This is a genomic window from Catellatospora bangladeshensis (genome assembly GCF_016862575.1).
In the GTDB taxonomy this organism is placed as follows: Bacteria; Actinomycetota; Actinomycetes; order Mycobacteriales; family Micromonosporaceae; genus Catellatospora; species Catellatospora bangladeshensis.
Genome location: NZ_BONF01000059.1, coordinates 1 through 53476, shown reverse-complemented (window position 1 = coordinate 53476; position 53476 = coordinate 1). Strand labels below are relative to the sequence as shown.

Sequence of the window (53476 nt, the reverse complement as noted above, 5' to 3'; positions counted from 1 at the left end):
ACCGCGATGGCGGTGGTCCAGCCTGATCGAGGACGGAACACGCGGGACCCTCCTTTCGACGCGAGATGGCACGCGATCCCCGCCGGGCACGCCGCGTGAGAGGCGGCGCGTCGTGACGGTTCGCGTGATGCTGTGGGCGGGCCGGGCGGCGGTGGGGCTCCCGCCGTACCCGGCCCGGATGTTCCTCGGTACCCAGAACCCTCGATGTAACTGATGTAACAAAATGATCGAGGTTCTGTTGACAGCAATGAAACATCTAGCTTTCTTGCCTGTCAAGGGTTGGCAATGTCCGAGAAAGACAGCATCAAACACCAGTGTTTCATTGAAACAAAATGAAACTGGCGTCTGCCTGGCGCTTCAAAGATCGAGTCAGCGCCCACCGATGGGCGCGGTCGAGTCGCGGATGACGAGTTCGGTGCCCAGCGATACGTGCACCGCCTCCAGGGTGTGCCGGTCGAGCAGCCGCATGAGCATGGTCACCGCCATCCGGCCCATCTCCTGCAGCGGCTGGCGCACCGTGGTCAGCATCGGCGTCGTCGCCCGGCTCACGTCGATGTCGTCGAACCCGGCCACCGACAGGTCCTGCGGCACCCGCAGCCCGCGCTCGGCTGCCGCGGCCAGCGCGCCGACCGCCATCTTGTCGTTGAACGCCACCAGCGCCGTCGGCCGCTGCGGCAGGTCGAGCAGTTCTCCGGCCGCCCGGTAGCCGTTCTCCGTGTTCGGCTCGTTCACGTGCCGCACCAGCTCCGGCGTGGGCAGCACGCCCGCGTCGGCCAAGGGCGCGACGTAGCCGGCCATACGCGCGTCGTTGGCCAGCCACTCCGGCGGGCCGCCGATGATGCCGACCCGCCGGTGGCCCAGCTCCACCAGGTGCGACATCAGCCGCCGCGCCCCGGCGAAGTGCGCCGCGGACACCGTCACGATGTCCTTCGGCGGCTGTGTGCGCGGATCTATCACCACGAACGGGAACTGCTGGTCGCGCAGCCGGACCAGGTGCTCCGGCGGGTCCGGGGGGAGGATCATGATGGCGCCCGCGATGCCCGGCCGCTCGGTCAGGCCCGGCAGCACCGACACCGACTGCGCCGCCTCGCCCGCGTTCAGCACCATCTGCCGCCCGTGCAGCTCGATGGTCTCCGCGATCGAGCTGACGATCAGCCCGAAATAGTCGGTGAGCACGTACGGGCAGCGTACGAAGATCGCGCCGGAGGCGGGCGGCTGGTCGCCGCGGCGCAGCGGGGCCTTGTCGCCGCGCCGCTGCACCGCCTGCAACACCAGTTCACGCGTGTGCGGCGCGACGTTGGTCGCGCCGTTGAGCACGCGGGACACCGTCGCGATCGACAGACCCGTCTCCGCCGCGATGTCGCGGACCGTGGCCCGCACCCCGACCGTCCTAGGCATGGCCGCACACGATACCCGCCACCGCCACGGAGCGTAAGCACCGGTCACCCGACATACGGTCGTCGCGGCGAGCCACGCCCTCAGGAGCGGGCACAGCCGGATCGCCGGCTACCGGGAGATGCCGAGCGAGGCGATGAGGTCCTCGTGCAGCTCGAACCACACCCGGTGGCACGAGTCCACCTCCATGCCGGTGATCCAGGCCGGGTCCGCCGCCGCCTGGGCCAGCGCGGTGGCGAACCGGTGGTGGTAGCCGCCGAAGCGGCCCAGTTGCGCGGCCAGCCGCTGCTCCAGCGGGTGCAGGGCGTCGGCGAGCGCGGCGAAGCGGCCCGGCACCGCACCGGCCGTGCCGAGCTGCCAGGCGGTGAAGGCACCGGTCGCCTGCTCGTTGAGGGGTACGAAGCCGTCGTGCACGGCGACGACCGTCGCGCGGGCGCCGGCCCGGTCGAGTTCCTCGCTCAGCTGCGCCTCATTGCGGCGGCGGCCCGCCTCGGTCAGCGACCAGCCGGACAGGCCCGCGAACGCGGAACGGGTCACCCAGCCGTACGCCTCCGCGTCGAGCAGCTCCTCGCCGGTCTGCGCGGGGTCGAGGCCGAAACGCGCGGCCACGGCACCGGTGTCGGCGAAGCCCTTCAGCCGGACCGCGTGGAGCGACAGCAGGTCGGTGGGCGACGGGTGCATCGGCTGCCTTTCAGCTCGGGGACCTGGTGAGGGTGACGGTGCCGAGAGCGCCGTCCACGACGACGTACGCGCCGTCGATCAGCCTCGACAGGGCGCCGGTGGCGCCCACGACCGCCGGGATCCGGTACTCCCGCGCCACGATCGCCGCGTGGCTGAGCAGCCCGCCGGTCTCCGTGACGACGGCCGCGGCCACGCGGAACAGCGGCGTCCACGCCGGATCGGTGGTGCGGCAGACGAGCACGTCACCGGGGCGTACCCGCGAGAACTCGTCGACGGACCGCACCAGCCGCACCGGTCCGCGAGCCTGCCCGGGACTGCTCGCCACCCCGACGACCAGCAGCGACTCGGGGTCCGGCCGCTCCGGGGCGCTGGGCCGAACGGCATCCGGCGCGGATCCGGGCGCCGGTGCGAGCGGTGTGGTGATGGGGCGTGACTGGAGCAGCCAGAAGCGGCCGTCGCACACGGCCCACTCGACGTCCTGGGGGCGGCCGAACAGCTCCTCGCAGCGCCAGCCGAGCGCCGCCAGCGGGAGGATCTCCTCCGGGCCGAGGCAGACGTGGAAGCGAGCCGGTTCGGGCACGTCCGACCGGATCGGGCCGTCCGGACCAGGATCGAGGCGGGTCCGCTTGTCACCGAAGGCGACGCGTGCGCCGCCCTCGCGCCATACCGTGATCTCGTCCGGCACGACGGCGCCGGAGACGACGGACTCGCCCAGCCCCCACGCGGCGTTGATGACGATCCTGTCCCCGCCGTCGCGGGGATCCCGGGTGAAGAGCACCCCCGCCCGGTCCGCCGCCACGAGTTCCTGCACGAGCACGGGCACGGCCGTCCGATCGCCCAGGCCGAGCCGCTCCCGGTAGGCCCGCGCCCGCGGGGCGTCGCCGGACGCCGCGCAGCGCCGGATCGCCGCCAGGACCTCGTCCGGGTCACGTACGCCGAGCACCGTCTCCAGCTGGCCCGCGAACGACGCCGCGGCGCCGTCCTCGCCGAGCCCCGACGACCTGATCGCGTACGGGCCGGGGCGCAGCCGCGCCAGCGCTGCCCTGACGGCCGCCTCGTCGGTGGACGGGTCGGTGACCACGAAGCCGTCCGGCACCGGCAGGCCCGCGCGGAGCAGGACAGCGAGCGCCGCCGCCTTGCCGCCGCAGTCCGGACCGGCTTGCGCCAGCGGCACCACGCGGCCGGCCGTGGTCACGCGCCGCCGTCCGCGTCACCGGCGAGCCGGGCGGTGACCCGCTCGTGCCGCTGCTGTGCCGCCTGTGCGGTGCGCAGGCCGAGCGCCTCGGCGATCTGTGCCCAGGTCAGGCCCTCGGCGCGGCCGACGAACAGCAGCCCCGCCTCCAGCTGGTCCAGCTCGGCGCGGGCCGTGGCCAGCAGGGTGAGCGCGGCGAGCAGGTCCTCGGGCAGCTCCAGGGCGGCCCGGTCGGTGCCGGCGCGCCACAGCACCTGACGGATCAGGGTCACCGCGTCGTGCGGCTGCCGGCCTGCCAGCCAGGGCAGCCGGGGCAGCTCGTCGCCGCCGCGGGCGCTCAGCCGGGCGCGGGCGCGGTCCTCCGTCTCGGCCGCGGACCGCTCCTCCGATGATCCACTCATGCGGCCAGGATGCCCGTTCAACAAACTGTTTGTCAACAAGTTGTTGAGGAGCCGCTGGGAAGTGGTTACGTTACGGGTGATGAGAACCGCACTCGTGCTCGACATCGACGGCGTCGTCCGGCCGGCGTCCGGGGCCAGCCCCTTCGGCGGGCTCGTCGAGGTCGGCTTCGAGCCGCGTCCCGTCCTGGTGTCCGCCGCGCTGTGTACGGCGCTCGCCGAGCTGGCCGCCGCGCCCGGAATCGTCCCGGTGTGGCTGACGAGCTGGCTGCCGGAGGTACGCCGCTCGATGCGGCCGCCGTTCCCCGGCCGCGACTGGCCCCAGCTCGAACTTCTTCCCACCGCCGACCCCGGCGGCTGGCCCAAGTGGACGGCGCTCAACGCCTGGCTGGACGCCACTCCCGGGCTCACCCGGCTCGCCTGGGCCGACGACGACCTCGCCGCCGCCGATCGCATCCCGTCCTACCGCGACCGCCTGTCCGCCCGAGGTCTCGACACCCTCCTCCTCGCCCCCGATCCCGCCGACGGCCTCACCCCACCCCACCTGGCCCACCTCACCAGCTGGCTCCACCCACCTCCCACCCCCTGACCGCCAGCTCACCTCCGAAGATCACCGTCTGGTGTCGAAACCTGAGGTCCCACGACACCTTGTGACACGAAACGCCGATCTTCGCCGGGCTGGCCCGCCCCCGCTGGCCAGCACCGACCGCGAGCCGTGGATAGGGGCCAGGGCGGGGGTGGGTGGGTCAGCAGATGCGGGGTAGGGGGTCTCCTACCAGGAGGTCCATGATGCGGGTGCCGCCGAAGCGGGTACGCAGGAGGACCAGCTCGGCGGGGTCGGCGTCGACCCGGCCGATGATCGCGGCCTGCTCGCCGAGCGGATGCGCGCGCAGGGCGGCCAGGGCCGCGTCGGCGGCCTCCGGCGCGACGACCGCGACGAACCGCCCCTCGCAGGCCACGTACAGCGGGTCGATGCCGAGCAGCTCCGCCGCCCCGCGCACCGCGGGACGGACCGGCACGGCCTCCTCGTCGACCACGACGGTCACCCCGGCCGCCCGCGCGATCTCGTTGAGCACCGTGGCGACCCCGCCCCGCGTCGCGTCCCGCATGCCGCGCACCCCCGCCCCGGCCGCGTCCAGCAGCGCCGCAGTCAGCTCGTGCAGCGGCGCGGTGTCGCTGCGCAGGTCGACCTCCAGGTCGAGGTCCCCGCGGGCGATCAGGACGGTCATCCCGTGGTCGCCGACCGGCCCGGACACGAGCACCGCGTCACCCGGCCGGGCGGCGGCGACGCTGGGCGAGTGCTCGCGTTCGCGTACCCCCACGCCCGCGGTCGTGATGAAGCAACCGTCGGCCTGACCGCGCCGGACCACCTTGGTGTCACCCGCGACGATGCGCACCCCGGCCGCCTGGGCCGCGGCCGCCATCGACGCGACGATGCGGACGAGGTCGGCGACGGGGAACCCCTCCTCCAGGATGAACCCGGCGGACAGGTACAGCGGCCGGGCCCCCGCCACGGCGAGGTCGTTGACGGTCCCGTTGACGGCCAGCTCGCCGATGTCACCGCCGGGGAAGAACAGCGGCGACACCACGTACGAGTCGGTGGTGAACGCGAGCCGCGTCCCGCCGACGGTCAGCGCGGCGGCGTCGTCCAGCTCGGCGAGGTGCGGGTTGTCGAACGCCTCCAGGAACACGGCCTCGACCAGGCTCTGGGTGGCCTTGCCGCCTGCGCCGTGGGCCATGGTGAGCCGCTCCTCGCGCACCCGGGCGCGGGCCCGCCGGGCGCGGGCGACCCGGTCCATGACGAGTTCCTCGGTGAGGTCCGCACTCATCGGGCGCTCACCTGCAGCAGCCGCTGCCGGCGGAACCGGCCGAAGTTGTAGTACGCCGCGCAGGCGCCCTCGGGCGACACCATGCAGGTGCCGATGGGCGTCTCCGGCGTGCACGCGGTGCCGAACACCTTGCACTCCCACGGTTTGAGCACGCCTTTGAGCACCTCGCCGCACTGGCAGGACTGCGGGTCGGCGACCCGTACGCCGGGCACGTCGAAGCGGCGCTCGGCGTCGAAGTCGGCGTACGCCTCGGTGAGTTTGAGCGCGGAGTGGGAGATGAAGCCCAGCCCCCGCCACTCGAAGAACGGGCGCAGTTCGAGGACGTCGGCGAGCACCTTGAGCGCGGTGACGTTGCCGTCCCAGGGCACCACGCGGCTGTACTGGTTCTCCACCTCGCAGCGCCCGTCGCCGAGCTGCGCGAGCAGCATGTCGATCGAGTGCAGGATGTCCAGCGGCTCGAACCCGGCCACGACCAGCGGCTTGCGGTAGTGCTCGGCGATGAACCGGTACGGCTCGCAGCCGATCACGGTGGACACGTGGCCTGGGCCGAGGAAGCCGTCGAGGCGCTGGTCGGGCGAGTCGAGGATGGCCTTGATCGCCGGGATGATGGTGACGTGGTTGCAGAAGACGGAGAAGTTGGCCAGGCCCTCCGCCTTCGCGCGTTGCACGGTGACCGCGGTGGACGGCGCGGTGGTCTCGAACCCGATCGCCATGAACACGACCTGCCGGCCCGGGTTCTGCCGGGCGATCTTCAGGGCGTCCAGCGGGGAGTACACCATGCGGATGTCGGCCCCGGCCGCCTTGGCGTCCAGGAAGGACCCGTCGCCGCCGGGCACCCGCATCATGTCCCCGAACGAGGTCAGGATGACCTCGGGCCGCCGCGCGATGGCGATGGCGTCGTCGACCCGGCCCATCGGGATGACGCAGACCGGGCAGCCCGGCCCGTGCACGAGCTGCACCTGCTCGGGCAGGTAGTCCTCCAGTCCGTGCTGGTAGATGGTGTGGGTGTGCCCGCCGCACACCTCCATGAACTTGTAGACGCGGCCCGGCTCGCAGCGGGCGGCGATCCGGGCGGCCAGCGCCCGCGCCTGTTCGGCGTCGCGGAACTCGTCCACGAAACGCATCTCGGCCCCTTAGTCGATCTTCGAGTTCTGCAACGCGGCCAGCTCGTCGGTGTACGCGTCGCCGATGCTCTTCAGGAAGTCCATGGCGGCCCGCGCCTCCGCCTCGTCGATCTTGGATAGCGCGAAGCCGACGTGGATCAGCACCCAGTCGCCTACGCCGATCTCACCGGGCTCCAGCAGCCCGATGTTGATCGCGCGGCGTACGCCGCTGACGTCGACCTGCGCCAGGTCCGGCCGGTCGGTCATGATCTCGACGACCTCGCCGGGGATGCCCAGGCACATGCGCTCAGGCCGTCCGGTCGGCGACGTGCAGCTCTTCCAGGATGAGGTCGTCGCCGCCGGTGACCACCACGTCCGCGCTGCCGCAGTGCCCGCACACCGGGAGCATGTCCAGGGACTGCTCGTGGCGCCCGCACGCCGCGCAGGCGACGTGGGCCGGCACGGTCACCATGTCGATCTCGGCGCCGTCGGCGGTGGTGCCCGTCGCGACCAGCGCGAAGCCCTGCTTGAGCGCGGGCTCGGCGACCCCGTGCCGTACGCCGATGCGCACCTTCACCCGGTTGACCCGCCGCCCGTCGGCGCGCTGGGTGACCGCGCCGAGGATGCTCTCACAGAGTCCGATTTCGTGCATTATTGCCTCCTTTGTTCCGATTACCCAACGCGGTTGCGGGCGATACGGAAACGAAGAGGGAGCCACTTTCCGCCCGCGGCCATGGCGGCCGCGGGGCCGAATGGGCAGGTCATGAGGTGGTGACCAGCCGCGGATCCAGGGGCATGCCGCGCGGCACACCGGCGGCGAGCGCCATTCACCCGCCGGAGAGAGTAGACTGAGTTTTAGATCCAGAATCGTCGATTTGTTCCCCGCCCGACGGCCGGGGGTCGGCGATGGCGCGCCAAGCAGGCGCAACCGACGCGTCGGCCCTGCCCGGGCTCCGCGGCGTCGTGACGCTCTCCGATCGCGGGAGACGGCGGCTCGACCGGCTCTGGCGACTAGGGCCAGGAGCGAAGAAATGACTGAACCCGCCACGACGAAGATGGGCACGCACCGGCATGCCGACCCGCCTCGCGTGGGGTCCGAAGGCGCCGAGGCACGCCGGCTGATCGCCGAACTCGGCCCCGGCTTCAACGCCCGCACCGTACGGGTGCTGACTGAGGGCGACCTGGTCGCGGTGCACGGTGTTCACGACGACGGCGGCCACGCCCGGGCCGGCTTCGACGTGTTCCGGATCGACCGCGGCCGGCTCGCCGAGCACTGGGCCGCCCACCAGGCGGTCGTCGCCACGACCGCCAGCGGGAACAGCCAGACCGACGGTCCCGCCGACGTCACCCGGCCGCAGCAGGGTGCCCGTAACGGCAGGCTCGTCGACTACCTGATCGACACGATCCTCATCGGCCGCAAGCACGACCGGCTGAAGCACTTCTTCGTGGCGGATCTGATCCAGCACGATCCGCTGGTCGGCAACGGGGTGAAGGCGCTCACCGCCGCCTGGCGGACGCCCGGGACGGGCTACGAACGCCGGCACACCACGATCGCCGACGGCGAGTTCGTGCTGACCGTGTCCACCGGGACGGTGCGGCACGCGCCGCGCGTGTTCTACGACCTGTTCCGGGTCGACCGGGGCATGGTCGTCGAGCACTGGAACGTCACCACGGAGCGCGGCGGCCTGCCCTCGTCCACCCCGGTGGCGATCACGGCCCCGGAAAGCCAGGGATCATGAACCCGCGTGTCGGCCCGCCCGACCTGATGGGCCTGGTGCCGGGGTCCGCCCAGCGGGCGCAGCGGCTGCGCCTGGCGCACACGCGCGGCAACGAGGAGCTGCTCGACGGCGGATGGTGGCCGTACTCGCTGGATCCAGCCGAGGAGCTGCCCGGACTCGTCATGGCCGTCGACGAGATCCACGGACCGGTCGTCGGCGTGGTGCTCGGGGCAGACGGCTGGCATCCCCAGCCGGTGGCGCTGCACGTCGGCGGCCGATGGATCGGGATCGACTACTTCGCCAGCCAGCCCGCGAGCCTGCTGACCGCGCTCTGTACGGGCGGCCGGCGGGTGGACCTGCTCGTGGTAGCGCCGCAGACCTCGTGGGAGCTCGCCGCCAAGGCGATGCTGCAGGCGGCGCAGACCGGCAACCGGGTGACCGCCCCGCACATCATGCCCGACGTGGAACAGGCGGCCGCGTCCCTGCGGTGACCGGCCCGGCGGCCTCGCCCGCTCCGTGCGGTGAGGCCGCCTGCCGTGCGTACACGGTCGGCGGCCTCGGCCTTCGCGCTGCCCGCGCCTCACATGTTGCGGATCCTGAAGTAGCGTTTCATGTCCGGGAACGTGCGCACCAGCACCGCGACGACACCGGCCGCGACCAGCCCGGTCACCACCCGCTTGAGTGTCATACCCTCACCTCCCTCACCTGCTCGTCCAGCAGCGACGCGGCCTCCACGGCGAGCGGATCCGCCGGGTCCTCCGCCACGGATGGGATGGGTTCACCCGGCATCAGCCCCGCGGGCAGCGGCGCGGCGCCCGCGAGCGCGGCGTGGCCCGCGGCCCACAGTTGCCGCACCAGCTCCGCGGCCACCTCCACGGCCGTCTCGACCGGTGGGCTCAGGCCCATCCGCTCGCTCAGATCGGCGGGCTCGCAGCCGACCAGCAGCACCCGGCCGGGCGCGCTGCCGCAGCTGTCCAGCAGGTCGAGCACCCGCTGCGGCTGCATGCCGTGCGGGTCCACCAGCACCGGCCCGTCGTCGGCGCGCCGCTCCGCCCGATCCTCCGAGCCGATCTCCAGCAGCCGTACCGTGCCCGGCGCGTCCCCGCGCTGGTCCACGTCGATCAGGACCGTCGCGTCGTAGCCGGCCATCAGGTCGTACGCCAGGTGCACGCCGCGGATGCCGTAGTCGGCCAGCCGCGCCCAGGCCGGGCACGGCTCGGCGGCCAGCCGCTGCGCGACCGCCACCCCGAAGCCGTCGTCGCCCAGGAACACGTTGCCGAGCCCGGCGAACAGCACCCTGCGCGGCCCCACCGCACCCGTGCTCATGCGGACACCACCGTGACCTCCTCGGGGGCGAAGTAGCGGAAGCGGCCCTGCAGGATCTGCAGATCGACGCCGGGATCGTCGTCGAGGGTCACCGCGAGGTGGGTCGCGCCGTCCACGTCGAGCAGCACCGCGCGCACGGTCGCGATCCGGTCGGTCAGGAACATGTCCTGCGCGTCGCTGCGCCGCCCGGTGCCCGGCCGCAGCCGCACCCGGCTCCCCCGCCCGACCGCGACGCCGTCGATGATCACCGTGTCGCGCTCGGGGTCGACCGACCTGTCCGCACCGGGGTCCCACCACGGCTGCTCGGTGCCGAAAAGGTCAGCCTTCGAGGGAGCAGGGGTCGCCGGGCGCAGGCCGCGGATCGCGCCGTGCAACCGCTCGAAGACCTCCGGCGGCAGGTTCTCCGCCCGGCCCAGCAGCGCGCTCCCCCGCGGGTCGGTCGCCCGGACCTGCGCTTTCTCCTCGTCGGTCAGGGTGAGGGTACGCAGAACCAGCAGCTCGTCGATCTCCGTCGAGTCGAACATGTCCCCGGGGCTCTCCGGCGCGACGGCCGGGTGGTCGTACAGGATCACCGGCGCGGACAGCACCACGTCCCGGCTGCCCTCCGGTCCGAGCAGCACCGGCCAGCTGCGCACCTGGTGGCACTCGCGCACGGCGGGCATCGCCCACTCCGGCGGATCGAGCAGCGACACGAACGCGCCGTCCGTCACCGCGAACACGCTGTGCGCCGCGATCAGCGAGTGCCGCAGCGCCTCCGGCCGCTCCAGGGGGCCGTCCACCGTGGACTCGTCCGGGACGTTAAGAAGGTGCCCTTCCTCTACGTATTCCGTTAAGAAGGTGCCCTTCCTTGTGTCGGTGTGGTTGGTGGCGGTGGCGGTGAGGCGGAGCAGGCCGTAGGGGCCGGGGAGGAGGTCGGCGCGGAGGCGGAGTTCGCCGCGCAGGGGGTGGCGGACGCGGCGCAGGCGGACGGTGGCGGAGAGGTGTTCGTACTCCTCGCCGCCGGGGATGTCGAAGAACTCGGCGTGTTCGGCGGCGCCGACCAGGTCGGCCGGGGCGAGGACCAGGTCAGCGGACTGCTCGACGGCCTCGTCGAACCGGTGGTGGGGCACGCCGTCGACGACGGCCTCGGGGACCTCGTGCCAGCCGTCGCCGGTGTGCTGCTCGACGGTGCGCGACTGGGCATGCAGGAAGCGCAGGCGCCAGTGCAGGCGGGCGCCGAGCTGCGGCTCCAGCAGCAGCTCGGTACGGCTCCAGCTGTGCTCGCCGAGCGCGTCGTCGGCGTACGCGGGCGGCACGAGCACGCCGAACTGCCAGCGCATCCGGTTCTTCGCCGCCGAGGCGCGGTACGGGTAGAGCAGGTAGCCCTCGTAGAGGACCGCGTCGGCCACCGCGCGGGCCTGCTCGAACGGGTCGGTCACCGTGGTGTCGGGCACAGGGCGTCCTCCTCGGACGGGCGGGCGAGCAGGGAGGTCAGTGCCTCGTCGGCGGTGGGCACGGCGTGGCGGGCCTGGTGGCGCAGCAGCGCGTCGACGGTGTCGCGGCGCAGCCGCAGCCAGGCCTCGCCGGGAAAGTAGAGATCCATGAGCTCGCGCCACACCGCCACGGGCAGGGCGTACTTCGCCTCGCGGTCCCACGGCACCCGCCCCACCCGCACGCCGTCCGGGTCGCCGGGGCCGGGCGCGGTGAACATGGTGCCGCTGAACAGCAGCGTCACCGGCACCGTGCCCTCGGCCAGCGCGTGCAGGTACTTGCCCAGGCCCGGTTCGAGGTCGTAGGTGCAGGGCACCATCAGGTCGTACTCGGTGCGGCCGGTGAAGCCGGGCACGGCCGCGGCGACGGTGGCGAAGTGCAGCGCCTGCATGCTGGTCGCCCAGCGCTCGGGCGTCCCGAACACGCCGTGCAGGCCGTCGGCCTCGGCGGGGGCGTACTGCCTGGCCCGGGGGTCGATGCGCAGCTGGACGCTGAGGATCAGCGCGTGCACGCGTACGCCCTCGGGCGCGGTGACGCCCAGCCGGAAGCGCAGCGTCGGCGACGCGGCCCAGCGCTCGGGCTGCACGTCCGAACACGAGAAGGCCAGCTCAGCCACCGGCCACCCCCGCCGCGAGCGGCTCCGGCGCGGGCACGGCCCGCGAGCGCACCTCGGCGAGGAAGCCGTCGATCGCGGCCCGCGCCTCCTGGCCCCCGTCGAAGCCGCGCCAGAGCGTGCGCACCAGCCCGACCAGGCGGTAACAGGCGTCGATCGGCACCGCGTGGCATTCCGGCCCGTCCGGCCCGCCGTGCACCAGCAGCGCCATCACGTCGGCGGGCAGCGCCGCCGTGTAAGGGTGCCGCGCCAGCAGCTCCGCCCACACCCGCGGCGGCAGCTGCGACTCGGCCGCCCCCGCCGGGCTCGGGTAGAGCGCCACCGGATGCCCCAGCACGCTGTTGACGAACACGAACACCAGCCGCACCGGCACGTCCAGCGCCGCCCAGTCCGCCTCGGACAGCGCAAACCCGGGCAGCGCGACGTACTCACGCGGCACGGCCGCGTACCGCCGCCCCCGCGCGCCGCGCCTGCCCGAGCCGTCTCGCGCCCCCGCGCCCGCGCCGTCTCCGGCCGTGGGCACGAACAGCAGGTAGCAGGCCTGGCAGGCGCAGGGCAGCGAGCGGCCGGTCACGTCCACCAGGTGGTCGTGCGCGGCCGGGATGGGCGCCGCGCACAGCTCGCAGCGTTCCGGCGCCGCCCGCGCGGGCTCGGCGGGCGGCGCGGTCAGGTAGCGCCGCAGGTTCATGCGTGCACGCCGGTCGGCGCGGTCGCCGAGGGCAGCCCGATCTGCAGCAGCGGCGGCGCGGGCGCCACCTCCTCCACGACCACTTCCACGATCTCGGGCGCGGCCTGCTGGACCAGCGAGCACACCGTCTCGCTGACCGCCTCCGCGCCCCCGCCGCAGCCGCCGCCGCAGCCGGCCGCCAGCGCGATCCGGGCGGTGCCCGCCGCGTCGACGTCGATCAGCGTGAACTCACGGCCCAGCCGGCGGCGCGCCCGGTCCAGCGCGACCAGTACCCGCTCCTCGATCGGCACCGGATGCAGGCCGTAGAGCGCGAGCAGGCCGCCGACCAGCTCGTCCTCGGCGAGCACGCGCAGCTCCTCGGTCACGCCGGGCACGGTGACCAGGCCGTCCAGCAGCCGGGCCAGCCCGGCCTCGTTGAGGTGCAGCAGCTCGCGCACCACCCCGTCGGCGGCGTCCCGCGCCGCCGGGCCGCCCGCCTTCTCCACCTCGGCGAGCAGCCCTTCCACGCGTACGCCGACCGAGTGCGGGTCGAGTTCGAGCACCCGGTCCCAGTGCTGCTCGCTCATGACGCCGCCCCCGAGGCGAACGCGTGCGGGGTGTGCAGCTTCTTGAGCACCGAGCCGTTGCCGGTGTACATGTGCACGCCGCAGGGCAGGCACGGGTCGAAGCTGCGTACCGCGCGCATGATGTCGATGCCCTTGAAGTTCTCCTGGGAGTTCTCCTCGAAGATGGGCGTGTTCTGCACCGCGTCCTCGTACGGGCCGGGCGTGCCGTAGCGGTCGCGCACGCTGCCGTTCCACGGCGTCGGCGGGTACGGGTGGTAGTTGGCGATCTTCCCGTCCCGGATGACCATGTGGTGCGACAGCACGCCGCGCACGGCCTCGGTGAAGCCGCAGCTGATCGCGTCCTTGGGCACCTTGAACGGCTCCCAGGTCTGCGTCCGCCCGGCGCGCACCTCGCCCAGCGCCTTCTCGCACGCGTGCAGCGCGACGGCGGCCGCGTACGCCTGGAAGTAGGTGCGGGCGCGGTTGCGCTCCAGCGCGTTGCTCCACTTCGGGATCTTCCACTCGAAGGTGACCTCGGGCTTGGTCAGCGTCTTCGGCAGGTTGATCATGACGCTGTGGCCGGTGGCCTTGACGTAGCCGATGTCGACCAGGCCGCTCAGCGCGGTGGACCACAGCCGGGCGATCGGGCCGCCGCCGGTGTCCAGCGCCAGGTGGTCCGTGCCGTCGAACCAGCGCGGCGACATCACCCAGGAGTACGCCCCGTCGAAGTCGCGCTTCTGCGGCCGGGGCAGGGTGTGCTGGTTCCACGGGTGGCGCACGTCGACCGGGTTGCCCAGCGGGTCCCGTTTGACGAAGACCTCCTGGCCCTGCCAGTCGTCGTAGTAGGAGCTGCCGAGCAGGATGCGGATGCCCAGGTTGATGTCGACCAGGTCGTTGGTGACCAACTTGCCGTCGACGATGATGCCGGGCGTCACGAACATCTTCCTGCCCCACGCGCTCATCCGCTCGTAGGAGAAGTCGCAGTACTCCGGGTCGTTGAGCGCACCCCAGCAGCCCAGCAGGACCCGGCGCTGGCCGACCTTCTCGTAGCCGGGCAGCGCGTCGTAGAAGAAGTCGAACAGGTCGTCGTGCATGGGCACGACCCGTTTCATGAATTCGACGTAGCGCATGAGCCGGGTCAGGTAGTCGGTGAACAGCTGCACCGTGGCGACCGTGCCGACGCCGCCGGGGTACAGCGTGGACGGGTGCACGTGCCTGCCCTCCATCAGGCAGAACATCTCCCGCGTGGTCCGGCTGACCTGCAGCGCCTCCCGGTAGAACGCGCCCTCCAGCGGGTTCAGCGAGGTCATGATCTCGGCGATGGTCTTGAAGCCGTGCTGCTCGGCGTGCGGCGCGGGCGTGTTCTTCGCCTTCTCCCACACCCCGGGGTTGGTCTCGCGGACCATCTTCTCGCAGTAGTCGACCCCGACCAGGTTCTCCTGGAAGATGTTGTGGTCGAACATGTACTCGGCAGCCTCGCCGAGGTTGACGATCCACTCACCCAGGTGCGGCGGCTGCACGCCGTACGCCATGTTCTGGTTGTAGATCGAGCAGGTGGCATGGTTGTCGCCGCAGATGCCGCAGATCCGGCTGGTGATGAAGTGGGCGTCGCGCGGATCCTTGCCCTTCATGAAGATGCTGTAGCCGCGGAAGATCGACGATGTGCTGTAGCACTCGACGACCTGCCGCTGCTTCCAGTCGATCTTGGTGTAGATGCCGAGACTGCCGACGATCCGGGTGATCGGATCCCACGACATCTCGACCAGGCCCTCCGCGGCCGTCTGCGTCGCCATGCCTCGTCTCAACGCCCTTCTTCGTAGCGCCGCTGGTCAGCGGTGGTATCCGGTGGTGAGTTCGGTGCCGCGGTGGCGCCACTTGGGCTCCTTGTCCACGGTCTTGCCGGTCACGCCGCGCAGGCGGCGGATCATCGCGCCGTAGATGCCGCTGCCCGCCGAGGAGACGGTGGCGCCGGGCGGCTCGTCCATGAACGGCATGAACTTGTCCGGGAAACCCGGCATGGTGCAGCCGATGCAGATGCCGCCGACGTTGGGGCAGCCGCCGATGCCGTTCATCCAGCCGCGCTTGGGCACGTTGCACTTGACCACCGGGCCCCAGCAGCCGATCTTCACGATGCACTCCGGCGTGCCGTAGTGCGTGGCGAACTGGCCCTGCTCGTAGTAGCCGCCCCGGTCGCAGCCCTCGTGCACGGTCATCCCGAACAGCCACTGCGGGCGCAGCTTGTCGTCCAGCGGGATCATCGGCGCCTGGCCGGCCGCCTGGTAGAGCAGGTACGTGATGGTCTCGGCGAGGTTGTCCGGCTGGATCGGGCAGCCCGGCACGCAGACGATCGGGATGCCCGCCGCCGAGCGCCAGTCCCAGCCCAGGTAGTCGGGCACGCCCATGGCCCCGGTCGGGTTGCCCGCCATGGCGTGGATGCCGCCGTACGTCGCGCAGGTGCCGACCGCGAGCACGGCCAGGGCCTTGGGTGCGAGCCGGTCCAGCCACTCGCTGGTGGTGATCGGCTGCATGGTCTGCGGGTCGGCCCCGAAGGCGGCCCAGTACCCCTCCGCCTTGATCGACTCGTTCGGGATGGAACCCTCGACCACCAGCACGAACGGCTCCAGCTCGCCCCGGTCGGCCTTGTGGAACCAGTCGATGAAGTTGTCCGCGCCCTGCATCGGGCCGCACTCGAAGTCGATGAGCGGCCAGTGCACCGCGATCTTCGGCAGGCCGGGCAGGCCGCCCAGCGCGATCTCCTCGATGCTGGGCTGGGTGGCGGCGGTCAGCGCCACCGAGTCGCCGTCACAGCTGAGCCCGCCGTTGAGCCACAGGATGTGGATCGGCCGCTCGTCAACCTCTGCGGACATCGTTGCGGTCATCTGGGTACACCCCCTGCGCCGCCCGCGGGCGGCGGTCCGCGCCGCCACCGAGCCCCGCCACGGTCAGCTCCCACAGCACGTGGCAGGCGGTGGTCTGCGCCTCCTGGATGCGGTGCACCGACGGCGACCGCACGACGAACAGATGGTCTGCGGCGCCCGGCTCGGCCAGCCGTCCCCCGGCGCCGCCGCTGAACCCGACCGTGACCACGCCCCGCGCCCGCGCCTGGGCGAAGCCGGCCACCAGGTTGGGCGAGTTCCCGCTGGTGGAGAAGCCGATCACGACGTCGCCGGGGCGGGCGTGCGCGGCCACCTGCCGGGCGAACACCGCCTCCACGCCGACGTCGTTGGCCAGCGCGCTGAGCACGGCCACGTCGGCGCTGAGCGCGTACGCCGGCAGCGGCCGGGCCCGGCCGGGCGGCGCGGCGAACAGCTCCGCGCAGGCGACCGCGTCGGTGGCGCTGCCGCCGTTGCCGAACGTGAACAGCCGTCCGCCGGTGCCCAGCGCGGCGGCGAGCTCGGCCGCGCAGGCGGTCAGCGCCGCGGCCTGCTCGGTCAGCACCCGCGCCCGCAGCGCGGCGGCGTCGCGCAGCTTGGCCGCGGTGGACGCGGTGAGCGCGGCGATGAGATCCGGGTGGCGGGCGCCGGTGTCCGGACCGGACGCCCGCCCCGGACCGCCCGCCTGGGCAGCCTGCGCACCGTCGTCCACGCTGGACGAGGCGGGCTGCGCCGGGGCGGCGTACAGGAAGGGGTAGAGGGCTCCCAGCTGTGCCGGGGCGCCCCTTTCGGCAGCGGTCACGGAGCCACCTCCGGCAGCACGGTGATGGCCTCCCCGGCGTGCACCAGCACGGTGTCGCCGAGCCGCGCCGTGACGAGCGCGACGCTGATCTCCTCCGGGCCCCCGCCCGCGTCGGCCAGCGCCAGCCCGCCGGGCAGCAGCGCCACCACGGTCGCCGGGACCGCGGTGTCCGAGCAGGTCACGCACGACTGCCCGGCGTGGGCCACGGCCCAGTCCGCCAGCTCGTCGGGGATCGCCCGGCGGGCGGTCACGGCGACCGTTCCAGCACCGCGTGGGTGAGTTCCCAGAGCAGGTGGTACAGCGTGACGTGCTGCTCGCGGACCACCAGCGGATCGGCGCCGGGCACGGCGAGCAGGTGGTCCACGGCCACGCCGTCCGGCGCGGGGCCGGTCAGCGCGACGGTCAGCAGGCCGCGCTCCCCCGCCACACGCAGCGCGTCGCGGGTGGGGCCGTCCAGCCGGGCGCCGACGGCCAGCGCGATGTCGGCCGGGCCGGCCGCGTGGCGCAGCAGGTGCGCGGCGCGCAGGCCGTCGTGGGCGACGGCCGGCAGCGCGCGCTTGCCGACGATCACCGGGTGCACGAACTCGACCGCGATGTGGTGGGCGTCGGCCGTGTCGTCGCCGAAGGCGTGCAGGGCGCCGCCCGCGCGGAACCGCGCCGCCATCGCGACGGCGGCGGCCACCAGATCCGGGGCGGACGCGGCCGGGTCCACGCCGGGCTGCTCGCGCCGTGATGCGAGCGCCGTGGTGAGCACCGCGGACGCGGTCATACCAGCCCCCCGTGGCTAGGTTCCGTCCTGGTTCACCATAGCGGGCCTATCACCACAAGAGCCGCGAATCGCCCTACGCTGCAACGCACGGGGCAGCGCAGGTGGCGGGCGTGCGCGATGATGCGGCGTATGACCGGCTCACCACCGCCCGAGGCTCCCGTCCGGACACGCCGGCGCTGGTGGCGACTGGCCCGGCGAGTCGTGCTGTACGGCCTGCTGGCCGGGGTGCTCGCGCTGGCCGGCAGCATCGGCTGGGTGCGCTGGAGCGCCTCCGGCCACGTGTACGGCGTGGACGACGTCCCCGAGGCGCCGGTGGCGCTGGTGCTGGGCGCGCAGGTGTACGACAACGGCACGCCGTCGGCGTTCCTGGAGGCGCGGCTGGACCTCGCCCGGCAGCTCTACCAGGCGGGCCGGGTGCGGGCCGTGCTGGTGTCCGGCGACCACGGGCAGTGGACCTACGACGAGCCGGACACCATGCGCGACTGGCTGGTCGACCGGGGCGTGCCCGCCCGCAAGGTGGTGGCCGACCACGCCGGGTTCGACACGTACGACTCCTGCCAGCGCGCCATCCGGGTGTTCGGGGTGCGCAAGCTGATCGTGATCACGCAGAGCTACCACATCGACCGCGCCGTGGCGCTGTGCCGCGACGCCGGGATCGAGACGTACGGGGTCGGCGACGACACCGCCCGCCGCTTCGAGACCTTCTGGACCAAGGCCGTCGTCCGCGAGCAGGGCGCCTGCGTCAAGGCCGCTCTCGACACCGTCACCAACCGCGACCCCGTCTTCCTCGGCCCCCTCGAACCCGGCATCGCCGACGCCCTCCGCGACTGATCCCCGGTCAGACGTGGAGGCGGGCGGCGGTGACCTCCTCGAACTCCTTGGTGCGGGCGGTGAGGGCGGCGCTGATGAACTGGGGCGCGTCCTCGCCGACGGGCAGGCGCAGGGGCGGCTCGGGCAGGTCGGCCAGCCGGTGCACGGCCTCGGCGAACAGCTCCGGGCGGTTGATCGCCGGGTTGTCGCGCATGCCGCGCAGGCCGTGCAGCATCGGGCCCGCCACCGGGTCGTAGGCGGACACCCGGGCCGCGGGCAGCGGGGCCGTGACGCCGTACTCCGTGCTGAAGCCGCCGGGCTGCACGATGGTCACCTTGACGCCGAGGTGCGCGGTGTCCTGCGCCAGCGACTCGGCCAGCCCCTCCAGCGCGAACTTGCTGGCCGTGTACGCCGCCAGCCCGGGGAACGGGACCAGCCCCGCGACCGAGGAGACGAACACGGCGTGCCCGCCGCCCTGGGCCCGCCACAGCGGCAGCACCAGCCGGGTCAGCCGCCAGGGGCCGTAGACGTTGGTGGCGAACTGCTCGGCCAGCTCGGCGTCGGAGACCTCCTCGACCACGCCGACCTGCCCGTAGCCGGCGTTGTTGACGAGCACGTCGACGCCGCCGAAGCGGTCCGCCGCGGCCGCCACCACCGCCGCGCAGGCGTCCGGGTCGCGTACGTCCAAGGCCTGGGTGACGAGGTTGTCGGGGAAACGGGCCGCCAGGTCGGCGAGCGTCTCGGGTTTGCGGGCGGTCGCGAGCACCCGCTCGCCGGCCCCCGCGAGCCGCTCCACCAGCGCCCGGCCCAGCCCGGTCGAGCATCCCGTCACCAGCCAGCGTCGTGCCATGTGCGCACCCCTCCCACCGTGGACGGTCCACGTCGGGCCGTCCGGGCGATCAGATTCGCAGCAGGCAGTTACGCATGGCAATGTAAAGTTACCGACGGGAGTGATTCAGGTACACAGCGTGAGTCACGGCGATGAACGGCACACTGGCCAGCGCGACCAGCCAGCCGCCGAGCACGTCCGAGGGCCAGTGCACCACCAGCGCCACCCGGCTCGCCCCGACCAGCAGCGCCCAGCCACCCACGACCGCGACCAGCGCGATCCGCTGCCAGCGGGCCCGGGTCAGCGGCCAGGCCAGCAGGAGCAGCAGCAGCGCGGCGGTGGCGAAGTGGCTGGTGTGTCCGGACGGATAGGACCAGCCCGCGCCGCTGGACAGCATGTCCTCCGGACGCGGGCGGGCCACCAGCGCGTGCACCGTCAGCCGCAGCGCGGCGCTGGCCGCCACCGCCGCGCACACGAAGGCGAGCTGCGCGAACAGCCTGCGGCGCAGCAGGAAGCCGAGCGTGAACACGAGCACGGCGACCAGCACGACGGTGTCACCGGTCCGGGTGATCGCGATCATCGCCTGGCGCCACGCCGGATTCTCCAGCGCGAACTGGTGCGCGGCGGCGCTGATGACCGCGTCCCGCGCCATCAGCGGGCCCCAGGGGACCTCGACGGCGGCGGTCAGCAGGGCGTAGGCCGCGACGGCGGCCCCGGCCGTCCACAGCCAGCGACGGCGCACCTCGGCGTGCAGCAGCATGCTGCGTTCATACCCGCCCGGCCGTGACGCCGATCACGCGGGGGTCGGGCAATCGGTCAGCCGGCGCGGCGGCGGGCCCGGCGCGCGGCCAGCTCGTCGGTGACGCCCAGCGGCAGCACGGCCGGGGCGAACGGGGTGACCGTCGCCTCCTCGACCTCGGTGCCGCGCTCGGCGGGCAGGTGCGACAGCGAGCCCTGGATCTCCTTGAAGGCGCCGCCGATCGCTATCCCGAACACGCCCTGCCCGCCCTGGAGCAGGTCCACGACCTCCTCCGGCGAGCGGCAGTCGTACACCGAGGTGCCGTCGGAGATCAGCGTGATGGTGGCCAGGTCGTCGGCGTCGTACGCCCGCAGCGTCTCGATCGCGCGGCGGATGTTCTGCAGCGAGACCCCCGCGTCGAGCAGGCGCTTGACCACCTTGAGCACCACGAGGTCGCGGAAGGAGTAGAGCCGCTGGGTGCCGGAGCCGGAGGCGTCGCGGATGCTCGGCACGACCAGCCCGGTGCGCGCCCAGTAGTCCAGCTGCCGGTAGCTGATGCCGACCGCGTGACAGGCCGTCACGCCCCGATAGCCGAGCGAACCGCCTTCCGGGTCCGCGTCCTCCGCCACCGTGCCGCGCAGCGCAGCCGCGCCACCGGGACGACCTGGGTCGCTGTCGGAAGCCTGCGGATCGTGGAGCTGGTTCATGCGACTACCTCCCGCCGAGTGTCGACCTGGCCAGCCTATAGCGGATGACGCTCGGCGGCGGGGAGGCAACGCTGCGACACGCCACAAACGAGTCCGAGCGCGTCACTTTTCGGTGACCCGGTCGTTAACACGCTCCGGCTACGAGGCGAAGTCCTCCGGGCGCACCTGCTCCAGGAACTCGCGGAACTTCTCGACCTCGTCCTCCTGCTCGTCCGGGATGATGATCCCGGCCTCGTCGAGGACCTTCTCCGCACAGCGCACCGGGGCGCCCACCCGCAGCGCCAGCGCGATCGCGTCGCTGGGCCGGGCGGACACCCGCACCGAGTCGCCGATCAGCAGGTCGGCGTAGAAGATGCTGTCCTTCAGCTCGACGATCTCCACCGCCTTGAGCGGCGCCGACAGCGCCTGCAGGAGATCCCGCAGCAGATCATGGGTGAGGGGGCGGGCGGGCTTGACGCCCTGCTGCTCGTAGGCGATCGCCGTCGCCTCCACCGCACCGATCCAGATCGGCAGGTACCGGTCGCCGTCCACCTCACGGAGCAGGACGATCGGCTGGTTGGTGGGCAGCTCGACCCTAACCCCGATCACGCTCAGCTCGCGCACCGTCTCGCCTCCGTCGCGTCCGCCTCGGCCGGTCGGCCCGCCCGACGGCCTGCCGTACCACACCGCGCCTCTTGGCCTCTTCTACTGCACGCTACACGCCTGCGCGCACCGTCGGCTCGTACGTACGCCGTCAGCCGCCGAGCGCGTCGTTGAGCCCCGACCGCAGCAGCGCCGCGTGCAGGCGCTGGGACAGCACGGTCAGCTCCCGCATCGTCTCCGCCGCGCGCGCCCGCGCCGTCGGGTCCTGCTGCCGCATCAGCGGCGCCACCAGCTGGGCGTAGAGCCCTGCCTCCCGGTCGGCGGCCACCCGGTACGCCCGCAGGTGCCGGGGCTCGACCCCGTACTCGGCGAGCTGTCCGGCGACCTCGGCCACGGCCAGCGCGTGGCCGTCGAACCACTCCCCGGCCCGCGCCGACACCAGCCCGTGCCGCTCCAGGTCGGCCAGCAGCGCCTCACCGATCCCGGCCCGCCGGCACAGCTCCTGCCGCCGCAGGCGCTCCGCGGCCGGCTCCTCCACCGGCTCCGGGCGGTGGTCGTCGCCGACCGCCACCAGGGTGGGGCGCACCTGCGCCAGGTGCGCGCCTTCGGACAACTGCTCCCGGATGACGCGCAAGGGGAGATACTGGTCACGCTGCGCGGCCAGGATGAATCTCAGCCGCGCCACGTCCTCGCGGCTGTACTTGCGGTAACCGGACGACGTCCGCTGCGGCTCCACCAGACCCTCCGTCTCGAGGAAGCGCAGCTTCGAGATGGTGATGTCCGGGAAATCAGAACGCAGCAGCCCGAGCACTTCGCCGATGCTCATCAGCGCCTGTGCCCGTGCCGCCCCGCTCCCACCGCCGGCCGACGCCGGCACCGCAGCTGTCATGCCTCCTCGGCGCGCGGGCCGGCCACGTACAGCAGGCGGAACTTGCCGACCTGCACCTCGTCGCCGTTGTTGAGCGTCGCCGACTCGACCCGCTCCCGGTTGACGTACGTGCCGTTGAGGCTGCCCACGTCGCGCACCGTGAAGGTGGAGCCGTCGCGGTGGAACTCGGCGTGCCGGCGCGACACGGTGACATCGTCGAGGAAGATGTCACTGTCGGGGTGACGGCCGCTGGTCGTCACGTCGTGGTCGAGCAGGAACCGGGCACCCGCGTTGGGCCCGCGCCGCACCACCAGCAGGGCCATGCCCGGCGGCAGCTGGCCGGCGACACGACCAGGGACGACGTCCGAGTCCGGCCCCTCCAGCGCCTCCTCCAGGTTGCCGAGATGCAGGGTCGACGTGACGTCGAGCTGGGGGAACTCGTCGTCTGGTCGCGTCATCGGACCACCTCACGGTCGTATCGGCCACTATGCGTGGAACAGCTGTGGACACCGGCAGGGCGTTACTCGACGTCAGCGGCGAGCTTAGGCAGCGAGCCTAGCGACCCTGGAAATGTAGGGTCAACCGGACTCGCTGGCTCTAACCACGTCCCTGAATGAAGGTTCAGCTCTGAGTCAGTTCACGGTACGCCGCCGCGTCGAGAAGCGCATCCAGCGCGGAGGGGTCGGCGACCTCGATCTCGACCAGCCAGCCCTCGCCGTACGGGTCCGTGTTGATCAGGTCCGGCGAGTCGACGAGCGCCTCGTTGCGGGCGGTCACCGTGCCGGTGAGCGGGGCGTAGATCTCCGAGACGCTCTTGGTCGACTCGACCTCGCCGAAGGACTCGCCGGACGCCACGGCCTGGCCCGTCTCGGGCAGCTGCACGTACACGATGTCGCCGAGGGCGTCCTGCGCGAAGTGCGTGATGCCGACCCGGACCGTGCCGCCCTTCGTGGTCACCCACTCGTGCTCGGCGGTGTACTTCAGGTCCTCAGGAATCACGGTGGTTCCCCCTCGCTCAAGCCGTCGTGCGGCTCGCCCGTCAGGAGACGGGCTTGGCGTACTCCAAGGTCGGCGCATTAGGCAGCACCGTGGTGATCTCCACTGGCTGCGGCTTGCTGACGATCACGTTACCGCCGTCGCCCTCGACATCGTTAACCACCCCGCCGCGGAACTTCATCGCCACGTCGATGTCATCCGGGCCGATCGCCGTGATGGTGTACGGCCCGGTCAGCCGGACGCCGTCCACCTCGATGCCGCCGTTCGGGGAGTCGACGAAGTGGGTCGATGCGACCACGCGCACCGAGCCGCCGTTGCCGTCGACCTGCATCGCCTCGGCGCCCGCGCCGCGCAGCTCCTGGATCGCGTTGAGCAGGTGCGCCGCGGTGATCGGCTTGGTGCCGTCGCTGAAGCGCAGCGTGATCCCGGTGCCGGTGGCCTTCAGCGTGCCCGCCAGGATGCCCAGGTCGTCGGCGCGCTCCTGCGCCTCCTTGAGGATCTGGTCGCGGCTGGAGGCGCCCGAGGCCAGCTCGCGGCGGCTGTTCTCCAGCTCGGTGATGTCCTGCTGGAGCCGGTCCTCGCGGGCGTCGAGGTCGGCCAGGATGGTGACCAGGTCCTCCTGGCGCATGGTGGCGTACGCGTCGTTGGTGGAGTTGTTCTTGAGCTGCACCGCCAGCGTGAAGCCGAGCAGCACCAGCAGCACGCCGATGACCGCGCCCGCGCCGCTCACCCGCCACCGGGAGCCGCTCGCGGCGGGCTCCGCCGGCTCGTCCGCCGCGGCCTCGGTCCGGCCGTCCGCGGCCACCGGCTCGTCCGCCGGCTCCGCCGCGTCCACCGGCTCCGGCTCGCGCGCCGCGGCCGGGTCGGCCGCGTCGCCGGGCCGCGCGCCGCCCAGCGGCACCGTCGGCTCGTCCGGTCCGCTGCCTGCCTTGTTCTCGTCGGTCACCACTGCACCTACGCCTTGAACAGCCGGCGGCGGATCGCCGCCACGTTGCCGAAGATCCGGACGCCGAGCACGACGACCACGCCGATGGACAGCTGACTGCCCACTCCCAGCTTGTCACCGAGGTAGACGATGAACCCCGCGACCAGCACGTTCGAGATGAACGAGATCACGAACTGCTTGTCGTCGAAGATCCCGTCCAGCTTGGCACGCACCCCGCCGAAGACCGCGTCCAGCGCGGCCACCACGGCGATGGGCAGGTACGGCTGGAGCGCGTCCGGGACGGTGGGGTTGAGCACGACGCCCAGCACCACCCCGGCGATCAGCGCCAGCACTGCGATCACTTGCCACCTCCCGAGGGCGAGGTTGAGGGTGAGGGGGATCCCGACGGCGACGGCTGCGGGACCGTGGCGTAGCGCAGCCGCGGCATGACCGCGGCGGGCAGCTCCAGGTCGTCGCGCTCGTCCACGTCGAAGCGCATCTCGTACTGCTTGTCGTCGGCGTAGGCGCGGTACACGGACGCGGTCTCCGTCTCGTTGAAGCGGTCGGCCATGTCCGACGGCCCGATCGCGGCCACCTCGTACGGGCTGATCACGTGCGCGTTGCCGACCACGATCGCGGAACCGGCGGCCCGGATCGGGGTGGCCGCCGTCAGCCGCTGCCCGTTGACCGAGATCGCCTCGGCGCCGGAGGCCCACAGCGCGTTCGTGACCAGCTGCAGGTCCACATCGAGCACCTGGGCGAGGCGCTCGCCGGCCGCGTTGGGGCCGTCGGCCATCGTCACCACGACGCCGTCGCCGGTGACCTTGCGCATCCCGGCCGCGGCCTCGACCTCGCGCAGCTGGCCGAGGGAGGTGTCGGCGAGGGCCTCCTCGCGCAGCTTGAACACCTCGGCCTGCAGCGCCTCGGCGCGCCGGGCGAGCCCGTTGGTGTGCTCCTGCCGCTGCTCGATGTCCCGGATCAGCCCGGCCCGGGCCGTCGCCCGGCCCGGTGCCCGCTCCACGACCTGCAGGTACGCCACCGAGAAGAGCACACCGATGATCAGGCAGGCGACGACGGTGACGATCCGGCGCACGCGCCGCGTCCCGGCGGGCAGCGGCCCGTGCTTACGCCGGGCGGCGGCCGCGTCGGTGTACCCGGCGTCGAGCGGGTAGCGGAACAGGTCGCTGAGCATGTCGGTCTGCCACTGCCGGGGCGTGGCGGGGGTGGGCTCCGTGCGGCGCTCCTCGCTCACGGATCCCGTGTCGCGCTCACTCATGCGGCGGCCTGACGCGAGCGCCGCACCACGGCGGCGAACTGGGCGAGGTAGAACACGCCCGCGATCCAGTAGAGGACGATGCCCCACCAGCACAGCGCCCAGCCGCTGGCGTACGCGATGTCGTGCACCGCGCCGCTGGGCACCGCCCAGGCGAGCAGCAGGATCGGGAAGCCCATCAGCAGGATGAAGGTGGCGGTCTTGCCCAGGTAGTGCACCGGCAGCGGGCCGTAGCCGAGGCGGCGCAGCACCGGGAAGGTCAGCATCAGCAGCACGTCGCGGGCCAGCAGCGCGACCGTGAACTGCCACGGCACGATCTCGCGCAGCGTGAACGCGAGCAGCGTGGCCAGGATGTAGAGGCGGTCGGCGAACGGGTCGAGCAGCTCGCCCAGCCGGCTGACCTGCCCGAGCCGGCGGGCCAGGTAGCCGTCGATCCAGTCGGTGGTGCCGCCCAGGCCCAGCACGACCACGGCCCAGCCGATCTGGTCGGCGACCAGGAACAGGTACAGGAAGACGGGCACGCCGAGCAGGCGCGCGAAGCTGATCAGGTTGGGGATGGTCAGCACGCGGTCGCGCGCCGTGGCGCCGTCCACGCGGGCATCGCCCAGCGGCTGCTGAGCCACCGAGGCCTCCCCTCCGCCTCCCACAAAAGGGACAGCCGGCGCGGGCCGGCTGTATTCACTCGAATCTCCGGACATGATCCGCCGATTCACGACCCCCAGTTGTACCACGCCCGCGCGGGCGGGCCGTGCCCTGACCCGATGAGCATGCTCACCGCGCTACCCGGGCCGGGCGCGCCCACCCTGCAGGCGCGCCCGGAGAATGCATATTTGTCCGATTTACAGCGGCGTGCAGGTCAGCTGGGTCGGGATGGTGTTGGTGCCGGGCACGCTGCCCAGGAAGCCGGTCGATACGGACTGGCCGGGCTGCAGCACGCCGTTCCAGCTGACGTTGGTCACCGTCAGCTGCGCCCCGCTCTGCGTGTACACCCCGTTCCAGGACTGGGTGATCACCTGCCCGTTGGGGAAGGTGAGCCGCACGATCCAGCCGTTGATCGGGACCGTGCCCGTGTTGGTGACCTTCAGCTCACCCTGGAAGCCGCCGGGCCACTGCCCGGCGATCGTGTACACCACCGAGCAGGACTTGACGCCGCCGGTCGAGGGTGACGGCGACGGCGGCCGGGACGGGCTCGGCGACGCCGAAGGACTGGGCGGCGCCGAAGGACTCGGCGACGCCGACGGCGAGGCCGAGGCGGACGGCGACGGCGGGTTGGACGGGGTGACCCCGCTCAGCGCGGCCGTCAGCGCCGGATACCACCTGTCCGACATCTTCTGGTCGCCGGCGGCGTTCGGGTGCACCCCGTCGTAGGTGTCGGTGGCGGTGCTGAAACCGGACCACTGGTCCACCACCGTGATCGGCGACTGCGCGGTGGTCTTGCCCGCCGCCCAGCCCGGGATCTCGTTGTTCAGCGACACCGTGCGGGCGGCGCACTCGGCGCAGCTCGCCGGGTTCATCGGGATGATCTTCGCGACCAGGATGCGCATCGTCGGCTTGCTGGCCCGCATCTGGTCGACCAGCTTGCTGTACGCCGCGAGGATCTGCGCGTTGGAGCGGGCCGACCACACGTCGTTCGTGCCGAAGTGCATCAGCACGATGTCGGGCAGCGTCGCCGACAGCCAGCCGGCGAGCTGGTTCTGGTCGGCGACGTTGGTCACGAGGAAGCCGCCGTGGCCCTCGTTCTCCCCGTCGTAGGTGAATCCGCAGCCCTGCGCGGGCAGCGTGCCGACGAAGTCGACGTTGGTGTAGCCGGTGTTCTGCAGCCGCTGCCACAGCAGCGCCCGCCAGCAGCCGGGCGAGCCGGTGATCGAGTCGCCGAGCGCCATGACGCGGGTCGGCGCGGCGGCCGCGCTGCTCACCGGCGCGGCGACGAACGCCAGTGCGGTGGCGGCGAGAACGCCCAGCAGCGCCAGCAGCGCCGTTCTCAGGGTGGGCCTGGACATGTGCGGTCCTCTCATCCGGGCGCGCGGACGGAAGTCCGTTGCCCAGGCGGAGACCGCCGCGCATGACACGAGACGTGACGAGGCGCCGGCGCTGCTCGGCGCAGCCGGCGCGAGACGGCGACGACGGCCCGGCTCCCGAAGGGCCGTCAGAGCCCGCCGTCGATATTAGACGGCGCGCGGTCAGCGCGATACCGAGCTCACCAGCAACGCGAAGAGCAGCGCGATCGCCACGATGCCCACGCACGCCGCGACCAGCACCAGCGAATGCTGCGGCAGCCGCCGGACCTGCGCCGCCGCCTCGGCCCGCCGCGCCCCGGCCGGCCGCGCCCCGGGCTCCGGCCCCGCCGCAGCCGGTCCCGGCAGATACGGCGGCAGGTAGACGGTCGCCGTGAACGTCGGCGCGGCCAGCACCGACGGCGCGTCGTACACCGGCGTGAGGTGATCCCACGCCGCCACCGCCTCCCGCTCCACCACGGACGGCGCCCAACCGCTCGTGTCGCCGGGCTCCACCGGCTCGGCCGCGGCACCGGGATCGGCGCGCAGCCGCCGCAGCCAGTCGTCCTCGACGGCGTCCTCCGGCGCGGGCGGCAGCGACGCCCGCCCAGCGGGCAGGTGATCAGCTGATCTGTCCGTCGCGGCCGGAGGGCCCACGGACGCGGCGGCGGGCGGACGGCCCGTCAGCCCGGCCGTCTCAGGCCCGCCGGGACGACCCGTCAGCCCGGCCGTCTCCGGCCCGCCGGGCGGGACCGGCTCCGGTCCTGCTGTGGTGCTCGCGGACCCCTGACGCGACGTCGGCGCGGCCTCCGCGGGAGCCGGGCGGGACACGCCGGACGGCGCGAGCGGAACGTCCTGGGCCAGGCCGACGCCACACCGGTGGCGCGGATCGGCCACCGCGTGGGCCGCCGCGGCGAGCAGCGCGTGCACCGGGTCGTCCGGGTCCAGCCCGGCCGCGTCCTCGCGGGCCTCGGTCAGCAGCTCGTGCGCGTCGTTGAAGCCGCCGCAGTCACGCCACATCGCGGCCAGCCGCAGCTGCATGCGTACACCCACCGGATGCGCCAACCCGTGGCGCTGCCGGTGCTCGTCGACGACCGTGGCCAGCCGCAGCCGCGCGGTCACGCAGTGCCCCTGCGCGTGCTCGACGGTGGCCAGATCGGCGCGGGCCGCCCGCACCCGGTCCGAGTCCGGCCCGTCCAGCTCGGTGTACGCCGCGATCAGGTCGAGGTAGCGGGTCACCGCGCGCGCGTGCACGCCGACCCGCGCGAGCACCGCCGCCAGCAGCCCCAGCGCGTGCAGCGTGCGCCGGTCGCGCTCGCCGTGCAGGTTGCGGTAGGCGGCGTAGCCGTAGGCGGCCCAGCCCCGGGCGGCATACGGGTCCCCGAGCCCGAGCAGCACACCGGTCTGCAGCACCACCGCCTCGGCCGTCGCCGGGGCGGCCTGCGCCGGGTCCGGCGGCACCGTCGCCAGCGCGGCGGACAGGAGGTCCTGTGCGGACGCCAGCGACCCGGCCGCGATGTGCTCGCGTGCCCGGGCGACCACGTGCTCCCCGACCGGCATCCCCGCCGGCACCCCCTCCCCGGCCAGTCCGTCCCACCACGCGGCACGGGGTGGACCGCCACCATGCCGCGAGAACGCCCTCCGGCGCCACCCCCGGGCGGGCTGCGTCACAAAGCCGACCCGCCGCGGCCGACCGGCGAACGGTCGGCGGCGGCGGGCCGGGGCGCAGCTCAGACGTGGGGCGGGAGTCACACGACGGGCAGCGGCGAGCTCACATCCAGGATGATCTTCCACTCGCCGCGCTCGCGCACGAACGTGAGCGCGTTGTAGAAGTGCTGCTTGAAGTTCACCGACGGGATGGCCAGGGTGAAGTCGACCACCAGCGTCGCGCCGCGGCACCCGTCGACCACCTTCTTCACCTCCGGGAACGTCGCGGTGAAGTCGTAGGTGAACAGCCCGGTGAAGTTGGCCTGGATGGCCGCCTTGTCCTTGCGGTAGGCCCCGTTGGAGCCGATCTGCACCGCCTCGTCGTGGTAGTACGCCATGACCGCCGGCAGGTCCCTGGCGAGGAACTTCGCGTCGAAGTCGGCCACCGCGGCGTCGAAGTGCCGCTCGCATCCGCGCGCCGTGTCGCCCCGGCCCGCGCCCGCGGCGGAGGGCACCGCCAGCAGCACCGCCAGGCCCAGCGCCGCCATTGCCGCCGCATACCACCTACGCACAGATCCTCCAGCAGTTCCGGTGAGCCGGTCCGGCCCACATCGACAGGGATCATAAGAAGTGAATCGATGCGACCGGTCCCCTCGATCAGCCCGAGAAACCCGGACGGTCGGCGCGCGCTACGGAGCGAAAGCGTGACGCCGCCCATACCCTCCAATGTGTATGGCCTTTAAAGGGGCCGCGCGGGCCTCAGCGCGGTTCTAGGATCGGCGCATGCGCCGCCCCCTGCCGAACATCAGCGACGACCGCTGGCCGGCCGACCCCGACCGGGTCGCGATCGTGCTGCCGGGCCGCGGCTACACGCCCGCCCGGCCGCTGCTGCACCTGGCCCGCAACGTGCTGTTCGGCCACGGCTGGACGGTGCAGGAACTCTGGTGGGAGCCGCCCGCCACCACCGACGAGGAGGAGCGCGCGGCCTGGGTCGCCACACAGGCGGCCGCGGCCGTCGAGGCCGAGGCGGCGAGCCGGATCCTGCTCGTCGGCAAGTCCCTCGGCACGTACGCCGCACCGCTGGCCGCCGCCCGCGACCTGCCCGCGATCTGGTTCACCCCGCTGCTGTTCCGGCCCGACGTGGTCGACGCGCTGGGCGCGGCGAACGCGCCGACCCTGCTCGTCGGCGGCGGCGCCGACTGGAGCTGGGACCCGCGCCTGGCCGACGACCTCGGCCTGAGCTGCCTGGAACTGCCCGGCGCCGACCACGCGCTGGAGCACCCGGACGACCCGGTGCGCAGCGCCGAGAACCTGGTGCGCGTCGCCCGGCGGCTGGACGCGTTCGCGGCCGCCCTGTGAAGGCGTCGCGCCTGGTGTCGCTGCTGCTCACGCTGCAGCAGCGGCGTTCGGCACGGGCCGGGGAGCTGGCCGCGCTGTTCGAGGTGTCGGTGCGCACCGTCTACCGCGACGTCGCCGCGCTCCAGGCGGCCGGGGTGCCGCTGTGGACCGAGCCCGGCCGCAACGGCGGCATCCGGCTGCTGGACGGCTGGCGCACCCGCCTGGACGGCCTCACCGGCGCCGAGGCCGCCGCGCTGTTCGCCGGGGCCGCCCCGGAGGCCCTGGCCGAGCTCGGGCTCGGCTCGGTGCTGCTCGCGGCACAGGCGAAGGTGCTGGCCACGCTGCCGGAAGGGCTGCGCGACCGGGCCCGCACCATCGCCGAGCGCTTCCACCTCGACGCGCCCGGCTGGTTCCACCGCGGCGAGGAGCTGCCGCACCTGATGACCGTCGCCGAGGCGGTATGGGAGCAGCGCCGCATCACCGTGCGCTACCGCCGCACCGACGCGACCGTGCGCCGCACGCTGGAGCCGTACGGCCTGGTCCTCAAGGCAGGTGTCTGGTACCTGGTGGCCCGGGTGCCGGAGGCGGACGCGGTGCGCACCTACCGGCTGGCCCGGATCACCGCGGTCGAGACCGCCGGGGACGTGTTCGACCGGCCCGCCGCGTTCCAGCTCGCGCAGTGGTGGTCGGCCTCGGCGGCCTCGTTCGACCGCACGCTGATCCGGGACCGGGTCCGGGTGCGGCTCAGCCCGCGCGGCCTCACCCGGCTGCCGCACCACCTGGACCCGGCGACGCGCGGCGAGGCGGTCCTGCACACCGGCCCGCCCGACGCGGAGGGCTGGTGCGAGGTCGAGCTGGCGGTCGAGTCGCCGCAGGTCGCGCTGGGGCAGCTGCTGCCGCTCGGCGGTGAGCTGGAGGTGCTCGCCCCGGCGCCGCTACGGGCGGCGTTCGCCGAGGTGGGCGCCGCGATCGCGGCCCGCAACGCGGTCCCGGCCCGCTGACACGGCGGTCATGAGCCCGGCGTGCGTGAGCCGGTTCACGGCCCGCGTGAACTGCGCTGCGTCAGCGGTAGCCGGTGGGGTCGACGGGCCCGTCCTCGGCGGTGCCGTGGTCGGCGAAGTAGCGCCAGATGTCGGGCACCGAGCCGTCGACGTCGGTCAGCCCGTACTCCTGCGCGAGACCCGCGCTGGACAGCGAGCGGCCGGTCCACCGGTTGCGATCCGGGTCGCCCGCGAGCGCCGCCACACCCAGGCCGAGGTAGGTCGGCGTCTCGGACAGGATGAAGTGCGGCGCCTTGGCCGCGCCGTCGCGCCAGTTCTGCTCGGTGATGCCGAAGTGGTCGAGCATCAGCTCCGAGCGCAGGAAACCGGGCGTGACCACCACCGCCGTGCCGCCGTGCGGCTTCAGCTCGGCGGACTGGGCCAGCGCGATCCGGGATACCGACGTCTTGGTCAGGTCGTAGAAGAAGGAGTCGCGGTAGTTCCGGTTGAACTCGTCGGTGCCGTCGGTGACCTCGACGACCAGACCGCCCGGGTGGCGGACCAGCAGCGGCAGCGCGGCATGGCTGGTGATGATGTGGGTATGCAGGCCGAGCGCCAGCAGCCGCATCCCGCCCTCCAGCGAGTGCTCCCACAGCGGTTTGCCCCACTCGACGAAGCCCTCGCCGCCCCACACGTCGTTGACGAGCACGTCGAGCCGGCCCTGCTCCTCGTCGATCCGGGCGACCAGCGCGGCCACCTCGGCCGGTTCGAGATGGTCGACGCGGACCGCGATACCCGTGCCGCCCGCCTCGGTGACCAGGTCGGCGGTGTCCTCGATGGTCTCCGGCCGGTTCACCTCGGACCGCTGCGCGCGAGTGGAGCGGCCCGTTACGTAGACGGTGGCCCCGGCCCGGCCCAGCTCGACCGCGATGGCCCGCCCGCAACCTCGGGTCGCGCCCGCCACCAGCGCGATCTTCCCCTGGAGTGTCTGCTTCATAGCCCCCATCCTCACCACAAACCCTGACACCACCCGTCAGGTTTTCTCCCGCCTCCCGGCGAAGATCGCCGGTTCGTAGGTGAAGATCGCCAGTTCGTGTCCAAACCTCAGCTCAGACCACAGGTTCCGACACGAACTCGCGATCAACGCGGTGGAGCCGCCCCGTGCCGCCTGGCGGGAGCCCTGGGCCGACCCGCATCTGCTGGTCGACACCAGCACAGGCGACACGCCCGAGCGCGTGGCGCGCGTATTGGGGGCCATACGTGCGCGCGGCGCGGTCGCGTGAGCTAGCGTCGGGCCCATGCCTATTCGCACCGCTACGGCCCGCTGGCAGGGCACGCTCACCGAAGGTTCCGGCACCATCGCGACCGGCAAGGGCGGCCTCCAGGGCAACTACTCGTTCAAGTCCCGCTTCGAAGAGGGTGAGGGCACCAACCCGGAGGAGCTCATCGCGGCCGCGCACTCAGGCTGCTTCTCGATGGCCTTCTCCAAGCAGCTGACGGACGCGGGCTTCCCGCCCACCGCCGTGGTCACCAACGCCAACGTCCACCTGGACAAGACCGACGCCGGCATGACGGTGACCCGTATCGACCTCGTCACCACCGGCACCGTGCCGGGCATCGACGAGGCGGAGTTCCAGAAGCTGGCGGAGGCGGCCAAGGCCGGCTGCCCGATCTCCCGCCTGCTGTCCCCCGGCGCCGACATCACCCTCGACGCCACCCTGGCAGCGTAGCCAGACCCGCACCACCCGGCCGGCCTCCGGCCCGCGTCCAAGATCGCCGTTTCGTGTCACAAGCTGTGGCTTGACCCCAGGTTTGGACACGAAACGGCGATCCAGTCCGGGCGGCGGGCCACGGTGCGCCCGGTGCCGGCGGCCAGCCGGGACGCCTCGCCCCCCGCTGGTGGTACTGCCTGATCTCGGATTGCATGGCGCAGATCCTGGTCACCGGGCCAGGAACCGGCACCCTGATTCCGGCGGGCACGTCCGGTAGCGTGCCCCGGGTGATCGATCCCCGGACGGACGAGCTGGTGCCGCCGACGCTGGAGGTGGTCGCCTCGATCGGCGACCTGCCCGAGGGCCGCGCCTGGCTGGAGTCGCTGCCCGCGCTGATCGCCGAGCTGCGCGACGCATGGTCGCTGCGGCTGGGCGCGCCGTGGATCGGGGGCACCTGCTCCTGGGTGGCGCCCGCCGAGCTGCCGGACGGCAGGCACGCCGTGCTGAAGATCAGCTGGCCGCACCGGGAGATGCTGGGCGAGGCCGACGCCATGCGGCTGTGGCACGGGCACGGCGCCGCCGAGCTGTACGCCCACGACCCCGCCCGCCACGCGCTGCTGCTGGAGCGGGCCGAGCCCGGGACCACCCTGGCCGAGTCCGACCTGCCCGCCGAGGAGCGGCTCACCATCGCGGCCGGCCTGCTCACCCGGCTGTGGGCGGCACCGGTGCCGGACCCCGCGCTGTTCGAGCGGGTCGGCGACGTGACCGCCGACTGGGCGGACCTGGTCGAGGAGCGCATGGCCCGGCTGCGCCCCGGGTTCGACCCCGGGCTGGTCGCGCACGGCGCACGGCTGCTGCGCGAGCTGCCGCGTACGGCGTCCCGCCAGGTCCTGGTGCACGGCGACATCAACCCGGGCAACATCCTCGCCGCGCGGCGCGAGCGGTGGCTGGTGATCGACGCCAAGCCGATGTACGGCGACCCGGGCTACGACCCGTGGCCGCTGCTGGAGCAGGTGGACGACCCGTTCGCGCACCCCGACCCGGCGGCGGTGCTGCGGCGGCGCGTGACCCTGGTCGGCGAGGTGCTCGGCGAGGACCCGTCCCGCCTGGCCGCCTGGGCCGCGGCCCGCCGCGTCGAGGCGGCCCTGTGGTGGGTCTCCCGCGGCAACGCCCCCGACCAGGAGGCCATCGCCCAGGCCGCGGCCTTCGCCACCATCGCTGGCCTGTGATCGGCACCGTGGGTTAAGAAGGTGCCCTTCCTCTACGGAATCCGTTAAGAAGGTGCCCTTCCTTCTTTAGGCAGATTCGAGGAAGGCGCCGGCGGCGCGGGCGGCGCGTTCGGGGTCGCCGGCGCGGATGGCTTCGACGAGGTCGTCGTGGTCGACGTACTTGTCGGGGGTGAGGGTCTCGCCGATCTGCTGGGTGAGGCTGGCCCGCATGGCGCCGCCGAAGGAGGCGTAGAGCTCGGCGAGCATGGCGTTGTGCGCGGCCGCGACGATGGCGACGTGCAGGTCGGCGTCGGCGGCCACGAACGCGGCCGCGTCCCCGGCGCGCCAGGTCTCCTCGCGCCGGGCCAGCAGCTGATCGAGGGCGGCCAGGTCGGCGGGGGTACGCCGGACCGCCGCCAGCCGGGCGGCCTCGACCTCGAAGGCGCGGCGCACCTCGACGGCCTCGGCGATCTCGGCTGCGGCCAGGCGCCGGGCGACGACACCGGTCAGCTCGTGCGCGGCGGTGACGTAGGTGCCGGAGCCCTGGCGGCACTCCAGCACACCCGCGTGGACCAGGGCGCGGACCGCCTCGCGGACCGTGTTGCGGCCCACGCCGAGGGCCGCGACGAGGTCGGGTTCGGTGGGGATGCGGCTGCCCACCGGCCATTCGCCGGTGGCGATCTGCGTACGGAGCTGCTCGATCACCTGGGGGACGAGGCCCTGCCGCGACGGGGTGCGCAGTGTCATTGCTTACATCTCCGGTCCGAAATTCATCCCATGATTCTACGATTGGAGGTATGCCGCCGCCAGTCGCCACCGCCGAGGCACCACCGATCGTGTCGAAGATGATCGCACCCCGTGCCGCCGATACAGAAGCTGCGGTGCCCGCCCGTCGCACAACCGTGCTGATCATGGCGGGGATCCTGCTCGTCGCGCTCAATCTCCGGGCCGCCATCACGAGCCTCGGCGCACTGCTCGACGAGGTGAGCACGGGGCTGCACCTGTCCGGCACGGTCGCCGGGCTCGTCACCACGCTGCCCGCGCTCGCGTTCGCCGCGTTCGGCTCGGCCACCCCGTGGCTCACCCGCCGGTTCCCCGCCGCCCGCATCCTGGTCGGCGCGATGGCGCTGCTCGCCGTCGGGCAGCTGCTGCGCGCACTGAGCGGCTCGGCGTGGACGTTCCTGCTCACCAGCGCGATCGCGCTGGCCGGCATCGCGATCGCCAACGTGCTGCTGCCGGTGCTGGTCAAGGAGCACTTCCCGCACCGGCCGGGCCTGATGACCGGCGTCTACAGCATGACCCTGATCCTCGGCACCACCACCGCCTCGGCGGCCTCGGTGCCGGTCGCGCACGCCTTCGGCGACTGGCGGGCCGGGCTCGGCGTGTGGGGGCTGCTGGCCGCGGTGGCGGTGCTGCCCTGGCTGCGCCCGGCGCTGCGGCGGACGAACGCCTCGGCGCGGGCCGCGGCGGCGGCGCCCCGCGTGCGGGCCGGGCGGACCCGGCTGGGCTGGGCGATGGCGATCTACTTCGGCGCGCAGTCGCTGTCCGGGTACGCCACCATGGGCTGGCTGGCGCAGATGTTCCGGGACGCGGCGTTCACGCCCACCGACGCCGGGCTGCTGCTGGCCGGGGTGACCGCGGTCGGCGTGCCGTTCGCGCTGCTCATGCCGACGCTGGCCGGCAAACTGCGGGACCTGCGGCCGCTGGTGCTGATCATGTCCGCCGCGATGATCGCCTCGTACCTCGGCCTGGCGCTGGCCCCGCACGGCGGCGCGCTGGCCTGGGTCGCCCTGCTCGCGCTCGGCCAGGCGGCGTTCCCCCTCGCCCTGGCCATGATCGGGATGCGCGCCCGGACCGGCGAGGGCGTGGTGGCGCTGTCGGCGTTCGCGCAGAGCACCGGTTACCTGATCGCGGCGCTCGGTCCGCTGCTGGTCGGCATCCTCTACGAGGCGACCGGCGGCTGGACGCTGCCGCTCGGCTTCCTCATCGCCGCCGCCGTGGTGCAGGCGATCTCCGGGCTGGCCGCCGCCCGCCCGCGCTTCGTCGAGGACGAGCTGACCGCGCCCGCCATGACGGCCGTCACAAACCCGCCTTCGCGTACGCGCGAAGTGGTTGGGTAAGGACCGTGACCGCCGCACCACCTCACCGCCGCATCACCCTGATCCTGGTCCTGGGCAGCATGTCCGCCTTCGGCGCGCTGTCGTTCGACATGTACCTGCCCGCGTTCCCCACCATCGCCGCCGACCTGCGCGTCTCCCCCGCCGCCGTGCAGCTCACCCTCACCGTCGCGCTGATCGGCATCGCGCTCGGCCAGTTCGTGATGGGACCGCTGTCGGACCGGTGGGGGCGGCGCCGGCCGATCATCGCGGGCACGGTGCTGTTCGCCGTCTCCTCGGCGCTGATCACGATCGCCCCGAACATCGAGGTGATGACCGCGCTGCGCCTGGTGCAGGGCTTCGCGGGCGGCATCGGCATCGCGCTGTCCCGGGCCGTGGTGCGTGACCTCTACTCCGGGGCCGAGGCGTCGCGCTTCTTCTCCCGGCTCACCCTGGTCTTCGGCGTGGCGCCGGTGGTCGCGCCCACCATCGGCGCGCTCGTGCTGAAGTTCACCAGCTGGCGCGGCGTGTTCGCGCTGCTCGCCGCGTACGGCCTGATCATGGTCCTGGTGGGCTGGCGCTTCCTGCCCGAGACGCTGCCCGCCGAGCGCCGCCGCACCGGCGGGCTGGCCGAGGTCGGCCGCGGCTTCCGGGTGCTCGCGGGCGACCGGCGCTTCTGGGGTTACACCGCGGCGCAGGGCCTCACCTTCGCCGGGCTGTTCTCCTACCTGTCCAGCGGCTCGTTCGTGCTGCAGGAGGTGTACGGCGTCTCCGCGCAGGCGTACGGCCTGATCTTCGGCCTGAACGCGCTGGGGCTGGTCGCGGTCGGGCAGCTCAACGCGCGGCTGGTGGGCCGCCGCAGCACGCCCCGCACGCTGCTGTTCGCGGCGCTGATCGGCGCGGTCGCGGCGGGCGTGCTCATGATCGGCGGCGCGGAGCTGCAGAGCCTCACCATCGTGGTGGCGATGCTGTTCGTCTACATCGCCAGCCTGGGCATGGTCGCCCCGAACAGCACCGCGCTGGCGCTGGACGGCCACGCCCAGATGGCGGGCACGGCGGCCGCGCTGATGGGCGCGGTGCAGTCGGGCATCGGCGCGGTCGCCGGGCCGATCGTGGCCGCGCTCGGCGCCTCCAGCGGAGTGCCGATGGCCGCGGCCATGTTCTGCTTCGCCGCGCTGTCCATCCTCACCGCGACCGTGCTCACCCGTCCGGGCCAGCCGAAACTCGCTTGATCCCAGGTGAGGGGGCGTGCTGCCATGTCCGGCGTGAGTTCCCTGGCCGATCTGCTCCGCGACCGCCGCTACCTCGCCTTCTGGCTCGGCCAGGTGACCAGCGTGGTGGGCAGCGCGCTGTCGCTGGTGGCGCTGCCCGCGCTGCTGCTGCCGACCCGCGGCGCGCAGGCGTTCGCGCTGGTGCTGGCGGCCGAGGCGGTGTCCGGCGTGCTGCTCCTGCTGGCCGGCGGCGTGATCGCCGACCGGTACTCGCGCAGCACCGTGATGGCCCTGGCCGACGTGCTGCGCATGATCGGCGTGGCGGGGCTGCTCGTCTTCGGCGCGTACGGCCCGCTGTGGCTGCCGATGCTCGCCGCCTGCCTGGTCGGCATGGGCACCGCGCTGTACGAGCCCGCGCACCGCGCCGCCCTGCCCCAGCTCGTCGGCGAGCAGCTGCGGCAGCAGGCCAACGCGCTCGACGCGGCCACCAAGCGCTTCGGCGCGGCGGGCGGCGCGCTGGCCGGCGCCGCGCTGGTCACCGCGATCGGCCCGCGCGGCGCGCTGCTGATCGACCTGGCCACCTTCACGGTCAGCCTGGCCACCCTGCTGTGGCTGCGGCTGCCCCGGATCAGCGGCCAGGCGGCCACGCCCGGCATGCGCGCCATGCTCGACGACGCCCGCCAGGGCGTACGCGAGGTGCGCCGCCGCCCGTGGGCGCTGGTCATCATGATCCAGGGCACGGTCCAGGTGTTCTTCCTGTTCGGACCGAACTACGCGCTGCTGCCGATCGTCAGCCTGGACCGCTACGGCCCGGCCGCCTACGGCTGGCTGAGCGCGTCCGCCTCGCTCGGCATGGTGCTCGGCTCGGCGGCGGCCGCCCGCATCCGCAGCCCCCGGCCCGGCCTGTGGGCGATGAACGTGCTGCTGCCGTGCGCGCTGCTGCCGGCCTGCCTGGCGCTGCCGGTGCCGCTGCCGCTGTGGTGCACCGCGCAGGTGCTGGCCTGGGCCGGGATCGGCGTGTTCATCGTGCTCTGGTACACCGCGCTGCAGAACGAGTTCCCGGAGACGGCGCAGGGGCGGGTCTTCGCGCTGGACTCGATCGGCAACTTCGCGCTCCAGCCGGTCGCCATCGCCGCCGCGCCGGTGCTCGCGCTGACGGTGGGACTGCCCGCGTTCGGCGTGGTCGCCGTCGCGGTGCTGCTGATCTCGACGTACGCGGTGTTCGTGGTGCCCGGCACGGTGGCGCTGCGCTCGCCCGAACGGCCCGCTCCCGAACCCGCCGTCGCGACGGCCTGACCACGGCCCCGGCTTGACGGGAACGTGGGCGCGGGCCACAATGGGAGCGCTTCCATCTTCTGACGTCAATACGGTTGACGTCATCCCTCCGGTGTGGACCGGGGCCCGGCGCCGCACGCACGCCGGGCCCCGAGGGCTTTCCCGGACCCCGGCCCGCACGATGATCCACCGGCGGTAGCCTGCGAGCATGGCCGAGGCTGCGCGCAGAGTCCTGTACCGCCGGATGACCTCCCGCTCGCCGGACGAGCCGCACCGCACCGCCACCCCGCTGGAGCTGTTCTTCGACCTGTGTTTCGTGGTCGCCGTGGCCCAGGCGGCGGCGAGCCTGCACCACGCGGTGACCGAGGGCCACACCGGCCAGGGCGTGCTCGGCTTCCTGATGGTCTTCTTCGCGATCTGGTGGGCCTGGGTCAACTTCAGCTGGTTCTCGTCCGCGTACGACACCGACGACGTGCCGTTCCGGCTTACCACGATGGTCCAGATCGCGGGCGCGCTGATCCTGGCCGCGGGCGTGCCGCGCGCGTTCGACCACGGCGACTTCCGGCTCATCACGCTCGGGTACGTGGTGATGCGGCTGGCCATGGTCACCCAGTGGCTGCGGGTGGCCGCCCAGGACCCGGCCCACCGCGGCACCGCGCTGCGCTTCGCCGGGGGTATCGCCCTGGTGCAGGCCGGCTGGGTGCTGCGGCTGCTTCTGCCGGCACCGTGGGACTTCCGGATGTTCTTCGTGCTCGTGGTATGCGAGCTGCTGGTGCCCGTGTGGGCCGAGCGCAAGGCGCCCACCCGCTGGCACCCGCACCACATCGCCGAGCGGTACAGCCTGTTCACCCTCATCGTGCTCGGCGAGTCGGTGCTGTCGGCGACGCTGGCCGTCGAGGCCGCGTTCGGCACCGGCCACGCCGCGTCGCTGGTCTGGCTGGCCGCGGCCGGGCTGGTGATCGTGTTCAGCATGTGGTGGCTGTACTTCGAGCGCTCCGCGCACGACCTGCTGGTGTCTCTGCGGGCGGGCATCCGCTGGGGGTACGGGCACTACTTCATCCTCGCCGCGGCGGCGGCCGTCGGGGCCGGGCTGGCCGCCATGGCCGACTTCCACAGCCACGTCTCGCACGTGTCGGCGCGGGCCGCGGCGTACTCCGTCGCGGTGCCGGTCGCGGTGTACCTGTCCAGCCTGTTCCTGCTCCAGATCCGCCCGCATTACCGGGGCGTGGTGGTGTACGCGTTCCCGGCGGCCATCGTGCTGGTTCTGCTGGCCCCGCTGGGCCCGGCCCCTGTCCAGGTGATCGCCCTGCTCATCGCGGCCCTCACCACCGTCGTGGTCCTGGCCCGCCACCCCCGCCCCGCCCCCGCATCCGCCCCGTCGTAGCGCGGCGCGGCGCGGCCAAGATCGTCCGACTTGCCAGGCACATGGGCGTATGCGGACTCAAGATACGCCCGACTGCCAGGCAAGTCGGACGATCAAGGGGCGGGGCGGTGGACGATCAAGGGGTGGGGTGGGTCAGTGGGGGGACCAGGGGAAGGCGGGTGGGCGGCGGTCGGTGAAGGCGGCGATGCCCTCGGCGGCTTCGCCGGACTCGGCCATCTGGCGGTGCCAGTAGGAGACCCGGGTGTCGTCGTGGTGGCCGTCGCCGGCCATCGTGACGATCTCCTTCGCGGCGACCTGGGTGAGCAGTGAGCGCTGCGCCAGCGTCGCGGCGAACGCGGCGACCCGTGCCGCGAGGCGGTCCGCGGGGTGCAGCTCGTCGATCAGGCCGACCCGCAGCGCGCGTTCGCCGTCGATCAGCTCCGCGGAGTAGAGCAGGTGCTTGGCCGCCGCCGGGCCGATCAGCGCGACCAGCCGCCGCGTGGTCGGCGCGGGGTAGATGATGCCCAGCCGCGCCGGGGTGACCCCGAACCGGCTGCCCTCCGCCGCGAAGCGCAGGTCGCAGGCGACCGCTAGCTGGCAGCCGCCGCCCACGCAGTCGCCCTCGATCGCGGCCACGGTCGGCTTCGGGAAGCGGGACAGCCGCTCCTCGGCGAGCACGGCGAGATTCCGGTCGCCGTCGGCGATGAGCCGGTCGACCTCGGTGATGTCGGCGCCCGCGCAGAACGTGCCGCCCGCCCCGGTGAGCACCAGGACCCGCACCGCGGGGTCGCCGGCCAGGCCGTCGAGCAGCTCGGGCAGCCGCGACCACATGTCGTTGGTCATCGCGTTGCGCCGGGCCGGGTTGGCGATGCGGATCGTCGCCACGTGCCCGGAGATCTCCAGCTCCAGGCGGGGTGGGGCGAGCTGCTCGGTCACGGCGCGGCCTTTCTGCGGGTACGGCGGCAGGGCTGCATCGTGCCACAATGCCGGACATGGCCGAGCAGAGATCGCCGAAGGTGCTGTCGCTGTCGTGGGGCGAGATCGAGATCGAGGGCGTCGGCAGGGTGAAGGACGCCATGCTGCACCCCGGCGGGGGCGGCGAGTGGGACTGGCGGGTCACCGGCACCCAGCACTCCCCCGGCATCCAGCCCGCCGACGTCGAGCCGCTGCTCGCGGCCGGCGCGACCACGGTGGTGCTGTCGCGAGGGCAGCAGCTGGTGCTGCAGGTCATGCCGGAGACGGAGCAGCTGCTCGCCGCGCGCGGCGTCGACGTGCACATCGCCGAGACGCGGGAGGCGATGCGGGTCTACAACCTGCTGGCCGACGCGGGCGTACGGGTGGGCGCGCTGCTGCACTCCACCTGCTAGCCCATGTAGATCCGGTCCAGCCAGCCGTCGATCAGGTCGCGGTCGCCGTACACGTGCACCTGGTCGCGGTCCAGCGGCAGGCGGCGGTAGAGGATCAGCAGCAGCTCGGTCAGCGGTCCCTGCACCGCGACGGTGCCCTTCGCGTGGCCGGGCCGCCAGCTCACCCCGTCCGGGCCCAGCTCGATGAGCCACTCGGCCGCGACGTCCTCGTCGGTGTCGGTCGCGTGCAGGTGGATGCTGCGCGCCGGGCCGTACAGCTCCGGCAGGCGGCCGAATACCTTCTCGTTGATGCGGGGGTCGGTGACGATCCCGAGGAACTCGTCGATCGCGTCCGCGGCCAGGTCGGGCGCGACGGTGTAGCCCGCGCCCGTGGTCAGTGACGCGTCGGCGCGGTGCAGCAGGATGTCGCAGGCGGCGCGGCGGGCCCAGAACAGCAGCGAGTCCGGCAGGCCGAAGATCTCGGCCTGTGCGGCGGGGTCGCGCTCGCGCAGGGTGCGGGCGTACGCGTCGGCGCCGTCCTGCATCCAGGCGGTCAGCACGGCCGGGTCGTCGGTGTCAGGCACGCCGACGCGCCTGCGGTCGCCGGGCGCGGCCGGTGCCGCCCCGGCGTCGCCGCGCACGACGGCGTCGGTGGTGTGCACGTTGCCGCCGATGTGGCGGACGAGGTCGGCCAGGGTCCAGTCGGGACAGGTCGGCACCCGTGCCGAGAGGTCGTCGCCTGGCAGGACCTCACGCAGCAGCGCGGTCTGGGCGGACACCTCGTCGCAGTAGCGCTCGTAGCTCAGCCGTGGCATGTGTCCAACGTAGCCGCGGCCGAGCCGGAACCGGCACGGGTACGCGGTGAGCGGAGTTCGCCCACCGCGTACCCGTGGGTTATGTCAGAGCCGGCGGATGTTGGCGGCCTGGGGGCCCTTCTGGCCCTGCGTGATCTCGAACTCGACCCGCTGGTTCTCCTCGAGGCTCCGGTAGCCGGAGGACTGGATGGCGGAGAAGTGCGCGAACACGTCCGACCCACCGCCGTCCGGGGTGATGAAGCCGAAGCCCTTTTCCGCGTTGAACCACTTCACGGTGCCGACAGCCATGTCAGATACTCCTTGGTGAGGCTGTGCGAGCCCACTGTGGGCTCTTTCGCCTCCCGCAACGCGCCAATGCGGACAGCGCCCGGTACTTCTCGGGCGCTTCGTCTGGTATGCGGGAGGTCGAGGTTATAACGCGGCGAATCTAACACGCAGCACCGACCGAATCCGCTGATCGGACCACGGACCACACCCGCGTGTCTCGAATCGACATCCGGAGATCGGTAAATCTTTACCGGGAAGATTCTTCCTGCGAAACTTTCCGACACAGCGTCGCGGTGCGGCGCGACAGACGACGGGAGGCGCCGTGCGAGCCAGGCAGATCATGGTGACACTGCTGGTCACGGCCACATTGGCCGCGGCCGGATGCGGCCGGCCCGCGCCGGAGGCCAGCGAGGACCCCGCGGTGTCCGCCGCGCCGACCGCGCCGGACGGCTGCCCGCTCGGCCCGGCGCCCAAGCGCGCCCTGCGCGGGCTGTGGATCGCGTCCGTGCTGAACATCAACTGGCCCTCGGCGTCCGGGCTCAGCCCCGCCCAGCAGCAGTCCGAGCTGCGCTCGCTGCTCGACGAGGCGGTCGCGCTGCGCTTCAACGCCGTGTTCGTGCAGGTCCGGCCGACCGCCGACGCGTTCTGGCCGTCGCCGTACGAGCCGTGGTCGCAGTACCTCACCGGCACCCAGGGCGCCGACCCCGGCTACGACCCGCTCGGCTTCGCGGTGGCCGAGGCGCACGCCCGCAACCTGGAGTTCCACGCCTGGTTCAACCCGTTCCGGGTGTCCATGCAACCCGACGTGAGCCGGCTCGCCGCCGGGCACCCGGCCCGCACCCACCCGGGCTGGATCGAGACGTACGACGGCCGCCTCTACTACAACCCCGGGGTGCCCGCCGCCCGGCAGCACTCCGTCGACGCCATCATGGACGCGGTCACCCGCTACGACCTCGACGGCGTGCACTTCGACGACTACTTCTACCCGTACCCGGTGTCCGGGCAGGACTTCGACGACGCCGCCGAGTTCACGGCGTACGGCGCGGGGCGGACCCTGGCCGACTGGCGGCGCGCCAACGTCGACGCCTTCGTGCAGGCCGTGTCGGCGCGGGTGAAGCAGGCCAAGCCGCACGTCCGGTTCGGCATCTCGCCGTTCGGCATCTGGCGCAACCAGGGCACCGACCCGCTCGGCTCGGCCACCACCGGCCTGCAGTCCTACGACGCCATCTACGCCGACACCCGCCGGTGGGTCAAGCAGGAGTGGATCGACTACATCGCGCCGCAGATCTACTGGACGATCGGGTTCCCCGCGGCGGCGTACGACGTGCTGGTGCCGTGGTGGTCGCAGGTCGTCGCCGGGACGCGGGTGCAGCTCTACATCGGGCAGGCCGCCTACAAGATCGGCACGACGACCGACCCGAACTGGGCCGACGCCGCCGAGATGCCCGACCACCTGCTGCTCAACCGGCAGCACCCGGACGTCGCCGGGGACATCTACTACTCCATCGAGGAGCTGCTGGACAACCGGCTGGGCTTCGCCGACCGGCTGCGCACCGAGTTCCACGCCAATCCCGCGCTGGTGCCCGCCTCCCCGATGATCAGCGGGACGGCGCCCGGCGCCCCCGGCGCGGTCACCGCGAGCCGGGTCACCGGCGGCGTCAAGCTGAACTGGAACGCGGCGTCCGGCTCCCCCGCCTACTACGCGGTATACCTGGCCGACGGCGCCGGGTGCGGCATCGAAGCGGCCCGGAATCTGCTCGGCACGGTGCGCGGGCGCACCTTCACCGACCCCGCGCCCCCGCCGGTCGGCCAGGTCACCTACTACGTGACGGCCCTGGACCGGACCCACCGGGAGGGTACGCCGGGAGCGGTGACCCTGCGCTGACGCCGCCGTGGGCCGGTCACCTCGGTGGGGTGACCGGCCCACGGCTGCGCGAAGCGGCTCAGTCGAGAGCGGCGACCGGGGCGTCGGCGGTGGCGACCCCGGCGGGGAGGTCGACGGTGCGGCGCGGGCCGGTGAACCACTTGCGGGCCGAGGCCAGCCACCACACGCCGACCAGCAGCAGCACCGCGCCGACCGCGAGCGGCGCGTAGTTGACCGCCGCCCAGTCGAACCCGTCGCTGAACGGCACCCCGGCGGGCACCGTCGGCATGATGAAGTACAGCGAGATCACGATGATCTCGATGGAGGCGATCCAGCCGAGCACCTTGTAGCGGCGGCCGAGGTTCCACGGGCCGGGCTCGAAGCTGTCGCCCGCCTTCAGGCGCAGCATGATCGGGATGAGGAAGGCCAGGTAGAGGCCGATGACCGCGACCGAGACCACGGCGTAGAAGGCGATCGGGGCACCGTTCTTCTGGTACAGGGCGGGCAGGGTGAGCAGGCCGCCCGCGACGCACCCGGCGACCACCGCCCAGACCGGGGTGCCGTTGCGGTCCAGCCGGGTCCACAGCCGCCAGCCGGGCACGGCGCCGTCGCGGCTGAACGCGTACATCATCCGGGACATGCTGGTCACGCAGCTCATACCGCAGAAGAACTGCCCGACCGTGGAGATGATGATGACGGCCTTGAAGAAGCCCGACGAGAGCGCGCCCTGCAGCAGCACGCCGACGAAGCCGTAGCCGCCGGTGACCGCGTCGGCGTCCTGCACCGCGAACAGGAACGCCAGCAGCAGGATCCAGCCGCCGATCGCGGAGTAGAAGATGGACCGCCACAGTGCCTTGGCGGCGTTGAGCGCGGCGCCGCGGGTCTCCTCCGCCACGTGCGCGCACGCGTCGAACCCGGTGATCGTGTACTGCGTGAGCAGCCCGCCCAGGGGCAGCACGTACAGCCAGAAACCCAGGCCAGAGGTGCTGCCGTCGAGGAAGCCGTTGGCGTTGATGGTCTCGCCGAAGACGAACGACGGGCTCTGGTGGGTGTCCGGGACGAAGATCAGGATGCCGACGATGACGGCGGCGCCGAAGACGTGCCACCAGACGGAGACGTCCTGCAGCCGGTTGATGATCCGGGCACCGAAGACGTTGATCAGGGCGTGCAGCGCCAGGATGACCAGGAACAGGTAGAACGCCTGCTGGAAACTGCCCTCCCAGCCCGGCACGGTGTTGGCCAGCACCAGGTTGAGGAACGTGGCGCAGCCGTAGTCGACCGACGCGGTGACCGCGATCAGGCCGATCAGGTTGAACCAGCCGGTGAACCACCCGTGCACCGGCTTGCCCAGCTTGGCCGCCCACCAGTAGATGCCGCCCGCGGTCGGGTACGCCGAGACCAGCTCGGACAGGCAGAACCCGATGATCAGGATGAACGCGGAGATGATCGGCCAGCCCCACGAGATGGCGATCGGGCCGCCGTTCATCCACGCCTGGCCGAAGGTGGTGAAGCACCCGGCCAGGATGGAGATGATCGAGAACGAGATGGCGAAGTTGGAGAAGCCGCTCCAGCCACGGCGCAGCTCCTGCTTGTAGCCGAGTTCGGCGAGTCGTGCGGCATCGGTGTCGATGGTCTGCGCGGGATCCGTCATGGCTGCCCCTCCTGGCGCTCGACGATGCCCGAGTGTCAGCCGTCACATCAGCACATGGCAATACCCCGTTCTCCCGAGCCACGTCGGCCACCCGCCCGCGCCGCCCCTTTGCCAAGATCGCCACCTCGTGTCGAAAAGTGCAGCTGGACACAGGTTTCGACACGAGACTCCGATCACTGGCGCGCCGGCCAGGGCTCAGTCGTCGACCTCCGTCATCAGCCACCAGCCGTCGCTGATCCGCTCGTACGACGGCTTGCCCTCGTGCCGGTTCTTGGTGATCGCGTCCTGCGGGTCGTAGAGGTAGAACCAGTTCCACTGGATCGAGCTGTCCTCCAGCCAGAAGCGGGCGTCACCCACGGCACCGGCGCTGGAGATCGACGCCTCGAAGCGGTGCGTGTCGACGCCGCTCGCCCGCATCGCCGCGGTGACGCGGTCGAAGTCGGCGCGAGCGGTGTCGTCGAACGCGCTGAACCGCTCCGCGGACGTGGCACATCCGCCCTCCCGGAAGTCGCCACGCGGGTAGACGAGCCACCGGCACATCGAGCCCTCGTCGAGGTAGGTGCTGACATCGAGTTCGTCGATGACGGGCAGGACCTCGGCGGCCAGCCGCGCGACGTCGTCCGGCCGCCGCTGTGCGGACGGCGGGCTCCCGCAGCCGGTGAGCGCGGACAGTGCCGCCAGCCCGGCCAGGCCCGCGATGGCGCGGCGCATGCTTCCTCCCCAGCGCGAGCGGCTTCCCGTCAGACGAGGCCGGCCATGATCAGGTTGTAGTACTCGATGATCTTGTAGCCGATCCAGCCGGCGATGGCCAGCGCCAGCACCCAGGCGATCAGGGCGGCCGTCTTCGGGAAGCGCCGCGAGAGCCGGGTGCGCCTGGTCAGCCACCGCCGCACCCCGCCCCACCAGAACCGGCGGTCCAGCCACTGGCTGATCTTCCAGAACAGCGTCGTGCGATGGGTGGGGATGTCCTTGTCCATCCACTCCGGCAGTTGCGCTCGCCCCCGTGTCATGACCGGGGATTCTCCGCCAATCTGCCGCCGCTCGCTGCCCCCAGCGCGGCGACCTGCGGCTTCGTCCGGCAGTCATTCGCCGCCGCGCGGATTCAGAGAGATTATGGTGTTTTATCCGGCACGTCGGAGCGTAACGGGGCACTCCGGCTGGTTATCTGAGAGCCCGGCGTTTCAGCAGGAGGTGCCGTTATGTCCGTCATCCGTGCCGCCCTGGTCCAGACGTCCTGGACCGGCGACAAGGAATCGATGATCAAGGCGCACGAGGAGTACGCGCGCCAGGCCGCGGCGCAGGGCGCCAAGGTGATCTGCTTCCAGGAGCTGTTCTACGGCCCCTACTTCTGCCAGGTCCAGGACGCGCAGTACTACGCCTACGCGGAGTCCGTCCCGGGCCCGACCACCGAGCGCTTCCAGGCGCTGGCCCGCGAGCTGGGCATGGTCATGGTGCTGCCGATGTACGAGCAGGAGCAGCCCGGCGTCCTCTACAACACCGCCGCGGTGGTCGACGCCGACGGCCGCTACCTGGGCAAGTACCGCAAGACGCACATCCCGCAGGTGAAGGGGTTCTGGGAGAAGTTCTACTTCCGGCCCGGCAACCTCGGCTACCCGGTGTTCGACACGGCCGTGGGCAAGGTCGGTGTGTACATCTGCTACGACCGGCACTTCCCCGAGGGCTGGCGCGCGCTCGGCCTGAACGGGGCGCAGCTCGTGTTCAACCCGTCGGCGACCAGCCGGGGGCTGTCGTCGTACCTGTGGCAGCTGGAGCAGCCCGCCTCGGCGGTGGCCAACGAGTACTTCGTCGGCGCGATCAACCGGGTCGGCATCGAGGACCTGGGCGACAACGACTTCTACGGCACGTCGTACTTCGCCGACCCGGAGGGCCGCTTCGTCGGCGACACCGGCGACCCGCACCAGCCCGAGCTGATCGTCCGGGACCTGGACATGGAGCTGCTCACCACGGTGCGCGACCGGTGGCAGTTCTACCGCGATCGCCGCCCAGACGCCTACGGCCCGCTCACCCAGGGCTGAGGGAGCACCCGGTGTATCTGCTGATCAAGGGCGGGACCGTGGTCTCCGCCAGCGGCGCGCAGCCGGCCGACGTGCTGGTCGAGGGCGAGCGCATCGCCGGCCTGTTCGCGCCGGAGCACACTCCGGCGGTCGAGGGCGCCCAGGTGATCGACGCGACCGCGAAGTACGTCATCCCGGGCGCCGTGGACGTGCACACGCACATGGAGCTGCCGTTCGGCGGCACCTTCGCGTCGGACACGTTCGAGTCGGGCACCCGGGCGGCGGCCTTCGGCGGCACCACCACGATCATCGACTTCGCGGTGCAGCGCACCGGCGAGCGGGTGCCCGACGGCCTGGCCGCCTGGCACGCCAAGGCCGACGGCAACTGCCACGTCGACTACGGCTTCCACATGATCATGGGCGGGGTCGATGACGAGTCGCTCAAGGCCATGGACTCCCTCGTCGAGTCGGAGGGCGTGACCAGCTTCAAGCTGTTCATGGCGTACCCCGGCGTGTTCTACAGCGACGACGGGCAGATCCTGCGCGCGATGCAGAAGGCCCGCGAGAACGGGTCTGTGATCATGATGCACGCGGAGAACGGCATCGCGATCGACGTGCTGATCGGGCAGGCCCTGTCCCGCGGCGAGACCGAGCCGATCCACCATGGGCTGACCCGGCCCGCCGAGCTGGAGGCCGAGGCGACCCGGCGGGCGATCTCGCTGGCCGAGGTCGCCGGGGACACCCCGCTCTACATCGTGCACCTGTCCGCCTCACAGGCCCTGGAGGCGGTCGCCGCGGCCCGCGACACCGGCCGCAACGTGTTCGCCGAGACCTGCCCGCAGTACCTCTACCTCACCCTGGAGGACCAGCTCGGCGCGCCCGGCTTCGAGGGCGCCAAGTGGGTCTGCTCCACGCCGCTGCGCTCGAAGGCCGAGCCGCACCGGCGCGACCTGTGGCGCGGGCTGCGCACCAACGACCTGGCCGTGGTCTCCACCGACCACTGCCCGTTCTGCTTCAAGGAGCAGAAGGAGCTGGGCCTGGGCGACTTCTCGAAGATCCCCAACGGCATCGGCGGCGTCGAGCACCGCGTCGACCTGCTCTACCAGGGTGTCGTCGACGGCAAGCTGTCCCTGGCCCGCTGGGTCGAGACCATCGCCACGACCCCCGCCCGCATGTTCGGCCTCTACCCCCGCAAGGGCGTGCTGGCCCCCGGCTCCGACGCCGACATCGTGGTGTACGACCCGAACGCCCGCACCACCATCGGCGTGGCCACCCACCACATGAACATGGACCACTCCGCCTACGAGGGCTACCAGATCGCGGGCAAGGTCGACACCGTCGTCTCCCGCGGCACCGTGCTCGTCTCCGGCGGCGAGTTCCACGGCCGCAAGGGCCACGGCCGCTACCTCCGCCGCGGCCTCTCCACCTACCTCCTCTGAAAGGAGGGGCACCTTCTTAACGCTATGTGTAGAAGAAGGTGCCCTTCTTAACGCCACCCCCGCCGTCGTCCCCACAGCTGAAAGGAAGCGCACAAGTGGACATCGGAGTGGTGTTCCAGCTGGACCCGCCCGCCCGGCGGGTGGTGGAGCTGGCGCAGCGCGCGGAGGGGTACGGGTTCAGCCACGTGTGGTCGTTCGACTCGCACCTGCTGTGGCAGGAGCCGTACGTCATCTACAGCGCCATCCTCGCCGCCACGGAGAAGGTGATCGTCGGCCCGATGGTGACCAACCCCGGCACCCGGGACGTCACCGTCACCGCCAGCACCTTCGCCACCCTGAACGAGCTGTACGGCGACCGCACCGTCTGCGGCATCGGCCGCGGCGACTCCGCCCGGCGCACCCTCGGCCTGCCCCCGGGCACCATCGCCGAGCTGCGCGAGGCGGTAGGCGTGATCCGGGCCCTGGCCAACGGGCACCAGGCCGTCTACCGCGGCGCCGAGCTGCACTTTCCCTGGGTGAAGGAGTATTCGGCGCTGGAGGTCTGGGTAGCCGCGTACGGGCCGAAGGCGCTGAAGCTGACCGGCGAGGTCGGCGACGGCTTCATCCTGCAGCTGGCGGACCTGGACATCGCCGAGTGGATGATCAAGCACGTCCGGCAGGCGGCCGAGCAGGCCGGACGCGACCCATCGGAGATCAAGTTCTGCGTGGCGGCGCCCGCGTACGTCGGCGACGACCTCCCCCACCAGCGCGACCAGACCCGCTGGTTCGGCGGCATGGTAGGCAACCACATCGCCGACATCGTGGCCCGCTACGGCGACCACGGCGCGGTGCCGCACGTGCTGGCCGACTACATCAAGGACCGCAAGGGCTACGACTACGCCGAGCACGGCCGCGCCGACAACGTGCACACCGAGTTCGTCACCGACGAGATCGTGGACCGGTTCTGCGTGCTCGGCCCTGCGCAGGCGCACATCGAGAAGCTCACCCGGCTGCGCGAGCTGGGCGTCGACCAGTTCGCCGTGTACCTCCAGCACGACGACATGGACCACACGCTGGCCGCGTACGGCGAGACGATCATCCCGGCGCTCCGGGCCCTGGGCTGACCCGCGGGCCGGACGGGGTCACCCGCCCGGCCCGCCCCCGTTCGACTCGGTCAGGCGAGCACCTCGCGCAGGCGGACGGCGAACGCCGCCGGGTCGTGCGCGAAGCCGACGTGGTCACCCGGGAACATGGTCGGCGCGACACCCAGCTCCGCCGCCAGCGCCCGCGAGGTGCGGTCGCACAGCTGCCCGGCCGACTGCTCGCCGATGCCGACCACCACCCGCACCGGCCCCTCCCGCAGCGCCGCCGTGTCGGGCACGAAGCTCACCGTCGGCAGCAGCATGTGCTCGTACTGGAAGCGCTCGTCGGCCACCGACTGCGCGTCCCGCTCGCCGCCGGCCATCATCTCGAACACCTCGTCGGGCAGCTCGATGTTCGCGATCGCCAGGAACTGCCGGAACGCGCCGCGGGTGTCCCCCGAGCGATAGGTCGCGATCATCTCGTGGGTACGCGCGCGCAGCTCCTCCCGGTCCTCGACCAGCTCGTCCAGCGGCGGCTCGTGCGCGATCACGGTGTGCGCCGCCTTCGGATGGAACTGCGCCAGCGCCAGCACGCTCACCGCGCCGCCGCTGCTGCCCAGCACGGCCGCCGGGCCGCGGTCCACGTGCGCGATGAGCCGGGCGATGTCGTCGGCGCGCAGCTCCACCGTCGCGTCGGCGTCCGGGTCGGCGACCCGGCTGCGGAAGATGCCCCGCGGGTCGGTGGTCAGCACCGTGTGGTCGGCGGCCAGCAGGTCCGCCAGCGGCTCGAACGACCGGGCGTCCATCGGCGCGGCCACCAGCACCACCAGCGGGCCTGACCCGCGCAGCTCGTAGTGCAGGGACGCGCCCGGCACCTCCAGGATGTCGGCGGTCACGGGTACGGTCTCCGTCATGGCGTCTCCTCGCAGGTCATCGTCACTCCTACGGGATAAGGACCGGACCCGTGCGGCAGAATCGTCGCTCGTGGGGAAACTTTCCTCGGCGGGTGACCAGGCTCCGGTAGCCGGAGCGCCCGGCGACACCGACCTGGCCCTCGCCCAGGCCGGGGACGACGCCGCGTTCACCCGGCTGGTCGCGCCGCTGCAGGCCGAGCTGCACGCCCACTGCTACCGGATGCTCGGCTCGGCGCACGACGCCGACGACGCCCTGCAGGACGCGCTGGTGCGCGCCTGGCGCGGGCTGCCCCGGTTCGAGGGGCGCAGCTCGCTGCGCGGCTGGCTCTACACCGTGGCCACCCGGACCTGCCTCGACGTCATCGCGGCGCGCGGGCGCCGGGCGCTGCCGGTCGACCTCGGCCCGTCCAGCGAGCGCTCGGTGCCCGGCGACACGCCACGCAACGACATCGCCTGGCTGGGGCCGTACCCCGACGGCGGGCTGCCCGCCGGGCCGGCCGGGCCCGGCGCGCGCTACGAGCAGCGCGAGGCGGTCGAGCTGGCGTTCGTCGCCGCGCTGCAGCACCTGCCGGGCAACCAGCGCGCCGCGCTACTGCTGTTCGAGGTGCTCGGATTCACCGTGGCCGAGATCGCGGCGATGATGGACACCTCGGTGACGTCGGTGAACTCGGCACTGGCCCGGGCCCGCCGGATCGTGGCGGAGAAGGTGCCCGCGCGCAGCCAGCAGCAGACCCTCCGCAAGATCGGCGACGCCCGGGTGCGGCGCCTCGTCGACGGGTACGCGGCCGCGCTGGAGAGCGGGGACGCCGACGCGCTGGTGGCGCTGCTGACCGAGGACGTGACCTGGTCCATGCCGCCGCTGCCGCACTGGTATCGCGGGCTGGCCGCGGTCACCGACTTCGCCGTGGCCCAGCCGCTCAGCACCTGCGGCGAGTGGCGGCATCGGGCGGTCACCGCCAACGGCCAGCCGGCGGTGGCCTGCTACCTGCGGCCGTTCGACACCGACGGGCCGTACGAGGCGTGGTCGATCTGCGTGCTCACGCTGCGCGACGACCACGTCGCCGAGATCACCTCGTTCCTCGGCCCGGAACACTTCCTCCTCCTCGACCTGCCCACCGCACTCCCCTGATCGAGGTCAGCGGTCGACCAGGCCGTCGAGCAGGCTCCGCAGCGGCTGGAGGTCACCGCGCAGCGAGGCCATCGACGCCTCCACGTTGGCGTCGGGGTCGATGCCCGACCAGTCGAGCATCCAGCCCGCCTCCCTGCTGAGCTGCCGAAAGAAGGCGCGCTGCGCACGCCCGTTGCCCTCACGGAACGGGTGGATGGCGTTGACCTCGGCGAAGAAGTGGGTGAGCCGGTCGACGAAGCCGGGCCGGGCGAGGCCGCGGAGGAATCGCTCCTTGGCCAGCGCCCCGAACACCTCTTCCGCGTACGACTCGATGTGCTGCGGCAGGCAGAAGGGGTCGGACCGGGCGATGCCGACCGTCCGGATCTCACCCGCCCACGGATAGATGTCGCCGAAGATCTCGCGGTGAAACTCCCGCAGGTGCGGCAGGTCGTAACCGCCCGGGAGCGTGCGTGTGCCCAGATCCGCGAGTGCGGCGAAACTCAGGCCGGCCTCGGCTCGCCGCAGACGTTCCTCGTCAGTGATGCCGAGGCGGTTGCGGAGAACGCCGCTGACCGGGTCGGTGTACGGGTCGTGGTTCACGGGGCGTCGTAGAGACGGCGCACCTGTTCCCGCATCTGCGCCGTGCTGATCTCACCACGGGCCCACCGTTCGGTGATCGCCTCGACGTCAGCCTCGACGACCAGGCCTTCGGCCCGCACGGACGCGGCGGCCTGCATGACCGACCGGGCCCGTTCCGCGATGAGTTCGTCGAACACCTCGACCGGCACCATGACGGCCTCGGTCTTACGGTGCGACCCCACGCCCACCGGGGTGCGGTCCCCGTTGCGGAAGCGTTCCAGCACCGTGGGCAGCTGTTCCCGCGCCTCACGCACGGACAACGTCTCGATCAGCACACGCGTAAGTGTACAACTTTGTGTACACATTCCACCGCTGCCCGCGCCTCAACCGCAGCCGACCCGTGAAGATCAGTGTTTCGTGAAAAGATCTGGGGCTGGAGCGCAGATCTTGACACCAACGCCG

63 protein-coding genes (1 of these 63 cut by a window edge) are annotated in these 53476 nt (G+C 72.5%); 18 read left to right on the top strand and 45 right to left on the bottom strand.

Annotated elements, in window-relative coordinates; all coding sequences use genetic code 11:
• The 5 genes from Cba03nite_RS37205 to Cba03nite_RS37185 form a co-directional block, all read right to left on the bottom strand.
• A protein-coding gene (locus tag Cba03nite_RS37205) for a ricin-type beta-trefoil lectin domain protein (protein WP_239126302.1) crosses the window boundary here: on the bottom strand, positions 1–41 show its 5' end (the start). The gene continues 1861 nt to the left of window position 1, outside the view; the window shows 41 of its 1902 coding nt (coding positions 1–41); the start codon lies at positions 39–41; its stop codon lies off the left edge, out of view.
• 328 nt (positions 42–369) lie between these two features.
• Positions 370–1398: a LacI family DNA-binding transcriptional regulator gene (locus tag Cba03nite_RS37200; protein WP_203756905.1), complete on the bottom strand. Its 1029-nt coding sequence runs from the start codon at positions 1396–1398 to the stop codon at positions 370–372.
• A gap of 108 nt (positions 1399–1506) precedes the next feature.
• Positions 1507–2076: a transcriptional regulator gene (locus Cba03nite_RS37195; protein WP_203756903.1), complete on the bottom strand. Its 570-nt coding sequence runs from the start codon at positions 2074–2076 to the stop codon at positions 1507–1509.
• 10 nt (positions 2077–2086) lie between these two features.
• Positions 2087–3271 carry a PEP/pyruvate-binding domain-containing protein gene (locus Cba03nite_RS37190; RefSeq protein WP_239126301.1) on the bottom strand — a complete coding sequence of 395 codons (1185 nt, stop codon included), beginning with the start codon at positions 3269–3271 and terminating at the stop codon, positions 2087–2089.
• A complete protein-coding gene (locus Cba03nite_RS37185; protein WP_203756901.1) occupies positions 3268–3669 on the bottom strand; it encodes a DNA-binding protein in 402 nt (133 codons plus the stop codon). The genes Cba03nite_RS37190 and Cba03nite_RS37185 overlap by 4 nt, the downstream gene beginning before the upstream one ends.
• A 79-nt stretch (positions 3670–3748) precedes the next feature.
• Between Cba03nite_RS37185 and Cba03nite_RS37180 the strand changes: the two genes are divergently transcribed.
• Positions 3749–4255, top strand: a complete 507-nt coding sequence (locus tag Cba03nite_RS37180; protein WP_203756899.1) for an HAD domain-containing protein — start codon at positions 3749–3751, stop codon at positions 4253–4255.
• 157 nt (positions 4256–4412) lie between these two features.
• On the opposite strand, the gene hypE is transcribed toward Cba03nite_RS37180, so the two are convergent.
• Genes hypE through Cba03nite_RS37160 form a run of 4 tightly spaced genes read right to left on the bottom strand, consistent with a single transcriptional unit; the run spans position 4413 to position 7250 of the window.
• On the bottom strand, positions 4413–5495 hold the full coding sequence (gene hypE, locus Cba03nite_RS37175) for a hydrogenase expression/formation protein HypE (protein WP_275411640.1): 1083 nt from the start codon (positions 5493–5495) through the stop codon (positions 4413–4415).
• Positions 5492–6619 carry a hydrogenase formation protein HypD gene (hypD, locus tag Cba03nite_RS37170; RefSeq protein ID WP_203756897.1) on the bottom strand — a complete coding sequence of 376 codons (1128 nt, stop codon included), beginning with the start codon at positions 6617–6619 and terminating at the stop codon, positions 5492–5494. The genes hypE and hypD overlap by 4 nt, the downstream gene beginning before the upstream one ends.
• Positions 6620–6628: 9 nt before the next feature.
• A complete protein-coding gene (locus Cba03nite_RS37165; RefSeq protein WP_203756895.1) occupies positions 6629–6901 on the bottom strand; it encodes a HypC/HybG/HupF family hydrogenase formation chaperone in 273 nt (90 codons plus the stop codon).
• A gap of 4 nt (positions 6902–6905) precedes the next feature.
• Positions 6906–7250, bottom strand: a complete 345-nt coding sequence (locus Cba03nite_RS37160) for a hydrogenase maturation nickel metallochaperone HypA (protein ID WP_203756893.1) — start codon at positions 7248–7250, stop codon at positions 6906–6908.
• 379 nt (positions 7251–7629) lie between these two features.
• Between Cba03nite_RS37160 and Cba03nite_RS37155 the strand changes: the two genes are divergently transcribed.
• Complete coding sequence (locus Cba03nite_RS37155) at positions 7630–8337, top strand: nuclear transport factor 2 family protein (RefSeq protein ID WP_203756891.1); 708 nt, start codon at positions 7630–7632, stop codon at positions 8335–8337.
• The gene (locus Cba03nite_RS37150; protein WP_203756888.1) at positions 8334–8807 is read left to right on the top strand and encodes a DUF5994 family protein; all 474 of its coding nucleotides are present in this window, start codon (positions 8334–8336) and stop codon (positions 8805–8807) included. Before Cba03nite_RS37155 ends, Cba03nite_RS37150 begins: the two co-directional genes overlap by 4 nt.
• Before the next feature lie 89 nt (positions 8808–8896).
• On the opposite strand, the gene Cba03nite_RS40705 is transcribed toward Cba03nite_RS37150, so the two are convergent.
• From Cba03nite_RS40705 to Cba03nite_RS37100, 11 genes are read right to left on the bottom strand one after another with little or no spacing between them, the layout of a single operon-like run.
• Positions 8897–9004, bottom strand: coding sequence for a DUF6893 family small protein (locus Cba03nite_RS40705; RefSeq protein WP_371821521.1), 108 nt, complete (start codon positions 9002–9004; stop codon positions 8897–8899).
• Positions 9001–9642 (bottom strand): hydrogenase maturation protease, encoded by a 642-nt coding sequence (locus Cba03nite_RS37145; RefSeq protein ID WP_203756886.1) that lies wholly within the window; start codon positions 9640–9642, stop codon positions 9001–9003. Before Cba03nite_RS37145 ends, Cba03nite_RS40705 begins: the two co-directional genes overlap by 4 nt.
• Positions 9639–11075, bottom strand: a complete 1437-nt coding sequence (locus Cba03nite_RS37140; RefSeq protein WP_203756884.1) for a hypothetical protein — start codon at positions 11073–11075, stop codon at positions 9639–9641. The genes Cba03nite_RS37145 and Cba03nite_RS37140 overlap by 4 nt, the downstream gene beginning before the upstream one ends.
• Entirely contained in the window at positions 11057–11728 is a 672-nt protein-coding gene (locus Cba03nite_RS37135) for a DUF6084 family protein (protein ID WP_203756881.1), read from the bottom strand. The genes Cba03nite_RS37140 and Cba03nite_RS37135 overlap by 19 nt, the downstream gene beginning before the upstream one ends.
• Positions 11721–12413, bottom strand: coding sequence for a DUF5947 family protein (locus Cba03nite_RS37130; protein ID WP_203756877.1), 693 nt, complete (start codon positions 12411–12413; stop codon positions 11721–11723). Before Cba03nite_RS37130 ends, Cba03nite_RS37135 begins: the two co-directional genes overlap by 8 nt.
• Positions 12410–12979: a NifU-related iron-sulfur-binding protein gene (locus Cba03nite_RS37125; protein ID WP_203756875.1), complete on the bottom strand. Its 570-nt coding sequence runs from the start codon at positions 12977–12979 to the stop codon at positions 12410–12412. The genes Cba03nite_RS37130 and Cba03nite_RS37125 overlap by 4 nt, the downstream gene beginning before the upstream one ends.
• A complete protein-coding gene (locus Cba03nite_RS37120) occupies positions 12976–14751 on the bottom strand; it encodes a nickel-dependent hydrogenase large subunit (RefSeq protein WP_203756873.1) in 1776 nt (591 codons plus the stop codon). Before Cba03nite_RS37120 ends, Cba03nite_RS37125 begins: the two co-directional genes overlap by 4 nt.
• 36 nt (positions 14752–14787) lie before the next feature.
• Positions 14788–15825, bottom strand: coding sequence for an NADH-quinone oxidoreductase subunit B family protein (locus Cba03nite_RS37115; protein WP_203756871.1), 1038 nt, complete (start codon positions 15823–15825; stop codon positions 14788–14790).
• Positions 15809–16633 (bottom strand): D-sedoheptulose-7-phosphate isomerase, encoded by an 825-nt coding sequence (locus Cba03nite_RS37110; RefSeq protein ID WP_203756869.1) that lies wholly within the window; start codon positions 16631–16633, stop codon positions 15809–15811. Before Cba03nite_RS37110 ends, Cba03nite_RS37115 begins: the two co-directional genes overlap by 17 nt.
• Entirely contained in the window at positions 16630–16884 is a 255-nt protein-coding gene (locus Cba03nite_RS37105; RefSeq protein WP_203756867.1) for a HypC/HybG/HupF family hydrogenase formation chaperone, read from the bottom strand. Before Cba03nite_RS37105 ends, Cba03nite_RS37110 begins: the two co-directional genes overlap by 4 nt.
• On the bottom strand, positions 16881–17402 hold the full coding sequence (locus tag Cba03nite_RS37100) for a phosphoheptose isomerase family protein (RefSeq protein WP_203756866.1): 522 nt from the start codon (positions 17400–17402) through the stop codon (positions 16881–16883). Before Cba03nite_RS37100 ends, Cba03nite_RS37105 begins: the two co-directional genes overlap by 4 nt.
• Before the next feature lie 129 nt (positions 17403–17531).
• Here Cba03nite_RS37100 and Cba03nite_RS37095 point away from each other — a divergent pair, with 129 nt between their 5' ends.
• Positions 17532–18233 carry a SanA/YdcF family protein gene (locus tag Cba03nite_RS37095; protein WP_203756865.1) on the top strand — a complete coding sequence of 234 codons (702 nt, stop codon included), beginning with the start codon at positions 17532–17534 and terminating at the stop codon, positions 18231–18233.
• A 7-nt stretch (positions 18234–18240) separates the two neighbouring features.
• Here Cba03nite_RS37095 and Cba03nite_RS37090 read toward each other — a convergent pair whose 3' ends face one another.
• The 14 genes from Cba03nite_RS37090 to Cba03nite_RS37025 all read right to left on the bottom strand — a co-directional run bounded on the left by Cba03nite_RS37090 (position 18241) and on the right by Cba03nite_RS37025 (position 29344).
• Positions 18241–19062 (bottom strand): SDR family oxidoreductase, encoded by an 822-nt coding sequence (locus Cba03nite_RS37090; protein WP_203756864.1) that lies wholly within the window; start codon positions 19060–19062, stop codon positions 18241–18243.
• Positions 19063–19150: 88 nt separating this feature from the next.
• Positions 19151–19801: a phosphatase PAP2 family protein gene (locus Cba03nite_RS37085; protein WP_203756863.1), complete on the bottom strand. Its 651-nt coding sequence runs from the start codon at positions 19799–19801 to the stop codon at positions 19151–19153.
• Positions 19802–19857: 56 nt separating this feature from the next.
• Positions 19858–20487, bottom strand: a complete 630-nt coding sequence (locus Cba03nite_RS37080; RefSeq protein ID WP_239126300.1) for a MerR family transcriptional regulator — start codon at positions 20485–20487, stop codon at positions 19858–19860.
• 138 nt (positions 20488–20625) lie between these two features.
• Positions 20626–21090: a bifunctional nuclease family protein gene (locus Cba03nite_RS37075; RefSeq protein ID WP_203756862.1), complete on the bottom strand. Its 465-nt coding sequence runs from the start codon at positions 21088–21090 to the stop codon at positions 20626–20628.
• A gap of 130 nt (positions 21091–21220) precedes the next feature.
• The gene (gene ftsR / locus Cba03nite_RS37070) at positions 21221–21895 is read right to left on the bottom strand and encodes a transcriptional regulator FtsR (RefSeq protein WP_203756914.1); all 675 of its coding nucleotides are present in this window, start codon (positions 21893–21895) and stop codon (positions 21221–21223) included.
• 59 nt (positions 21896–21954) lie between these two features.
• On the bottom strand, positions 21955–22395 hold the full coding sequence (locus tag Cba03nite_RS37065; RefSeq protein ID WP_203756860.1) for an FHA domain-containing protein: 441 nt from the start codon (positions 22393–22395) through the stop codon (positions 21955–21957).
• 163 nt (positions 22396–22558) lie between these two features.
• A complete protein-coding gene (gene gcvH / locus Cba03nite_RS37060) occupies positions 22559–22936 on the bottom strand; it encodes a glycine cleavage system protein GcvH (protein WP_203756858.1) in 378 nt (125 codons plus the stop codon).
• A 40-nt stretch (positions 22937–22976) separates the two neighbouring features.
• Positions 22977–23879 carry a DUF881 domain-containing protein gene (locus Cba03nite_RS37055; RefSeq protein WP_203756855.1) on the bottom strand — a complete coding sequence of 301 codons (903 nt, stop codon included), beginning with the start codon at positions 23877–23879 and terminating at the stop codon, positions 22977–22979.
• Positions 23880–23887: 8 nt separating this feature from the next.
• Complete coding sequence (locus Cba03nite_RS37050; RefSeq protein WP_203756841.1) at positions 23888–24220, bottom strand: small basic family protein; 333 nt, start codon at positions 24218–24220, stop codon at positions 23888–23890.
• Entirely contained in the window at positions 24217–25134 is a 918-nt protein-coding gene (locus tag Cba03nite_RS37045; protein ID WP_203756840.1) for a DUF881 domain-containing protein, read from the bottom strand. The genes Cba03nite_RS37050 and Cba03nite_RS37045 overlap by 4 nt, the downstream gene beginning before the upstream one ends.
• Positions 25131–25754 (bottom strand): cardiolipin synthase ClsA, encoded by a 624-nt coding sequence (gene clsA / locus Cba03nite_RS37040; RefSeq protein WP_239126299.1) that lies wholly within the window; start codon positions 25752–25754, stop codon positions 25131–25133. Before clsA ends, Cba03nite_RS37045 begins: the two co-directional genes overlap by 4 nt.
• A gap of 216 nt (positions 25755–25970) precedes the next feature.
• Positions 25971–27131, bottom strand: coding sequence for a cellulose binding domain-containing protein (locus tag Cba03nite_RS37035; RefSeq protein ID WP_203756838.1), 1161 nt, complete (start codon positions 27129–27131; stop codon positions 25971–25973).
• 180 nt (positions 27132–27311) lie between these two features.
• Positions 27312–28685 carry a hypothetical protein gene (locus Cba03nite_RS37030; protein WP_203756836.1) on the bottom strand — a complete coding sequence of 458 codons (1374 nt, stop codon included), beginning with the start codon at positions 28683–28685 and terminating at the stop codon, positions 27312–27314.
• A gap of 188 nt (positions 28686–28873) precedes the next feature.
• The gene (locus Cba03nite_RS37025; RefSeq protein ID WP_203756834.1) at positions 28874–29344 is read right to left on the bottom strand and encodes a YybH family protein; all 471 of its coding nucleotides are present in this window, start codon (positions 29342–29344) and stop codon (positions 28874–28876) included.
• 211 nt (positions 29345–29555) lie between these two features.
• Here Cba03nite_RS37025 and Cba03nite_RS37020 point away from each other — a divergent pair, with 211 nt between their 5' ends.
• Both Cba03nite_RS37020 and Cba03nite_RS37015 read left to right on the top strand, forming a co-directional pair.
• Complete coding sequence (locus tag Cba03nite_RS37020; RefSeq protein WP_203756832.1) at positions 29556–30131, top strand: alpha/beta fold hydrolase; 576 nt, start codon at positions 29556–29558, stop codon at positions 30129–30131.
• Between the two features lie 14 nt (positions 30132–30145).
• A complete protein-coding gene (locus Cba03nite_RS37015) occupies positions 30146–31111 on the top strand; it encodes a helix-turn-helix transcriptional regulator (protein WP_239126298.1) in 966 nt (321 codons plus the stop codon).
• 61 nt (positions 31112–31172) lie between these two features.
• On the opposite strand, the gene Cba03nite_RS37010 is transcribed toward Cba03nite_RS37015, so the two are convergent.
• Positions 31173–32087 (bottom strand): SDR family oxidoreductase, encoded by a 915-nt coding sequence (locus Cba03nite_RS37010; RefSeq protein ID WP_203756826.1) that lies wholly within the window; start codon positions 32085–32087, stop codon positions 31173–31175.
• A gap of 301 nt (positions 32088–32388) precedes the next feature.
• Between Cba03nite_RS37010 and Cba03nite_RS37005 the strand changes: the two genes are divergently transcribed.
• Together Cba03nite_RS37005 and Cba03nite_RS37000 are read left to right on the top strand one after the other, a co-directional pair.
• On the top strand, positions 32389–32820 hold the full coding sequence (locus tag Cba03nite_RS37005) for an OsmC family protein (RefSeq protein ID WP_203756824.1): 432 nt from the start codon (positions 32389–32391) through the stop codon (positions 32818–32820).
• 269 nt (positions 32821–33089) lie between these two features.
• On the top strand, positions 33090–34031 hold the full coding sequence (locus Cba03nite_RS37000) for an aminoglycoside phosphotransferase family protein (RefSeq protein WP_203756822.1): 942 nt from the start codon (positions 33090–33092) through the stop codon (positions 34029–34031).
• 66 nt (positions 34032–34097) lie between these two features.
• Here the strand turns inward: Cba03nite_RS37000 and Cba03nite_RS36995 are convergent, their stop codons facing one another.
• Positions 34098–34757: a FadR/GntR family transcriptional regulator gene (locus Cba03nite_RS36995; protein WP_203756820.1), complete on the bottom strand. Its 660-nt coding sequence runs from the start codon at positions 34755–34757 to the stop codon at positions 34098–34100.
• A gap of 98 nt (positions 34758–34855) precedes the next feature.
• Here Cba03nite_RS36995 and Cba03nite_RS36990 point away from each other — a divergent pair, with 98 nt between their 5' ends.
• From Cba03nite_RS36990 to Cba03nite_RS36975, 4 genes are all read left to right on the top strand, one after another.
• A complete protein-coding gene (locus Cba03nite_RS36990; protein ID WP_239126303.1) occupies positions 34856–36130 on the top strand; it encodes an MFS transporter in 1275 nt (424 codons plus the stop codon).
• A 5-nt stretch (positions 36131–36135) separates the two neighbouring features.
• The gene (locus tag Cba03nite_RS36985) at positions 36136–37338 is read left to right on the top strand and encodes a Bcr/CflA family multidrug efflux MFS transporter (RefSeq protein WP_203756818.1); all 1203 of its coding nucleotides are present in this window, start codon (positions 36136–36138) and stop codon (positions 37336–37338) included.
• A 33-nt stretch (positions 37339–37371) separates the two neighbouring features.
• Positions 37372–38613 (top strand): MFS transporter, encoded by a 1242-nt coding sequence (locus Cba03nite_RS36980; RefSeq protein ID WP_203756817.1) that lies wholly within the window; start codon positions 37372–37374, stop codon positions 38611–38613.
• Positions 38614–38800: 187 nt separating this feature from the next.
• Positions 38801–39976, top strand: a complete 1176-nt coding sequence (locus Cba03nite_RS36975) for a low temperature requirement protein A (RefSeq protein ID WP_203756815.1) — start codon at positions 38801–38803, stop codon at positions 39974–39976.
• A gap of 132 nt (positions 39977–40108) precedes the next feature.
• Here the strand turns inward: Cba03nite_RS36975 and Cba03nite_RS36970 are convergent, their stop codons facing one another.
• Positions 40109–40891, bottom strand: coding sequence for an enoyl-CoA hydratase/isomerase family protein (locus Cba03nite_RS36970; RefSeq protein ID WP_203756813.1), 783 nt, complete (start codon positions 40889–40891; stop codon positions 40109–40111).
• 56 nt (positions 40892–40947) lie between these two features.
• Here Cba03nite_RS36970 and Cba03nite_RS36965 point away from each other — a divergent pair, with 56 nt between their 5' ends.
• Positions 40948–41322: an Mth938-like domain-containing protein gene (locus Cba03nite_RS36965; RefSeq protein WP_203756811.1), complete on the top strand. Its 375-nt coding sequence runs from the start codon at positions 40948–40950 to the stop codon at positions 41320–41322.
• Here Cba03nite_RS36965 and Cba03nite_RS36960 read toward each other — a convergent pair.
• Together Cba03nite_RS36960 and cspE are read right to left on the bottom strand one after the other, a co-directional pair.
• Entirely contained in the window at positions 41319–42116 is a 798-nt protein-coding gene (locus Cba03nite_RS36960) for a maleylpyruvate isomerase family mycothiol-dependent enzyme (protein ID WP_203756809.1), read from the bottom strand. The two genes, Cba03nite_RS36965 and Cba03nite_RS36960, sit on opposite strands and share 4 nt — an antisense overlap.
• Before the next feature lie 84 nt (positions 42117–42200).
• The gene (gene cspE / locus Cba03nite_RS36955; RefSeq protein WP_203756806.1) at positions 42201–42404 is read right to left on the bottom strand and encodes a transcription antiterminator/RNA stability regulator CspE; all 204 of its coding nucleotides are present in this window, start codon (positions 42402–42404) and stop codon (positions 42201–42203) included.
• 301 nt (positions 42405–42705) lie between these two features.
• Here cspE and Cba03nite_RS36950 point away from each other — a divergent pair, with 301 nt between their 5' ends.
• Entirely contained in the window at positions 42706–44268 is a 1563-nt protein-coding gene (locus tag Cba03nite_RS36950; RefSeq protein ID WP_239126297.1) for a glycoside hydrolase family 10-like protein, read from the top strand.
• Between the two features lie 58 nt (positions 44269–44326).
• On the opposite strand, the gene Cba03nite_RS36945 is transcribed toward Cba03nite_RS36950, so the two are convergent.
• The 3 genes from Cba03nite_RS36945 to Cba03nite_RS36935 form a co-directional block, all read right to left on the bottom strand.
• On the bottom strand, positions 44327–45898 hold the full coding sequence (locus Cba03nite_RS36945) for an amino acid permease (protein ID WP_203756804.1): 1572 nt from the start codon (positions 45896–45898) through the stop codon (positions 44327–44329).
• A 195-nt stretch (positions 45899–46093) separates the two neighbouring features.
• Complete coding sequence (locus Cba03nite_RS36940; RefSeq protein WP_203756802.1) at positions 46094–46609, bottom strand: hypothetical protein; 516 nt, start codon at positions 46607–46609, stop codon at positions 46094–46096.
• Positions 46610–46638: 29 nt separating this feature from the next.
• Positions 46639–46908 carry a hypothetical protein gene (locus tag Cba03nite_RS36935; protein ID WP_203756800.1) on the bottom strand — a complete coding sequence of 90 codons (270 nt, stop codon included), beginning with the start codon at positions 46906–46908 and terminating at the stop codon, positions 46639–46641.
• 189 nt (positions 46909–47097) lie between these two features.
• Between Cba03nite_RS36935 and Cba03nite_RS36930 the strand changes: the two genes are divergently transcribed.
• From Cba03nite_RS36930 to Cba03nite_RS36920, 3 genes are all read left to right on the top strand, one after another.
• On the top strand, positions 47098–47934 hold the full coding sequence (locus Cba03nite_RS36930) for a nitrilase-related carbon-nitrogen hydrolase (protein WP_203756797.1): 837 nt from the start codon (positions 47098–47100) through the stop codon (positions 47932–47934).
• An 11-nt stretch (positions 47935–47945) separates the two neighbouring features.
• The gene (gene hydA, locus Cba03nite_RS36925) at positions 47946–49352 is read left to right on the top strand and encodes a dihydropyrimidinase (protein WP_203756795.1); all 1407 of its coding nucleotides are present in this window, start codon (positions 47946–47948) and stop codon (positions 49350–49352) included.
• Positions 49353–49447: 95 nt separating this feature from the next.
• Positions 49448–50455 carry a TIGR03842 family LLM class F420-dependent oxidoreductase gene (locus tag Cba03nite_RS36920; RefSeq protein WP_203756794.1) on the top strand — a complete coding sequence of 336 codons (1008 nt, stop codon included), beginning with the start codon at positions 49448–49450 and terminating at the stop codon, positions 50453–50455.
• A gap of 50 nt (positions 50456–50505) precedes the next feature.
• On the opposite strand, the gene Cba03nite_RS36915 is transcribed toward Cba03nite_RS36920, so the two are convergent.
• Positions 50506–51327, bottom strand: a complete 822-nt coding sequence (locus Cba03nite_RS36915) for an alpha/beta fold hydrolase (RefSeq protein ID WP_239126296.1) — start codon at positions 51325–51327, stop codon at positions 50506–50508.
• Positions 51328–51397: 70 nt separating this feature from the next.
• Between Cba03nite_RS36915 and Cba03nite_RS36910 the strand changes: the two genes are divergently transcribed.
• Positions 51398–52456 (top strand): sigma-70 family RNA polymerase sigma factor, encoded by a 1059-nt coding sequence (locus Cba03nite_RS36910; RefSeq protein WP_239126295.1) that lies wholly within the window; start codon positions 51398–51400, stop codon positions 52454–52456.
• Between the two features lie 6 nt (positions 52457–52462).
• Here the strand turns inward: Cba03nite_RS36910 and Cba03nite_RS36905 are convergent, their stop codons facing one another.
• Together Cba03nite_RS36905 and Cba03nite_RS36900 are read right to left on the bottom strand one after the other, a co-directional pair.
• Positions 52463–53035: a Fic/DOC family protein gene (locus Cba03nite_RS36905; protein WP_203756790.1), complete on the bottom strand. Its 573-nt coding sequence runs from the start codon at positions 53033–53035 to the stop codon at positions 52463–52465.
• Entirely contained in the window at positions 53032–53349 is a 318-nt protein-coding gene (locus Cba03nite_RS36900; RefSeq protein ID WP_203756788.1) for an antitoxin VbhA family protein, read from the bottom strand. Before Cba03nite_RS36900 ends, Cba03nite_RS36905 begins: the two co-directional genes overlap by 4 nt.
• Between the last annotated feature and the right edge of the window lie 127 nt (positions 53350–53476).

What these genes read in the sequence shown, in the direction of transcription:
- Cba03nite_RS37200 (WP_203756905.1), bottom strand. Translation starts at nt 1,398, where the DNA reads ATGCCTAGGACGGTCGGGGTGCGGGCCACGGTCCGCGACATCGCGGCG.
- Cba03nite_RS37195 (WP_203756903.1), bottom strand. Translation starts at nt 2,076, where the DNA reads ATGCACCCGTCGCCCACCGACCTGCTGTCGCTCCACGCGGTCCGGCTG.
- Cba03nite_RS37185 (WP_203756901.1), bottom strand. Translation starts at nt 3,669, where the DNA reads ATGAGTGGATCATCGGAGGAGCGGTCCGCGGCCGAGACGGAGGACCGC.
- Cba03nite_RS37180 (WP_203756899.1), top strand. Translation starts at nt 3,749, where the DNA reads ATGAGAACCGCACTCGTGCTCGACATCGACGGCGTCGTCCGGCCGGCG.
- hypE (WP_275411640.1), bottom strand. Translation starts at nt 5,495, where the DNA reads ATGAGTGCGGACCTCACCGAGGAACTCGTCATGGACCGGGTCGCCCGC.
- hypD (WP_203756897.1), bottom strand. Translation starts at nt 6,619, where the DNA reads ATGCGTTTCGTGGACGAGTTCCGCGACGCCGAACAGGCGCGGGCGCTG.
- Cba03nite_RS37165 (WP_203756895.1), bottom strand. Translation starts at nt 6,901, where the DNA reads ATGTGCCTGGGCATCCCCGGCGAGGTCGTCGAGATCATGACCGACCGG.
- Cba03nite_RS37160 (WP_203756893.1), bottom strand. Translation starts at nt 7,250, where the DNA reads ATGCACGAAATCGGACTCTGTGAGAGCATCCTCGGCGCGGTCACCCAG.
- Cba03nite_RS37155 (WP_203756891.1), top strand. Translation starts at nt 7,630, where the DNA reads ATGACTGAACCCGCCACGACGAAGATGGGCACGCACCGGCATGCCGAC.
- Cba03nite_RS37150 (WP_203756888.1), top strand. Translation starts at nt 8,334, where the DNA reads ATGAACCCGCGTGTCGGCCCGCCCGACCTGATGGGCCTGGTGCCGGGG.
- Cba03nite_RS40705 (WP_371821521.1), bottom strand. Translation starts at nt 9,004, where the DNA reads ATGACACTCAAGCGGGTGGTGACCGGGCTGGTCGCGGCCGGTGTCGTC.
- Cba03nite_RS37145 (WP_203756886.1), bottom strand. Translation starts at nt 9,642, where the DNA reads ATGAGCACGGGTGCGGTGGGGCCGCGCAGGGTGCTGTTCGCCGGGCTC.
- Cba03nite_RS37130 (WP_203756877.1), bottom strand. Translation starts at nt 12,413, where the DNA reads ATGAACCTGCGGCGCTACCTGACCGCGCCGCCCGCCGAGCCCGCGCGG.
- Cba03nite_RS37125 (WP_203756875.1), bottom strand. Translation starts at nt 12,979, where the DNA reads ATGAGCGAGCAGCACTGGGACCGGGTGCTCGAACTCGACCCGCACTCG.
- Cba03nite_RS37120 (WP_203756873.1), bottom strand. Translation starts at nt 14,751, where the DNA reads ATGGCGACGCAGACGGCCGCGGAGGGCCTGGTCGAGATGTCGTGGGAT.
- Cba03nite_RS37115 (WP_203756871.1), bottom strand. Translation starts at nt 15,825, where the DNA reads ATGTCCGCAGAGGTTGACGAGCGGCCGATCCACATCCTGTGGCTCAAC.
- Cba03nite_RS37100 (WP_203756866.1), bottom strand. Translation starts at nt 17,402, where the DNA reads ATGACCGCGTCCGCGGTGCTCACCACGGCGCTCGCATCACGGCGCGAG.
- Cba03nite_RS37095 (WP_203756865.1), top strand. Translation starts at nt 17,532, where the DNA reads ATGACCGGCTCACCACCGCCCGAGGCTCCCGTCCGGACACGCCGGCGC.
- Cba03nite_RS37090 (WP_203756864.1), bottom strand. Translation starts at nt 19,062, where the DNA reads ATGGCACGACGCTGGCTGGTGACGGGATGCTCGACCGGGCTGGGCCGG.
- Cba03nite_RS37085 (WP_203756863.1), bottom strand. Translation starts at nt 19,801, where the DNA reads ATGCTGCTGCACGCCGAGGTGCGCCGTCGCTGGCTGTGGACGGCCGGG.
- Cba03nite_RS37080 (WP_239126300.1), bottom strand. Translation starts at nt 20,487, where the DNA reads ATGAACCAGCTCCACGATCCGCAGGCTTCCGACAGCGACCCAGGTCGT.
- ftsR (WP_203756914.1), bottom strand. Translation starts at nt 21,895, where the DNA reads ATGAGCATCGGCGAAGTGCTCGGGCTGCTGCGTTCTGATTTCCCGGAC.
- Cba03nite_RS37065 (WP_203756860.1), bottom strand. Translation starts at nt 22,395, where the DNA reads ATGACGCGACCAGACGACGAGTTCCCCCAGCTCGACGTCACGTCGACC.
- Cba03nite_RS37045 (WP_203756840.1), bottom strand. Translation starts at nt 25,134, where the DNA reads ATGAGTGAGCGCGACACGGGATCCGTGAGCGAGGAGCGCCGCACGGAG.
- Cba03nite_RS37035 (WP_203756838.1), bottom strand. Translation starts at nt 27,131, where the DNA reads ATGTCCAGGCCCACCCTGAGAACGGCGCTGCTGGCGCTGCTGGGCGTT.
- Cba03nite_RS37030 (WP_203756836.1), bottom strand. Translation starts at nt 28,685, where the DNA reads ATGCCGGTCGGGGAGCACGTGGTCGCCCGGGCACGCGAGCACATCGCG.
- Cba03nite_RS37020 (WP_203756832.1), top strand. Translation starts at nt 29,556, where the DNA reads ATGCGCCGCCCCCTGCCGAACATCAGCGACGACCGCTGGCCGGCCGAC.
- Cba03nite_RS37010 (WP_203756826.1), bottom strand. Translation starts at nt 32,087, where the DNA reads ATGAAGCAGACACTCCAGGGGAAGATCGCGCTGGTGGCGGGCGCGACC.
- Cba03nite_RS37005 (WP_203756824.1), top strand. Translation starts at nt 32,389, where the DNA reads ATGCCTATTCGCACCGCTACGGCCCGCTGGCAGGGCACGCTCACCGAA.
- Cba03nite_RS36995 (WP_203756820.1), bottom strand. Translation starts at nt 34,757, where the DNA reads ATGACACTGCGCACCCCGTCGCGGCAGGGCCTCGTCCCCCAGGTGATC.
- Cba03nite_RS36990 (WP_239126303.1), top strand. Translation starts at nt 34,856, where the DNA reads ATGATCGCACCCCGTGCCGCCGATACAGAAGCTGCGGTGCCCGCCCGT.
- Cba03nite_RS36975 (WP_203756815.1), top strand. Translation starts at nt 38,801, where the DNA reads ATGGCCGAGGCTGCGCGCAGAGTCCTGTACCGCCGGATGACCTCCCGC.
- Cba03nite_RS36965 (WP_203756811.1), top strand. Translation starts at nt 40,948, where the DNA reads ATGGCCGAGCAGAGATCGCCGAAGGTGCTGTCGCTGTCGTGGGGCGAG.
- Cba03nite_RS36960 (WP_203756809.1), bottom strand. Translation starts at nt 42,116, where the DNA reads ATGCCACGGCTGAGCTACGAGCGCTACTGCGACGAGGTGTCCGCCCAG.
- cspE (WP_203756806.1), bottom strand. Translation starts at nt 42,404, where the DNA reads ATGGCTGTCGGCACCGTGAAGTGGTTCAACGCGGAAAAGGGCTTCGGC.
- Cba03nite_RS36945 (WP_203756804.1), bottom strand. Translation starts at nt 45,898, where the DNA reads ATGACGGATCCCGCGCAGACCATCGACACCGATGCCGCACGACTCGCC.
- Cba03nite_RS36940 (WP_203756802.1), bottom strand. Translation starts at nt 46,609, where the DNA reads ATGCGCCGCGCCATCGCGGGCCTGGCCGGGCTGGCGGCACTGTCCGCG.
- Cba03nite_RS36935 (WP_203756800.1), bottom strand. Translation starts at nt 46,908, where the DNA reads ATGACACGGGGGCGAGCGCAACTGCCGGAGTGGATGGACAAGGACATC.
- Cba03nite_RS36930 (WP_203756797.1), top strand. Translation starts at nt 47,098, where the DNA reads ATGTCCGTCATCCGTGCCGCCCTGGTCCAGACGTCCTGGACCGGCGAC.
- Cba03nite_RS36915 (WP_239126296.1), bottom strand. Translation starts at nt 51,327, where the DNA reads ATGACGGAGACCGTACCCGTGACCGCCGACATCCTGGAGGTGCCGGGC.